General features: G+C 50.4%; 40 protein-coding genes. 26 read left to right on the plus strand and 14 right to left on the minus strand.

Features of this window, described 5'->3' with window-relative positions:
* From pilM to E1189_RS14245, 9 genes are all read left to right on the plus strand, one after another.
* Positions 1–525 (plus strand): type IV pilus assembly protein PilM (gene pilM, locus E1189_RS14205; RefSeq protein ID WP_155161024.1); only part of this gene is annotated, 525 nt, incomplete at its 5' end.
* Positions 525–1,091 carry a PilN domain-containing protein gene (locus E1189_RS14210; RefSeq protein WP_155160987.1) on the plus strand — a complete coding sequence of 189 codons (567 nt, stop codon included), beginning with the start codon at positions 525–527 and terminating at the stop codon, positions 1,089–1,091. The genes pilM and E1189_RS14210, both read left to right, overlap by 1 nt.
* Entirely contained in the window at positions 1,088–1,705 is a 618-nt protein-coding gene (locus E1189_RS14215) for a type IV pilus inner membrane component PilO (protein ID WP_155160988.1), read from the plus strand. The genes E1189_RS14210 and E1189_RS14215 overlap by 4 nt, the downstream gene beginning before the upstream one ends.
* On the plus strand, positions 1,705–2,229 hold the full coding sequence (locus tag E1189_RS14220; protein ID WP_155160989.1) for a pilus assembly protein PilP: 525 nt from the start codon (positions 1,705–1,707) through the stop codon (positions 2,227–2,229). Before E1189_RS14215 ends, E1189_RS14220 begins: the two co-directional genes overlap by 1 nt.
* A gap of 93 nt (positions 2,230–2,322) precedes the next feature.
* On the plus strand, positions 2,323–4,437 hold the full coding sequence (locus E1189_RS14225; protein ID WP_155160990.1) for a type IV pilus secretin PilQ: 2,115 nt from the start codon (positions 2,323–2,325) through the stop codon (positions 4,435–4,437).
* A 10-nt stretch (positions 4,438–4,447) separates the two neighbouring features.
* A complete protein-coding gene (locus tag E1189_RS14230; protein WP_155160991.1) occupies positions 4,448–4,963 on the plus strand; it encodes a shikimate kinase in 516 nt (171 codons plus the stop codon).
* Between the two features lie 35 nt (positions 4,964–4,998).
* Positions 4,999–6,078 (plus strand): 3-dehydroquinate synthase, encoded by a 1,080-nt coding sequence (gene aroB / locus E1189_RS14235; RefSeq protein ID WP_329602048.1) that lies wholly within the window; start codon positions 4,999–5,001, stop codon positions 6,076–6,078.
* A gap of 318 nt (positions 6,079–6,396) precedes the next feature.
* The gene (gltB, locus tag E1189_RS14240; protein ID WP_155160993.1) at positions 6,397–10,854 is read left to right on the plus strand and encodes a glutamate synthase large subunit; all 4,458 of its coding nucleotides are present in this window, start codon (positions 6,397–6,399) and stop codon (positions 10,852–10,854) included.
* Between the two features lie 72 nt (positions 10,855–10,926).
* Positions 10,927–12,345: an FAD-dependent oxidoreductase gene (locus E1189_RS14245; protein ID WP_155160994.1), complete on the plus strand. Its 1,419-nt coding sequence runs from the start codon at positions 10,927–10,929 to the stop codon at positions 12,343–12,345.
* A gap of 60 nt (positions 12,346–12,405) precedes the next feature.
* Here E1189_RS14245 and E1189_RS14250 read toward each other — a convergent pair whose 3' ends face one another.
* Positions 12,406–12,780, minus strand: a complete 375-nt coding sequence (locus E1189_RS14250; RefSeq protein WP_155160995.1) for a RidA family protein — start codon at positions 12,778–12,780, stop codon at positions 12,406–12,408.
* A gap of 428 nt (positions 12,781–13,208) precedes the next feature.
* On the opposite strand from E1189_RS14250, the gene hemE reads away from it, so the two are divergent.
* On the plus strand, positions 13,209–14,264 hold the full coding sequence (hemE, locus tag E1189_RS14255; protein WP_329602049.1) for a uroporphyrinogen decarboxylase: 1,056 nt from the start codon (positions 13,209–13,211) through the stop codon (positions 14,262–14,264).
* 109 nt (positions 14,265–14,373) lie between these two features.
* Here the strand turns inward: hemE and purD are convergent, their stop codons facing one another.
* From purD to ppa, 11 genes are all read right to left on the minus strand, one after another.
* The gene (gene purD / locus E1189_RS14260; protein ID WP_155160996.1) at positions 14,374–15,657 is read right to left on the minus strand and encodes a phosphoribosylamine--glycine ligase; all 1,284 of its coding nucleotides are present in this window, start codon (positions 15,655–15,657) and stop codon (positions 14,374–14,376) included.
* Between the two features lie 81 nt (positions 15,658–15,738).
* Positions 15,739–17,325, minus strand: coding sequence for a bifunctional phosphoribosylaminoimidazolecarboxamide formyltransferase/IMP cyclohydrolase (purH, locus tag E1189_RS14265; RefSeq protein ID WP_155160997.1), 1,587 nt, complete (start codon positions 17,323–17,325; stop codon positions 15,739–15,741).
* A gap of 161 nt (positions 17,326–17,486) precedes the next feature.
* Positions 17,487–17,798, minus strand: a complete 312-nt coding sequence (gene fis, locus E1189_RS14270) for a DNA-binding transcriptional regulator Fis (protein WP_155160998.1) — start codon at positions 17,796–17,798, stop codon at positions 17,487–17,489.
* On the minus strand, positions 17,795–18,733 hold the full coding sequence (dusB, locus tag E1189_RS14275) for a tRNA dihydrouridine synthase DusB (RefSeq protein WP_196221441.1): 939 nt from the start codon (positions 18,731–18,733) through the stop codon (positions 17,795–17,797). Before dusB ends, fis begins: the two co-directional genes overlap by 4 nt.
* Positions 18,734–19,099: 366 nt before the next feature.
* On the minus strand, positions 19,100–20,224 hold the full coding sequence (locus E1189_RS14280) for a zinc-ribbon and DUF3426 domain-containing protein (protein WP_155161000.1): 1,125 nt from the start codon (positions 20,222–20,224) through the stop codon (positions 19,100–19,102).
* Between the two features lie 89 nt (positions 20,225–20,313).
* Positions 20,314–21,195 carry a 50S ribosomal protein L11 methyltransferase gene (gene prmA, locus E1189_RS14285; RefSeq protein ID WP_155161001.1) on the minus strand — a complete coding sequence of 294 codons (882 nt, stop codon included), beginning with the start codon at positions 21,193–21,195 and terminating at the stop codon, positions 20,314–20,316.
* 113 nt (positions 21,196–21,308) lie between these two features.
* Entirely contained in the window at positions 21,309–22,649 is a 1,341-nt protein-coding gene (accC, locus tag E1189_RS14290) for an acetyl-CoA carboxylase biotin carboxylase subunit (RefSeq protein ID WP_155161002.1), read from the minus strand.
* A 19-nt stretch (positions 22,650–22,668) separates the two neighbouring features.
* Positions 22,669–23,133 carry an acetyl-CoA carboxylase biotin carboxyl carrier protein gene (gene accB / locus E1189_RS14295; RefSeq protein WP_155161003.1) on the minus strand — a complete coding sequence of 155 codons (465 nt, stop codon included), beginning with the start codon at positions 23,131–23,133 and terminating at the stop codon, positions 22,669–22,671.
* Between the two features lie 59 nt (positions 23,134–23,192).
* Complete coding sequence (gene aroQ / locus E1189_RS14300; RefSeq protein ID WP_155161004.1) at positions 23,193–23,636, minus strand: type II 3-dehydroquinate dehydratase; 444 nt, start codon at positions 23,634–23,636, stop codon at positions 23,193–23,195.
* 148 nt (positions 23,637–23,784) lie between these two features.
* On the minus strand, positions 23,785–25,674 hold the full coding sequence (gene dsbD / locus E1189_RS14305; protein ID WP_155161005.1) for a protein-disulfide reductase DsbD: 1,890 nt from the start codon (positions 25,672–25,674) through the stop codon (positions 23,785–23,787).
* 127 nt (positions 25,675–25,801) lie between these two features.
* Entirely contained in the window at positions 25,802–26,329 is a 528-nt protein-coding gene (gene ppa / locus E1189_RS14310) for an inorganic diphosphatase (protein ID WP_155161006.1), read from the minus strand.
* Between the two features lie 222 nt (positions 26,330–26,551).
* Here ppa and E1189_RS14315 point away from each other — a divergent pair, with 222 nt between their 5' ends.
* The 13 genes from E1189_RS14315 (at position 26,552) to E1189_RS14375 (ending at position 37,200) form a co-directional block, all read left to right on the plus strand.
* Entirely contained in the window at positions 26,552–26,971 is a 420-nt protein-coding gene (locus E1189_RS14315; protein WP_155161007.1) for a CBS domain-containing protein, read from the plus strand.
* A 169-nt stretch (positions 26,972–27,140) separates the two neighbouring features.
* Positions 27,141–28,610, plus strand: coding sequence for a hypothetical protein (locus tag E1189_RS14320; protein WP_155161008.1), 1,470 nt, complete (start codon positions 27,141–27,143; stop codon positions 28,608–28,610).
* Positions 28,611–28,652: 42 nt separating this feature from the next.
* Positions 28,653–29,273, plus strand: a complete 621-nt coding sequence (locus tag E1189_RS14325) for a hypothetical protein (protein ID WP_155161009.1) — start codon at positions 28,653–28,655, stop codon at positions 29,271–29,273.
* Between the two features lie 34 nt (positions 29,274–29,307).
* Positions 29,308–29,802 (plus strand): SycD/LcrH family type III secretion system chaperone, encoded by a 495-nt coding sequence (locus E1189_RS14330; protein ID WP_329602051.1) that lies wholly within the window; start codon positions 29,308–29,310, stop codon positions 29,800–29,802.
* Entirely contained in the window at positions 29,802–31,613 is a 1,812-nt protein-coding gene (gene sctE, locus E1189_RS14335) for a type III secretion system translocon subunit SseC family protein (RefSeq protein WP_155161010.1), read from the plus strand. The genes E1189_RS14330 and sctE overlap by 1 nt, the downstream gene beginning before the upstream one ends.
* A gap of 28 nt (positions 31,614–31,641) precedes the next feature.
* Complete coding sequence (gene sctB / locus E1189_RS14340) at positions 31,642–32,736, plus strand: type III secretion system translocon subunit SctB (protein ID WP_155161011.1); 1,095 nt, start codon at positions 31,642–31,644, stop codon at positions 32,734–32,736.
* A 16-nt stretch (positions 32,737–32,752) separates the two neighbouring features.
* Positions 32,753–33,628: an HrpJ domain-containing protein gene (locus E1189_RS14345; protein ID WP_155161012.1), complete on the plus strand. Its 876-nt coding sequence runs from the start codon at positions 32,753–32,755 to the stop codon at positions 33,626–33,628.
* 6 nt (positions 33,629–33,634) lie between these two features.
* Positions 33,635–33,979, plus strand: a complete 345-nt coding sequence (locus E1189_RS14350; RefSeq protein ID WP_155161013.1) for a TyeA family type III secretion system gatekeeper subunit — start codon at positions 33,635–33,637, stop codon at positions 33,977–33,979.
* 11 nt (positions 33,980–33,990) lie between these two features.
* Complete coding sequence (locus tag E1189_RS14355) at positions 33,991–34,368, plus strand: type III secretion system chaperone family protein (protein WP_155161014.1); 378 nt, start codon at positions 33,991–33,993, stop codon at positions 34,366–34,368.
* Positions 34,369–34,501: 133 nt separating this feature from the next.
* Positions 34,502–34,930 (plus strand): type III secretion system inner rod subunit SctI, encoded by a 429-nt coding sequence (gene sctI / locus E1189_RS14360; RefSeq protein ID WP_155161015.1) that lies wholly within the window; start codon positions 34,502–34,504, stop codon positions 34,928–34,930.
* Between the two features lie 25 nt (positions 34,931–34,955).
* Positions 34,956–35,771: a type III secretion system inner membrane ring lipoprotein SctJ gene (gene sctJ / locus E1189_RS14365; RefSeq protein WP_329602052.1), complete on the plus strand. Its 816-nt coding sequence runs from the start codon at positions 34,956–34,958 to the stop codon at positions 35,769–35,771.
* Complete coding sequence (locus tag E1189_RS14370) at positions 35,768–36,424, plus strand: SctK family type III secretion system sorting platform protein (RefSeq protein ID WP_155161016.1); 657 nt, start codon at positions 35,768–35,770, stop codon at positions 36,422–36,424. The genes sctJ and E1189_RS14370 overlap by 4 nt, the downstream gene beginning before the upstream one ends.
* Positions 36,421–37,200, plus strand: a complete 780-nt coding sequence (locus E1189_RS14375) for an HrpE/YscL family type III secretion apparatus protein (RefSeq protein ID WP_155161017.1) — start codon at positions 36,421–36,423, stop codon at positions 37,198–37,200. The genes E1189_RS14370 and E1189_RS14375 overlap by 4 nt, the downstream gene beginning before the upstream one ends.
* 31 nt (positions 37,201–37,231) lie before the next feature.
* On the opposite strand, the gene sctC is transcribed toward E1189_RS14375, so the two are convergent.
* Entirely contained in the window at positions 37,232–39,001 is a 1,770-nt protein-coding gene (sctC, locus tag E1189_RS14380; RefSeq protein ID WP_230460406.1) for a type III secretion system outer membrane ring subunit SctC, read from the minus strand.
* A 266-nt stretch (positions 39,002–39,267) separates the two neighbouring features.
* Between sctC and E1189_RS14385 the strand changes: the two genes are divergently transcribed.
* From E1189_RS14385 to sctV, 3 genes are all read left to right on the plus strand, one after another.
* Complete coding sequence (locus tag E1189_RS14385) at positions 39,268–39,663, plus strand: hypothetical protein (protein ID WP_155161019.1); 396 nt, start codon at positions 39,268–39,270, stop codon at positions 39,661–39,663.
* Between the two features lie 8 nt (positions 39,664–39,671).
* Positions 39,672–40,022 carry a tetratricopeptide repeat protein gene (locus tag E1189_RS14390; RefSeq protein WP_155161020.1) on the plus strand — a complete coding sequence of 117 codons (351 nt, stop codon included), beginning with the start codon at positions 39,672–39,674 and terminating at the stop codon, positions 40,020–40,022.
* A 61-nt stretch (positions 40,023–40,083) separates the two neighbouring features.
* Positions 40,084–42,183, plus strand: coding sequence for a type III secretion system export apparatus subunit SctV (gene sctV, locus E1189_RS14395; RefSeq protein WP_155161021.1), 2,100 nt, complete (start codon positions 40,084–40,086; stop codon positions 42,181–42,183).
* Between the two features lie 176 nt (positions 42,184–42,359).
* Here sctV and E1189_RS14400 read toward each other — a convergent pair whose 3' ends face one another.
* Complete coding sequence (locus E1189_RS14400; RefSeq protein WP_155161022.1) at positions 42,360–42,899, minus strand: GNAT family N-acetyltransferase; 540 nt, start codon at positions 42,897–42,899, stop codon at positions 42,360–42,362.
* Positions 42,900–44,257: the final 1,358 nt, after the last annotated feature.

Raw genomic sequence — 44,257 nt, forward strand, 5'->3', positions numbered from 1 at the left:
TTCATTGAACCTCAGCTGGAACTCTCCGAAGATGACCCCCTGGTGGCTATTGTCGATATCGGTGCCACCATGACCACCCTCAGTGTTCTGGAAGACGGTAAAACCGTTTATACCCGTGAGCAGCTGTTCGGTGGGCGCCAGCTGACCGATGAAATCCAGCGGCGCTACGGTATGTCTCCCGAAGAGGCTGGTCTGGCCAAGAAGACGGGTGAATTACCTGACGACTACGAGCCAGAGGTTCTCGATCCATTCCGCACAGCCGCTGTGCAGCAGATATCCCGAAGCCTGCAGTTCTTTTACTCCTCCAGTCACTTCAACGATGTGGATTGTATTGTACTGGCCGGTGGTACCGCTTCAACACCCGGTTTGGTGGACATGATTGCCGAAAAGATTGGTACGCCTTGTGTGCTTGCTAATCCCTTTGCCCGCATGTCGGTCGCCAGCAAGGTGAATGCCAGTGCTCTGGCCAACGATGCTCCGGCGATGATGATTGCCTGTGGTCTGGCGATGAGGAGTTTTGACTAATGGCAAGAATTAACCTCCTCCCCTGGCGTGAAGAGCTGCGACAGGAAAAACAGAAAAAGTTTCTGATCGCCCTTGGGGCAGCGGTCGCCGTGGCTGCGGTGCTGATTTTTTTATGGGATATGACGCTCAACGCCTCCATTGACGATCAGCAGTCCCGGAATAAGTTCATCCAGACTGAAATCTCTACCCTCGACAACAAAATCAAGGAGATTAACCAGCTCAAGGAAAAGAAGGAAGAACTGTTGGCCCGTATGGAGGTTATCCAGAACCTGCAGGGTAACCGCCCGGTGATTGTGAGAGTGTTTGATGAGCTGGTACGGGTGCTCCCCGATGGTGTCTACTTCACCAGTCTCAGCATGGACGCCAATGTAATCAGTGTTCAGGGGATTTCCGAATCCAATAACCGTATTTCCAAACTGATGCGTCAGCTGGATGAGTCAGACTGGTTTGATAATCCGAACCTGACAGCGGTTAAAGCGTTAAGGGAGGGGGAAGGCAGCAGCTTTGAATTAACCTTCAGGCAGGTGACGCCAGCGTTGAACAGTGCAGAAGGGGGTGACGCATGAGTTCTCTGCAGGAGAAGATGGAGAAGCTCAATAATATCGACTTCAACGATCTTGACTTCGAAAATATTGGTTCCTGGCCTACTCCCATTAAGGGCATTATCTGTTTAGCGGCTTTGGCTCTTGTTTTGTTTCTCGGTTTTCACTTCCACTTGAATGATCTGGGAAAGAAGCTGGATAGAGAGGCTCAAAAGGAAACTGAGCTGAAGCAGGAGTTTCAGACCAAGGCTTTTCAGGCAGCCAACCTGGAAGCCTATCGTGCCCAGATGACTGAGATGGAAGCTTCCTTCGGTGCGCTGGTTCGTCAGCTGCCCAGCGATACCGAGGTTCCCGGTCTACTGGAAGACATCACGGAGAAAGGGTTGGGTGCTGGTCTGACCATCGACACTATAAGCCTCCAGCCGGAAGTGACCCATGAATTCTACGTTGAGCTGCCCATCAATGTGAATGTGCGGGGCAACTACCACGATCTGGGGAACTTTGTGAGCGGTGTGGCAGGCTTGCCGCGTATTGTGACGCTTCACAATTTCACGATCAAAAGCAGTCAATCTGGCGGTAATCTGACGATGGAAATTTTTGCCAGAACCTATCGGTATAACGATAAGGGAGGTGCGTAATGAACCGTATTTTCCTTTTCTGCACTCTGGTTGCTTCCGTATTGGTTGCAGGTTGCGACAGTGGAGGTGACTATCGTGATCTCTCTCTCTATATGGATGACGTTCGGGCTAAGCCCAAGGGGAGTATTGAACCTCTGCCCAAATTCAGCCCCTATGAAGCCTTTACCTACTCAGCCTCAGGAGAGCGCAGCCCTTTTGATAAACCCATCAAAGTTGAAGTGGTGCGCAAGCAGAAGGTGGAAAGTGATATTCGCCCCGATCTGGACCGTGTGAAGCAGTTTTTGGAGGGATTTTCCTTCGATAACTTTGCGATGGTTGGCACTTTAAGTGACGACAGGGGTTTTTATGCGCTGATTTCTGCCGATGGCAATGTATATAAGGTGGAAGTGGGTGATTACCTTGGCCGAAATCATGGTCGTGTGATTGGTATCACAGATTCAGAAATTCAGGTTCTGGAAATTGTGAAAAATGGCCCGGAGAGCTGGGTCGAGCGGCCTAGAACACTGGCGCTGAACGAGTCATAAAACGTAAGCTCACACACTCACACAGTTTTATGCAGGTAGCGAAGCTGTTGGCGCTACTGCAAGGAAGAATAAAGACAATATGGGTGTATTTGCATGATAAAAGCAGGCCGTTTGAAAAAACTGGCGGGTTCTCTGGGGGGAGCTGGGTTAGCGTGTCTGCTGACTCTTCCTGCTCTTGCCGGAATCCTGGAGAGTCTGGATGTGACTTCTCTCCCAGGTGATCGGGTTGAGATGAAACTGAACTTTGACTCTCCCCCTCCAGAGCACATTCGAGGTTATGCCATCGAGCAGCCCGCCCGTATTGCCCTCGATTTGCCCGATACCAAGAGTGCAGTCGAGAAATATAACAACGTCGGTTTTGCCAATACCCGAAGTGTGACAGTGATTGAGGCCAAAGGGCGCACGCGAATGATCGTGAACCTGGATAAGCCCTCTGGTTACAGCACCCGTGTTGAAGGGAACAGCCTTTATGTTCTGGTGGGGGATACTTCCAGTGTTCAGGCAGCTGTGACCCCCGAGGCGGCTCCTGCTGAGAGAGTGACTTCCGGCTCGGTAGCGGCTTCCCGTACTCATGGTTTGACCGGTATCGACTTTGAGCGAGGCGAAGATGGTGAAGGTAATATCATCATCGGTCTTTCCTCCAAAGCCGTGACCATGACTCTGGAAGAGCAGGGTGGCCGCCTGCGTCTGACTTTCCCTGGCTCTGAACTGCCTGTAAAGCTGCGCAACCGTCTGGATGTGAATGACTTCGCCACACCCGTGCAGTTTATTGATGCCCGCATAGAAGATGGCAATGCACTGGTTGTGATTGACCCGAAAGGCGAATACGACTATCTGGCCTGGCAGACCGATGAAAAACTCACCATCAGCGTGAAAGCACTGACAGCCCAGCAAGCCGAGCAGAAAACACGTAAACAGCTGGTTTACAGTGGTGATAAGCTCTCTCTGAATTTTCAGGATATTGAAGTGCGCCACGTGCTGCAGATTCTGGCGGATTTCAAAGACCTGAACCTCGTGGCCAGTGATACCGTATCCGGTCGTGTAACTCTGCGCTTGAAGAGTGTGCCCTGGGATCAGGCTTTGGATATCGTGCTGAAATCCAAAGGTCTGGGGCAACGACGGGAAAACAATGTTCTGGTGGTTGCACCGGCTGCAGAATTGGCTGCTCAGGAACGTGAACTTCTGGAATCTCAACAGCAGATTCGTGAGCTGGCTCCTCTGTACACCGAGCTGGTTCAGATTAACTATGCTGATGCCGCTGAAATTTCCGCTGTGCTCTCTGGTGGTGAAGGTAACCGTATCCTATCCGAGCGTGGCAGTGTTCAGGTGATTGAACGAACCAACAGTCTGCTGATACAGGAAACTCAAGGAAAGCTGGACGAGATTCGTGATCTGATTACCAAGGTGGATATTCCGGTACGTCAGGTGCAGATTGAAGCCCGTATTGTTGCTGCAGATACCAACTTCAGTAAGTCGTTAGGCGTTAAGTGGGGTGGCTATCTAAATCCGGGTGGTACCAGTGACCCTAATCAGAAGAGAAGAGGTGGATTTATTGGTGGTCAAGGAGGGCAGATCACAACAGAGGTTGGTGATAATGGGGTTGAGCGGAGTTATACGTATGATCAACTGTTTACAGATCTTTCTGCTCCCGGTGCCAGTTCTGCAATTGCCCTTGGCTTTATGTCAAATTCCGCTGTTTTGAACCTTGAGTTATCTGCCCTTGAGAGTGACGGAGGCGGTGAAATTGTTTCTCAACCCAAGGTTATTACATCCGATAAGCAGAAAGCGGTTATCAAGAGCGGTAAGGAAATCCCCTATCAGGAAGCCAGCTCCAGTGGTGCGGCTACCGTGTCCTTCAAAGAAGCTGTATTGTCCCTTGAAGTAACACCTCAAATCACACCTGATGGTCGTATTATTATGGCGATCAAAGTAAACAATGATGACAGTACGACCTCCACCTCAACCGGTATACCCATCATTGATACAACGGAAGTTGATACAAAAGTGTTGATTGATGATGGTCAGACCATAGTTCTTGGTGGTATCTTCAAAAATACAACCAGCAGGGGGGTTGATAAAGTGCCCCTGTTAGGAGATCTTCCGGGTGTAGGTCGCTTGTTCCGCAGGGATACAAAGCGCGATACCAGGACAGAAACACTGATTTTTATTACACCTAAGATCCTCACGGAGTCAATGGCCTTGCGCTGACAGTGGATGTATGCAGTCACGCACTATTTATCTTATCGGGCCAATGGGAGCTGGTAAAAGCACCATTGGCCGTATGCTTTCCCGGGAGCTCAATCTTCCCTTCCTCGATACCGATCAGGAGGTGGAAGAGCGCTGTGGTGCCGATATTCCCTGGATATTCGATATGGAGGGCGAGGCCGGATTCCGGCAGCGTGAAACCGCTGTGCTCGAATGTCTGAAAGATGACCCTCCTCAGGTGGTTGCTACCGGAGGAGGTATCGTTATGAAGGATGTAAATCGTCGGATAATGATAACCAACGGTTTCGTGGTTTTCCTTCAGGCATCTGTATCAACCCAGATAATGCGCACCGCGAAAGACAAGCGCCGCCCTTTGCTCCAGCGTCCGGACCGTAAACAGGTACTCACCGACCTTTATGCCATCCGGGAGCCTCTTTATCGTCAGACTGCCGATCTGGTGGTATGTACAGACAGAGGCAGCCCCCGGCAGGTGATTCGGGAGATTGTGGACGCAGTGCAGGGAAGCTAGCTTTATATCCATTTTTGATTTTCCAGGAAAACACTGTGAAAACCCTTAGCGTTGATCTCGGGGAGCGTTCCTACCCAATTCATATCGGCTCTGGCTTGCTGGAGCAGCCGGAACTTCTGATCCCCCATATCCGTGGCAAACAGGTAGCTATCGTTACCAACGAAACCATCGCGCCTCTGTATCTGGAAAAATTGCATAAGACACTGACCGGTTTTCAGGTCACGGATATTATTCTTCCAGATGGTGAACAGTACAAAAATCTGGATGTTCTAAACCAGATCTTTGACGGTTTACTCAAGGCGCGCCACAATCGCACAACGACACTTATCGCCCTGGGAGGTGGTGTAGTTGGCGATATGTGCGGTTTTGCCGCGGCCAGCTATCAGCGTGGTGTGAACTTTATTCAAGTGCCTACAACCCTTCTTTCCCAGGTTGATTCTTCCGTTGGTGGGAAGACCGGAGTGAATCACGCTCTGGGTAAAAACATGATTGGCGCTTTCCATCAGCCCCAGTGTGTTCTTGCTGATATTAGTGTGTTCAAAACACTGCCCGATAGGGAGCTGTCTGCAGGTATCGCGGAAGTCATCAAGTACGGCCTGATTTGTGATGCACCTTTCTTTGAATGGCTCGAAAGCAACATCACGCATCTCGTCGAGCGTAATGAGTCTGCGATGATTGAAGCCGTGCTGCGCTCTTGTGATAACAAATCTAAAGTGGTGGCTGAGGATGAAAAAGAGTCTGGCCGCCGTGCACTGCTCAATCTTGGACACACCTTTGGCCACGCTATCGAAACCCATCAGGGTTACGGAAACTGGCTCCACGGTGAAGCCGTTGCAGTGGGCATGGTGATGGCGGCGCAGCTGTCTGCCCGTATGGGTTGGATTGATGGCTCTATTGTGGTGCGTACCATTGGGCTGCTGGAAAAAGCCAATCTCCCTGTGCAGCCACCAATGGATATGGCTCCAGATGATTTTCTATCACTGATGAGTGTGGATAAGAAAGTGATTGATGGCCAGCTTCGCCTGATTCTTCTCAAGGGTATTGGTGATGCTGTTGTGACGTCAGAGACGACAGCCCAACAGCTGCTGGACTATCTAGCCTCTGTCTGCCACTGAATGATTTCCCGCTAACCCTCTTATTTTTCTCTTCTGAAAATCTAACGATAGTGGTCGTATTTGTACAAAATGCGACTGCCTTGTACGTATTTTTCCGACTGTTGTAATTGTTGCGATTTGTTAATGCGTTGGGGCGCATGTACAATGATTCGCCGCACGAGTGAGCTGCTGTGCCTGCTTTACGCAGTTTATGGCGCCCATACGGCTAGAAAAATAAGGTGTTAGGGCAAACGGGCATGGATGCTTGCAAAATATGAGGCCAGGAGGCCGATAGACGCCAAAATAACGATTACCAGAATGGCTGTTGAGAGATCGCCTATGAGTTCAGGTTTGTATCATCCCGGTGAGTTCAGGGACAATTGTGGTTTTGGACTCATTGCCCACACTGAAGGCAGGAAAAGTCATGACCTGCTGCAGAAAGCAATTGAAGCCCTGACCTGTATGACCCATCGAGGGGGTATTGCCGCAGATGGGCGTACCGGCGATGGTTGTGGGTTGCTGATTCAGCTGCCCGACTCTTTCTTCCGTTCCATTGCGAATGAAACCTTTCAGCTCAAACTTCCGACCCTCTACGCTGTTGGCATGGTGTTCCTGAGCCAGGACGAGCACAAAGCCAGTGAAAGCCGCACCGCCTTTGAGCGGGAGCTCAAGAGCCAGGGGCTGGATGTTATTGGCTGGCGTATGGTCCCTACCAATGAAGACTGCCTCGGGCCTATTGCCCTTGACCAGCTTCCTCAAATTGAACAGGTGTTTGTAGCACCAGCAAAAGAGCAAAACGCTCACCAGCTGGAAGCGGCTCTGTTTATGTCCCACAGAAAGGCGAGCCAAAAGCTTGCCGGGGACGAAGATTTCTATATCTGCTCACTGTCCAGCAAAGTCATCACTTACAAAGGCCTGATGATGCCTGCGGATCTGGCGAGCTTTTATCCTGATTTGGGAGACACCCGTTTTGAAACGGCTATCTGTGTCTTCCACCAACGTTTCTCCACCAACACCATGCCACGCTGGCCCCTGGCTCAGCCATTCCGCATGCTGGCCCACAATGGTGAAATCAATACCATTACCGGTAACCGCAACTGGGCGGAAGCCCGGGCGCAGAAATTTCAGTCTGAGCTGTTACCAAATCTCGATGAGATTCGCCCGCTGGTGAATCGCACCGGTTCCGACTCGTCCTCGCTGGATAATATGCTGGAAATTCTGGTAAGCGGTGGCGTGGATCTCTATCGTGCTATCCGTATGCTTGTTCCGCCCGCATGGCAGAACGTGGATACCATGGACCCGAACCTCCGTGCTTTCTATGAATACAACTCTATGCATATGGAGCCCTGGGATGGCCCGGCTGGTCTGGTGATTTCTGATGGTCGCTATGCGGTGTGCGCACTGGACAGAAACGGTCTGCGCCCTTCCCGCTGGGTGAAAACTAAAGATGGTTATCTCACCGTAGCCTCGGAAGTGGGGGTGTACGACTACAAGCCGGAAGATGTGGTTGCCAAAGGCCGTGTAGGGCCAGGGCAGGTTCTGGCCATTGATACGGAAACCGGTGAGTTCTTCCAGGCTAACGATATCGACCAGCAGCTCAAGGGCCGCCAGCCCTATAAAAAGTGGCTGAAAAGTCACGCCTGCCGCATTCGTTCCCGTTTTGTGGAAGTGGATCACAAGATTGATCCACTGCCGTGTGATGCTCTGCTCAGTGAACAGAAGCGCTTTCAGGTGTCTTTTGAAGAGCGGGATCAGGTTATACGGCCACTGGCAGAAAACGGTCAGGAAGCAGTTGGCTCCATGGGAGACGATACCCCCATGGCGGTACTGTCTCAGCGAGTACGGCCGGTGTATGAATACTTCCGCCAGCAGTTTGCGCAGGTGACCAATCCGCCCATTGACCCCCTCCGTGAAGCAGTGGTGATGTCGCTGGAAACCTGCATGGGGCGGGAACGGAATATGTTCCTGGAAACTCCGGAGCATGCTAAGCGAGTGATTCTTAAATCCCCGGTGCTGTCCACCACTAAATTTCTGAATCTGGTGAATGGCGAGCATAAGCATGATGATCTGAAAGTGGCACATCTTGATCTTGGCTATGAAGAAGTTACTGGCCTTGAGGCTGCGATTGTTGAGCTGTGCGATAAGGCTGAGCAGGCGGTGCGGGATGGCAGGGTTCTACTACTGCTTACGGATAGAGATCAGAAGCCTGGTTTATTACTTATCCATGCGGCTTTGGCGACTGGTGCAGTACATCATCGCCTGATCGACAAAGGCTTGCGTTCTGATGCCAACATTCTGGTAGAAACCGGTACAGCCCGTGACTCCCATCACTTTGCCGTGCTTCTGGGCTTTGGTGCGACGGCAGTTTACCCATGGCTTTCCTATGAAGTGATTCGGGATATGATCCAGTCCGGTACTATGGTCGCCGACACGCTGATGGCCTTTAAGTCTTATCGCAAAGGGATCAGCAAAGGGCTGTTGAAGATCATGTCGAAGATGGGAATATCCACCATCGCCTCCTACCGTGGTGCCCAGCTGTTTGAAGCTGTGGGTATCAGTCAGCCAGTTGTGGACGTGTGCTTTAATGGCGTCGCCAGCCGAATTGAAGGGGCGCGCTTCAGTGACTTCCATGAAGATCAGCGGTTATTGGCCAGGGAAGCATCCCGCAAGCGTAAGCCTATTCAGCAGGGCGGTTATCTGAAGTTTGTTCACGATAGTGAATATCACGCCTTTAACCCGGATGTTGTGCAAACCCTGCAGCAGGCGGTAAAGAATGGCGATTACGCTGCGTGGAAAGATTACGCGACGCTGGTCAACGAGCGCCCGGTAGCGGTAATTCGTGATCTGTTTGATCTGGAAAGTGACCGTGAGCCTATTCCTTTGGATCAGGTGGAGCCGGTCTCTGCCATTGTGCGCCGATTTGACTCTGCAGCTATGAGTCTGGGAGCTCTCTCTCCTGAAGCACACGAAGCTCTGGCGCAAGCCATGAACCGCCTGGGCGGCCGCTCCAACTCCGGTGAAGGCGGTGAAGATCCTGCCCGCTTTGGTACCGATAAGGTCTCCAGGATCAAACAGATTGCCTCTGGCCGCTTTGGTGTGACGCCTCACTATCTGGTGAATGCCGATGTGCTCCAGATCAAGGTGGCTCAGGGGGCCAAGCCCGGTGAAGGTGGTCAGCTACCCGGTGGCAAGGTGAATGATCTGATTGCTCGCCTGCGTTTCTCCGTACCGGGTGTGACGTTGATTTCACCGCCGCCCCATCACGATATCTATTCCATTGAAGACTTGGCTCAGCTGATCTTTGACTTAAAACAGGTGAACCCTGATGCGCTGGTGTCTGTAAAGCTGGTATCCGAACCCGGCGTGGGAACAATTGCTGCGGGTGTCGCCAAGGCTTATGCGGATTTGATTACTGTATCCGGCTATGACGGCGGCACAGCCGCAAGCCCGCTGACGTCTATTCGCTACGCGGGTTCCCCTTGGGAGTTGGGCTTGGCGGAAACTCAGCAGGCACTGCGCTCCAATGACCTTCGCGGAACTGTCAGGTTGCAGACTGATGGTGGCTTGAAGACCGGTCTGGATGTGATTAAGGCCGCCTTATTAGGGGCGGAAAGCTTCGGCTTCGGCACCACGCCGATGGTAGCCATGGGCTGTAAGTATCTGCGTATCTGCCATCTGAACAACTGTGCAACAGGTGTCGCCACACAGGACAAGCACCTGCGTGACGAGCACTTTATCGGTACGGTAGATATGGTAACCAATTTCTTCACCTTCCTTGCGCAAGAGGTGAGGGAGTGGCTGGCCAAACTGGGTTATCGCAGCCTGGATGAGCTGATTGGTCGTACAGAACTGTTGAAGGTGAAAGAGAACCTTACACCTCGTCAGGCCAATCTTGACCTGTCTCCAGTGCTGAGCAATAGCGCCATTCCAGCGGATAAACCTAATGCCTGTCAGGTTGACCGTAATCCGCCTTTCGATAAGGGGGAAATGGCCGAGCGAATGGTAGCTGAAATACTGCCTGCTATCGAAGCTAAAGTGGGTGGTGAGTTTGAATACACTATCGGTAACTGTGATCGTTCTATTGGTGCCCGCCTCTCCGGTGAGATTGCCAGGCGTTATGGCAACCAGGGTATGGCGGACAAACCGGTTACCATCAACCTGAAAGGCAGTGCCGGGCAGAGCTTTGGTGTGTGGAACGCCGGAGGCCTGAACATGTATCTGGAAGGTGATGCTAACGACTATGTAGGCAAAGGCATGACCGGTGGCAAGGTGGTGATTCGTCCTCCTCAAGGCAGCGTGTTTGCCAGTGAGGACACTTCCATTATCGGCAACACCTGTCTATACGGTGCAACGGGAGGCAAGCTGTTTGCCTCTGGAAGTGCCGGGGAGCGCCTGGGAGTGCGTAACTCTGGTGCCCATGTAGTGGTGGAAGGTGCTGGCGATCACTGCTGTGAGTACATGACTGGTGGTCTGGTGACTGTACTTGGGCGAACCGGCGGTAACTTCGGTGCGGGTATGACCGGTGGATTTGCCTATGTGCTCGATCTTAAACGCAATTTTGTGGATTGCTACAACCATGAGCTGGTTGATATTCACCGAATTGATTCCGAGTCCATGGAAGATCATCGAACCCACTTGCAGAGTGTGATTGACGAGTTCGTTCAGGAAACCGGCAGTGAGAGGGGAGAAAAAATCCTGGAGGACTTTGAGGATTATGCAGGCCTGTTCTGGCTGGTGAAGCCAAAGGCTGCAAGCCTCGACAACCTTCTGGCAAGCACCAGAGGGCGACCCGAATAAGAGGTCGGACGAGTCCCGGCAGCCTGCCATGAACAGGCTGCCGATTCAGGTCGCAGAATTGATGAGGTGTGTATGGCTGAAAGGCTGAGTAACAATTTCCAGTTCGTGCAGGTGGATAGAAAAGACCCTGCAAAAAAGAATATCCGTGCTCGTAAAAAAGAATTTATCGAAATCTACGAGCCTTACAAAGAACGGGAAGTGAAGCAGCAGGCACACCGTTGTCTGGAGTGCGGTAACCCTTACTGTGAATGGAAGTGCCCGGTTCATAACTATATTCCCAACTGGCTCAAGCTGGTGAGTGAAGGGCAGCTGTTTGAAGCGGCTGAACTGTCTCATCAAACCAACTCTTTGCCAGAAGTCTGTGGTCGTGTATGCCCTCAGGATCGTCTTTGCGAAGGGGCTTGTACCCTGAATGATGGTTTTGGCGCAGTCACTATAGGAGCCACTGAAAAGTACATAACGGATACGGCGTTCTCTATGGGCTGGCGGCCGGATATGTCTGCCGTAGCCTGGACCGAAAAAAAGGTAGCGGTGATTGGTGCTGGCCCTGCCGGTTTAGCCTGTGCCGATGTTCTGGTGCGCAACGGTGTGAAGCCGGTTGTGTTTGATAAGAACCCAGAAATTGGCGGCTTGCTGACCTTCGGTATCCCAGAGTTTAAGCTGGAAAAGAATGTCATGTCCCAACGCCGTGAAATCTTCACGGAGATGGGCGTCGAGTTTCAACTGGAAACTGAGATTGGCTCCGATATCGCTATCGATGAGCTGCTGGCGGATTATGATGCCGTGTTTATGGGGATGGGCACCTACACCTATATGAAAGGGGGCTTTCCCGGTGAAGACCTTCCCGGTGTATACGACGCGCTGCCTTTCTTGATTTCCAATGTGAACCGCAACCTTGGCTTCGAGAAATCTCCTGAAGACTTTATCGCTGTGAAGGGCAAGAAGGTTGTTGTACTGGGCGGTGGTGATACAGCCATGGATTGTAACCGGACGTCGATTCGTCAGGGAGCCAGATCGGTGTCCTGTGCCTATCGTCGGGATGAGGCCAATATGCCCGGCTCGCGTCGTGAGGTGCAGAATGCCAAGGAGGAGGGCGTGAACTTCCTGTTCAATCGTCAGCCTGTGGAAATTGTAGGTGACGGTAAGGTAGAAGGCGTTAAGGTTGTGACCACAGAGTTGGGTGAACCCGATGAAAATGGTCGTCGGCGTCCGCAGCCTGTTGCTGGTAGTGAAGAGATTCTTCCTGCGGATGCCGTGCTTGTAGCGTTTGGCTTCCAGCCCAGCCCGGCAGACTGGTTTTCTGGCAGCGATATTAAAACCGATGAGTGGGGGCGTGTGGTTGCGCCAGAGCAGGCGGAGTTCCCGTTTCAGACGTCCAATCCCAAGATTTTTGCCGGTGGCGATATGGTGCGCGGCTCTGATTTAGTGGTAACGGCGATCTGGGAGGGGCGTAAGGCTGCTGAAGGTATTCTCGACTATCTGGATGTTTGATGGCTGAGATACAAGAAAGGAGAGCAGAGGCTCTCCTTTCTTGTGGAAGTGACAAGCTGATTAGCAGCTGGCGACCACTTCGATTTCTACTTTGGCATCCTTAGGCAGGCGAACCACTTCCACACAGCTGCGGGCTGGGAAAGGCAGGGTGAAGTACTGTTTGTAGACTTCGTTGATATCGGTGAAGTCGTTCATGTCTTTCACAAATACCATAGTCTTGCGCACTTGTTTCATGCTGGAACCGGCAGACTCCAGAATGGCCTTCACGTTTTCCAGACACTGGCGAGCCTGTGCTTTGGTGTCTTCGGGCATTTCACCTGTTTCCGGGTTGATTGGCAGCTGACCGGAAGTGATGATCATGCCGTTGAACTGCATAGCCTGAGAATAAGGGCCAATAGCTGCAGGTGCATCAGATGTTTCGATTACTTTTTCCATTTTCAATCTTGCTAACGTTTTGCGTTGTCTGAAACCAGAAGTACTCAATAAATACGCCGTATGTCTATAACACTGCGTGCAGACTTCTGATTGAAATTATTGCCACCCTTCCATAAGCACAGCTGGAGGCAGGGTTTTATCGCTGGTGATTCTGGCGGGATATTAACGCCTCATTACCGAGTTGCCTTGATACCGGTCAAGAAAAAAACAGCCATTTTTAAAAATTCGAATAAAAAATCAAATCTTTTTTAACTTTTTGCATTGATTTACACCGTGATTGCGCCATTCTCTCATCAGTTTGCGAGCAACCGAATCAGTCTGGCAGGTTTCGGTGTATGTGCAATCTGGAATCAGTTACAGTCCCATCACAGTTTTTCACTACGGAAAAGGCGCTACTTTTGCTGGCCTTTCCTGCTGGGGGATAGAGCGTGACACAACTTAAAAATGATACTTTTCTAAGGGCTCTGCTAAAAGAGCCTGTTGATTACACTCCTGTGTGGATGATGCGTCAGGCAGGGCGTTACCTGCCAGAGTACCGTGAAACCCGAAGCCGGGCGGGGGATTTTCTCAGCCTGTGCAAGAATGCAGATCTGGCTTGTGAGGTTACCCTGCAGCCTCTGGAGCGATACCCTCTGGATGCTGCCATCCTGTTTTCGGATATTCTGACTATCCCCGATGCCATGGGGCAGGGGTTGTATTTCGAAGTCGGTGAAGGGCCGAAATTCCGCAAAGTTGTCAGAAGCGCAGAGGATGTGAAAGGGCTGATTCAGCCTCGTATGGACGATGAGCTCGACTATGTGATGAATGCGGTGCGCACCATTCGCCGAGAGCTGAATGGGCGAGTGCCTCTCATTGGCTTTTCCGGTAGCCCGTGGACTCTGGCGACCTATATGGTAGAAGGGGGAAGTACCAAAGACTTCCGTCATATTAAAGCAATGATGTTTGACCAGCCCCATGTGTTACATGCTCTGTTGGAGCGGTTGGCGAACTCTGTTACTGATTATCTCAATGCCCAGATTGTTGCGGGTGCCCAGACTGTGCAGATTTTTGATACTTGGGGCGGTGTTCTGGGTAGCAGGGAGTATCAGGAATTCTCCCTGAAATATATGGAGAAGATCGTTGCCGGCCTGCTGCGGGAAAATGAAGGCCGCAAAGTGCCAGTCATCCTGTTCACTAAGAATGGCGGTCAGTGGCTGGAATCCATGGCTGCAACAGGCGTCGACGCTCTCGGCCTGGACTGGACGACAGATATCGATGTAGCTCGCAAACGGGTTGGAGATAAGGTGGCTCTGCAGGGTAATATGGATCCTTGCGTGCTGTATGCATCTCCGAAGCGGATTCGTGAGGAAGTAAAACGTATTCTGGACGCTTATGGTTCAGGCTCTGGCCATGTCTTTAACCTTGGTCATGGCATTCACCAGTTTGTTGACCCCGAGCATGCGGGAGCATTTGTGGATGCAGTGCATGAGTTATCGGGGCGATAACTCGTACTGGAAGAAGCTTAAGCGTCCACAGCCTGATGGTGGGTCAGGCTGTGGTTTGTTATGTCGGCAGTATAACGTGAGTGGTTATTTGTGAGTATAAAATGTACTTTTACTCAGAAATTTCTCTGGCAATAGCCCGATGGCCGATATCTGTACGGAAGTAGCAGTTATCCCAACTGATTTTCTCCACGGCTTCATAGGCTTGGGTTTGGGCGATTGCAACAGTCTTACCGAGAGCTGTTACGCACAGTACCCGGCCACCGTGGGTGATAACAGTGCCATCTTTTTCTTTTGTACCGGCTTGGAAAACCATAGCACCGGACACTTGATCCATACCGGAGATGATATCGCCTTTACGGTATGATCCAGGATAACCGCCAGCCGCCATTACAACACCCAGTGCGGCACGGGAATCCCACTCGCAGGTTTTTTCAGCCAGCTCGCCATTAGCACCGGCTAAACACAGTTCAACCAAGTCAGATTTCATACGCATCAGAATGGGCTGGGTTTCCGGGTCACCAAAGCGGCAGTTGTATTCCAGTACCTTGGGTGTGCCGTCGTGGGCAATCATAATGCCCGCGTACAGAAAGCCCTGATACTGATAACCTTCTTTCGCCATACCCTCAATCGTGGGATGAATCACATCTTCCATAATGCGAGTGTGCATAGCGGGCGTTACAGCGGGAGCGGGAGAGTAAGCACCCATACCGCCGGTATTGGGGCCGGTGTCGCCATTATCTCTGGCCTTGTGATCCTGGCTGGTGGCCAGTGGTAAGATATTTTTACCATCTACCATCACAATAAAGCTGGCTTCTTCTCCAAGCAAAAACTCTTCGATGACAACCCGGTGGCCAGCTTCTCCAAATGCATTACCAGCCAGCATATCCTCTACAGCAGCAATAGCCTCTGCTTCGGTTTGTGCAAGGATAACGCCTTTACCGGCAGCCAGCCCGTCAGCCTTCACAACAATCGGAGCACCCTGCTGCTTGATATAAGCGACAGCAGGTTCGATTTCAGTGAAGTTTGCATAGGCGGCGGTGGGAATGTTGTATCTGGCGAGGAAATCTTTGGTGAAAGCCTTGGAGCCTTCCAGCTGGGCGGAGCCCTGATCTGGGCCGAAGATGGTTAGGCCTTCCTGCTTAAAGCGATCCACGATCCCCATAACCAGAGGGGCTTCAGGGCCAACGATGGTCAGATCAATGCCAGTGTCTTTGGCGAAGTCGATCAGCTTTTCAATATCGGTGGCTTCAATAGCAACGTTGGAGACGCCTTCCTGAAAGGCTGTTCCCGCATTTCCGGGGGCGACAAATACCTCTGAGCTGAGTGGAGACTGTTGTGCTTTCCAGGCCAGCGCATGTTCGCGGCCGCCGCTGCCAATAATCAGAATTTTCATAACTTCAGATCCTTTGATCTTTAGTTGAACAGAAACGGCGGGTGAACCGTTTCTGCGCGAGCGTTGAGATATTTAAATACCTTAGTGACGGAAGTGACGCATGCCGGTAAATACCATGGCCATGCCAGCTTCGTTTGCCGCATCAATCACATCTTGATCCCGCATGGAGCCGCCGGGCTGAATAACGGCAGAAATGCCTGCAGCTGCTGCCGCATCAATACCATCTCGGAAGGGGAAGAAAGCATCGGATGCCATAACAGAGCCGCGCACTTCCAATCCTTCATCTGCAGCCTTAATGCCAGCAATTTTGGCGCTGTATACGCGGCTCATCTGACCTGCGCCCACACCAATAGTCTGGTGATCCTTGCAGTATACAATGGCATTGGACTTCACGTATTTTGCCACTTTCCAGGCGAATTGCAGATCACGCATTTCGGCATCAGTGGGGATGCGTTCGGTCACAACCTTTAGCTCTTCCGAAGTAACACGGCCGATGTCAGCATCCTGAACCAGCAGGCCGCCGTTCACACGTTTGAAGTCGAGGAATGAGGTTGGCGATTCTGGCAGCTGACCGCAGGCCAATATGCGTACGTTTGGCTTGGCGGCAAGAATGTCACGGCATTCATCGCTAATAGAGGGGGCGATAATCACTTCCACAAACTGACGATCCACAATTGCATGGGCAGTGGTCGCATCCAGCGGACGGTTGAAAGCAATAATGCCGCCAAAGGCTGAGGTAGGATCGGTTGAGTACGCGCGGATGTAGGCTTCGTGAATATCAGTGCCGATGGCTACGCCGCAGGGGTTGGCGTGCTTGACAATTACGCAGGCGGGCTGATCAAAGCTCTTAACACACTCCAGAGCTGCATCGGTATCGGCAATGTTGTTGTAAGAGAGGGCTTTGCCCTGCAGAACTTCGGCAGTGGCAACGCTAGCTCCTGTTGCATTGCTTTCAACGTACAGTGCCGCCTTCTGGTGAGAGTTTTCCCCGTAACGCATCTCTGCAGACTTCACGAATTGCGTATTAAAGGTGCGGGGGAAGTTGGACTTTTGTTCTGGCTGTTCGAAGTCACGCAGGCCAAGGTGATTGGCGATGGCCGCATCGTAAGCGGCTGTGTGCTCAAAGGCTTCGACGGCCAGCTGGAAACGCAGGCTGTCGTTCAGGCCGCCTTCGCTTTCCAGAGTCTCGGCGATGTGTTCGTATTTGTCAGCATTAACGACGATAGCAGTATATCTATGGTTTTTTGCCGTGGCTCGCACCATAGTCGGGCCGCCGATATCGATGTTCTCAATAGCATTGTCCAGAGTGCATTCAGGGTCGGCAACGGTTTTCTCAAAGGGGTACAGGTTGACCACCACCATATCGATGGGATTGATACCATGGGCGGCAATCACTTCGTCGTCCTGGCCGCGACGGGCAAGGATACCACCATGAATCTTCGGGTGGAGAGTTTTCACTCTGCCATCCATCATTTCGGGGAAGCCGGTGTAATCAGACACTTCTGTGACCGGAATGCTGCTTTCACTGAGCAGACGGAATGTGCCACCGGTAGACAGAATTTCAATACCGAGAGCCGTCAGGCGGCGGGCAAACTCCACTACCCCCTGTTTATCAGAAACGCTAATCAGAGCTCTGCGTACAGGACGGATACTAGGGTTGTCAGACATTACAGTCTCGCTTTTGGGTCGTTAAGCGTAGCGGGAGCTGGGTGGTGCTCCGGATTTTTCTGCCTTCCTGGCAATTTTTGGCGTATGAAACAGCATTCGCTGAAAAGCTGCAACACCCCAAATAAAAAAACAGGCGCCTGGCGCCTGTTTTTTTCAATTCGTTACAATAACCCGTACTGTTTTAACTTTTTCCGAAGGGTCCCTCGGTTCAGGCCCAGCATTACAGAGGCCCGTGTCTGGTTGCCCTTTACATAGGCCATTACGCATTCCAGCAGCGGTGCTTCAACTTCTGACAGCACCATGTTATAGACGTTCGTAACGTCGTGCCCTTCCAAGTGGGCAAAATAGTTGTTCATTGCCTTCTCGACACTGTCACGCAGTGTCTGGGTTTCCTGTGAAACCGGGCTGGTCAGATGCTGACCGGTTGTGCCAACCGAGGATGTTTCCTGGATTGCAATTTCAGTCACCGTCATGCCGCAAACTCCTTTCCTTCGATCATATGCGCAAAATATTCCCTGATTCCGGCAATCTGGGCCGAGGGTGTCTCCAACTGGTTAAAAGTCTTCCGGAACGGTGCAGCATTTTCAGTGGCCTGGAGGTACCAGCCAACGTGTTTGCGAGCGATTCGGGTACCCATCACATCGCCGTAGAAGGTGTGCAGATCCTGTAAGTGAGCGAGCAGGATGTCACAGACTGCTTCGGTTGAGGGTGCAGACAGATACTCGTTATGTTCCAGATAGTGAGCAATTTCCCTGAAAATCCAGGGTTTGCCCTGGGCCGCACGACCAATCATAACCCCTTGCGCACCCGTGTAATCCAGCACTTGGCGGGCTTTGTCCGGTGATGTGATATCACCGTTGGCTATGACAGGTATAGACAGGGTGGAGCAGATTTTTGCAATAGTGTCATACTCCGCTTCGCCTTTATACATGCAGCTTCGGGTCCGGCCATGAACGGCCAGCGCCTGAATGCCGTAGTCTTCTGCCATGCGGGCAATGGTGACGCCATTGCGTTGATCCGGGCTCCAGCCCGTGCGGATTTTGAGGGTAACCGGAATATCAACCGCTGCCACAACAGCTTTAAGAATCTCTTCAACAAGCTTTTCATCTTTCATCAAGGCGGAGCCTGCGGCCTTATTGCAGACTTTTTTTGCTGGGCAGCCCATATTGATGTCAATGATTTGTGCACCCATCTCAGCATTACGCTGGGCTGCTTCCGCCATCATAGCCGGGTCGCCACCTGCAATTTGTACCGAGCGGGGTTCAGGTTCTCCAGTATGGTCCAGGCGCAAACGTGATTTGCGGGTGTTCCACAGGCGCACATCACTGGTGACCATTTCAGACACAACCAGCCCCGCGCCTTGCTGCAGACACAGCTTACGGAAAGGACGATCGGTTACACCTGCCATTGGGGCCAGGACAACCGGGGATGATATCTGATAGGGGCCGATTTTCAGCAACGTGGTTTACACTCAAAAAGTTCTGGGATACTCACTGGTTAAAAATTAACCGTATTGGTCGGGTATCATAACCCGTCCGTACTCTCGGATAAAGCCGGATGCCACTCCATTGATACGTGTTATCAACAGGGCGGACACAGACAGCAGATGAGCGGAATTGCACTACTAGACGTAGATTCCGGTGCATTGCTGTACAAGTATCAGGCCATGCCATGTTGGAGGATTTCAAAAAAATGGCAAGGATTTGGGTTGGTAATTTGATTAGTTGTTGACCTGAGTCAGAGGGAGTGATTCAGGTCAAATACGTGTAGTGTGTTATGGGTGTGTAAATGATAAGTCAACAGAGTGTAGCTTTTTACTGGGGTTTATAACGCTTATAGCAAGATGGATAGGTTGTCGTACTGGCATATCCAGTGCGCCGGCCGCTTCTCCAGAGAGGTATTGATCCGGTGTGAGTACTCTTTGACCAATTATGCCCTCCTCCATACCAAAAAATGTCATCATAAGGCTCGGGTAAGCCTGTTTAAAGCTAGCCTCATTGGTGATAATTGCGTCAATTGTCAAAGCATTTTGATAGTTTCTGTCTGGACGAATTACGATGTGGCTGACCTGAATTTTGGTGATATCCCTTTGCTCGGGCAACTGACAGGGCAGTAGATTGCAAACCTTTGTGGCCAGAGGTCGAAGGCTTGGGTCTTTGCTGATGTTGGCAAAGTTTGCCCACCCGTATTGGAGGATTAAAGCCATGAATGCCAGAGCGCAGGCTGCAGGCCAGAGTAGTTTCTGCCATAGACTTTGCTTTCTGTAGCTAAGATCGAGAGGGTCACTGTTCAGGCTGCTGAGTGTGGATGCGGGTTTTGGTTTAGCCTTTGCCTCTTGTTTGGGTTCTGGTTTTGCTGTTTTCTTTTCAGCTCTGGGTTTCTCTTTTGTTTTGGCTTTCTGTTTGGGGCTTATTGACTTTTGAGGCTGAGGCTGAGGTTTAGTCGGTGCAGGAGCTGGTTCGAAAACCTGTTCAGAGGCTGACTCGATTTCTTCGTGATCTTCATCTTCATCCAGCTCCATCTCTTCCAGCATGGCTCTTGCCCAAGCCTCATCCTCCTCATAGGTGTCGGACTCAGCTTCCGAGCTAGAGTAACTGCTGGAGTTTTTAGAAGAGTCTATTGCTAAGGCATCTTCTGAAAAGTCCAGGGAGTTATGTGTGGCTTCTGGTTGTGATTGTGGTTGCGGCTTTTGAGGAGCAGGCTGGAATTTTAACTCTTCTGGTAACGTGCCACCTACGATAAAGCTGGATGCACTAAAGACATGCAGACACGATCCGCAACGAACAGCTCCTTTAGCAGCCATTAAATGCTGGCGGGTGATACGAAATGCAGTGCTGCACTGAGGACAGCTAGTGATCCAGGATTCTGCGGAACCGTGCTCGTGAGTTGATGCTTGCATGTTTTGAATTATAAAGAGGAAACTGGCAGATGATTTTTATCTATTGGTTTCATTCTGCCAGCTTTGCGGGGTAAAAACTAACGGCCAGATCAGTTTTTACGAGTACCACTCAATCTTACCCATCCCTCCAGCTCTGTTACCGGATCCATAGTGAACCACTGGCTGTAGGCTTCCAGAACATCTTCCGCCTGCTCCGCCAGAATACCGGAAAGAGCCAGCTTGCCGCCGGGTGCCGTGTGGTTGGCAATGGTCTCAGACAGACTGACAAGGGGGCCGGCCAGAATATTGGCCACCATGACGTCGGCCAGAACATCAGGAGTGTCTTTGGGATAGTAAACGTGCAGCAGGCCGTCTTCAATCTTGTTGCGATTAGCATTGTCGCGGGAGGCTTCCAGAGCCTGTGGGTCGGTATCTACGCCTACAGCGTGCCTGGCACCCAGCAGCAAAGCCGCAATGGCGAGAATGCCGGAGCCGCAGCCGTAATCAATTACCTGCTTACCATCCAGATCCTGACCGTCCAGCCACTTAAGGCACAGAGCCGTGGTTGGGTGAGTACCGGTGCCAAAGGCAAGGCCCGGGTCCAGCATCAGGTTGACCGCATCCGGGTTGGGAACATCCTTCCAGCTTGGGCACACCCACAGGCGCTCGCCAAACTGCATAGGATGAAAGTGAGTCATCCACTCACGCTCCCAGTCCTTGTCTTCCACAATCTCAACACGGTGTGCGGTGAAACTACCGGGTACAGTGTTGTTAAGCTGGGCGATGACATCGTCCATATCGGTATCGGCAGCGAACAATCCGAACAGACGAAGGTTGTTCCACAGGGGAGTGGTGCCCAGGTCAGGTTCGTACAGAGGTTGGTCACAGCCATCCTGATAAGTCACCGCACAGGCGCCGTACTCCAGCAGGAGATCTTCCAGAGCGGACGACTGTTCAGGGGAGGTATCAAGTTTCAGTTGAATCCAGGACATAAGGTCTTAGTGCCTAAAGGTATTCAGGAAGGGGAATTTGAGCGGGAGAGTAGAGAGAGCAGGAACGGCTGTCAAACGATAGCCGTTCTATAAAACCATTCCAGAGGAGTGGATTAGCTTTCGAGCTTCTTGGTCAGGTAGTGGATGTTCACGCCACCTTCCATAAAGCTCGTATCTCGCACCAGCTCCTGGTGGAGAGGTGTGTTGGTGCGGATGCCTTCAATCACCAGCTCATCCAGTGCGTTGCGCATACGGATGAGGGCGGTTTCACGATCCGGGCCCCAGGTGATCAGTTTGGCGATCATGGAGTCATAGAACGGGGGTACTGTGTAACCATGATACAGGTGGGAATCTACCCGCACACCGTTACCGCCAGGCATATGCAGCTGGGTCAGCTTGCCGGGGGATGGCATAAAGGTTTTTGGGTCTTCCGCGTTGATACGGCACTCAATAGCGTGGCCATTGAATTTGATATCGTCCTGAGTCACAGACAGGGTTTCGCCGTTGGCGATGCGCAGCTGTTCCTTGATGATATCGAAACCGGAAATCTCTTCTGATACCGGATGCTCTACCTGAACACGGGTGTTCATCTCGATAAAGTAGAACTCGCCGCCTTGATACAGGAACTCGAAAGTCCCTGCGCCACGGTAGCCAATCTCGATACAGGCATCGGTGCAGGCCTTGAAGATGCGCTGGCGGGCTTCTTCCGGGATGCCGGGAGCTGGTGCCTCTTCGATAACTTTCTGGTGACGACGCTGCAAGGAGCAGTCACGGTCGCCCAGATGAATAGCGTTGCCCTGACCATCAGAAAGAACCTGCACCTCTACGTGACGAGGGGTTTCCAGGAACTTTTCCAGATACACGACATCATTATTGAATGCAGCACCGGCTTCGGTACGGGTTACGCTGATGGCATTCAGCAGACCCTGCTCACGGTGCACAGCGCGCATACCACGGCCACCGCCACCGCCTGCGGCTTTGATGATCACCGGGTAGCCGATCTGACGGGCGATCTTTAGTGTACGCTCGTGGTCATCTGTCAGTGGGCCGTCAGAACCAGGAACCGTTGGTACGCCTGCCTTCTTCATGGCTTTGATAGCAGACACCTTGTCACCCATAAGGCGAATGACATCTGCGGACGGGCCAATAAAGGTAAAGCCGCTGCGCTCAACCTGCTCTGCAAAGTCGGCGTTTTCTGCGAGGAAACCATAGCCCGGATGAATAGCCTGAGCGTCTGTGACTTCCGCTGCACTGATGATGGCAGGGATGTTCAGATAGCTGTCGGCGGCGCTGTTGGGGCCGATGCACACGGTTTCGTCTGCAAGACGAACGTGCATCAGGTTTTCGTCAGCCTTGGAGTGTACGGCAACCGTTTTAATACCCATCTCTTTGCAGGCGCGAAGGATGCGCAGGGCGATTTCACCCCGGTTGGCAATAAGAACTTTTTCCAGCATGGGATTCAGTACCTGCCAATCAGACGATAGTGAACAGAGGCTGATCAAACTCAACCGGGGAGCCGTTTTCAACTAGAACCGCTTCAATCATGCCGGCTTTGTCGGCTTTGATCTGGTTCATCATCTTCATGGCTTCAACGATGCACAGAACGTCGCCTTCTTTCACGTGGCTGCCCACTTCAATGAAGGCGGCGGAGCTTGGAGAAGGAGAGCGGTAGAAGGTACCTACCATGGGTGAGTGTACCTGATGGCCGGACAGAACAGGCTCGGCAGGCTCAGCGGCAGGTGCTGGTTCGGCTGTAACGGGAGCAGGGGCTGCAGCAGCCTGTACAGGTGCGGCTGCAGCCATAACAGTTTGCTGTGCAGGGGGAACGCTGCTGTTACGGCTGATGCGAACGGATTCTTCACCTTCGTGAATTTCCAGCTCGTCGATGCCGGACTCCTCAAGAAGCTCGATCAGTTTTTTGACTTTACGAATATCCATGCTCAATTCCGGTTAGCTTTTGCTTATAAGTTCAATGTTTAGGGGGAGCAGTGCTGCGCTCAGGCGGCGTCGAGATGTTTCATGGCAGACTGTAAGGCGTATTCGTAGCCTGCCGCTCCCAACCCGCAGATGACTCCAACGGCAACATCTGAGAAATATGAGTGGTGGCGGAATGGCTCCCGACTGTGGACATTGGAGATGTGCACTTCGATAAAGGGCAGGGATACCCCAAGAATGGCATCTCGCAAGGCAACGCTCGTATGGGTGAATGCCGCCGGATTGATGATCAGGAAGTCTATACCTTGCTGGGCGGCATCATGGATGCGTTCAATCAGTTCGTATTCGGCATTACTCTGCATAACCTGCAGGTGATGACCTGCAGCTTTTGCCTGCTCGGTAAGGGTCTGATTGATGTCGTCCAAAGTCGTTGATCCGTAGACACCCGGTTCCCGGGTGCCCAGTAAATTCAGGTTTGGACCGTGCAATACGAGGATTGAGGCCATCGGTAAGCTCTCGCTTGATTCTCGCCAGTAAATAAATGGTAAGTAGGGCAGTATTGTGCCCCATGCCTAATAAGTAGTCTATATCATGGATGTTACAGCACGTTATAAACATGTTTACTTATTTTCTCAGCGAAATTTTACTGGCGCTTTACGAGATGTTTGCTCTGTTCAGGAGTGAGGTGAATGTTTTTGCATCAATTTCACCCTGTTTGCGCAGAACATCCAGCTCCTCACCGGCTTTGTTGAAGAAAAGAAAGGCTGGTGGGCCAAACAGTTGATATTGCTGCAAGATGCCTCTCTGATCGGCGGAGTTCTCAGTAAGATCGATTCGTAAGAATGTATAACCTTCCAAAGCAGCCTGAACTTCCGGCTGTGGAAGCACATCCCGCTCGAAGATTTTGCAGGAAATGCACCAATCTGCGTAAAAGTCGACAATGACCGGGCTGTTCGCTGCAGATGCCTGCGCCAGAACCCGATTCATGTCTTCGCTGGTGCTGACTGTAATGACAGGGTGTTCCTTCAGCACAGCGTGACTTTGTGAAGCAGAATCCAGAGGCTGAAGAGGATTGGTATTGCCCTGAATGCCACCGACAAAGAGAGTGGCACCGTAAATCAGGGAGAGAATACCAACAACCTGCCGGAAGGCCTGCCAGCCTGTGCGCTTGTTGAAATCCAGCGCTCCCAGATAAACCGCACAACCCACCAGAAGGGTGCCCCAAAGCAGCAGGGTGACAGGCTCGGGGATCAGACGTTCAATCATCCAGATCGCCACACCCAGCATCAGCACGCCAAACACCGCTTTGATGCCATTCATCCACATGCCCGCTTTGGGAAGCAGGCTTGCTCCGCCAGCGCCTACGATAAATAGCGGTGTACCCATACCGAGGCCAAGAGCGAAAAGGGAGAGGCCGCCAATCACCATATCGCCGGTTCCACTGATATATACCAGTGCGCCTGCCAGCGGGGCTGATACACAGGGAGACACCAACAAGGTTGAGAAAACACCGGCCAGAGAGGCGCCTATCCAGGTGCCTTTGCGTTTCTCCTGACTTTTCTGATCCGCCTGAGTAAGCAGGGACCGGAGCTTTTCAGGCAGTTGCAGTTCATAGAGCCCGAACATGGAGAGGGCCAGTGCCACAAACAGAATGGCAAACGGGATGAGCAGCCAGGGGGATTGCAGGCGAGCCTGCAGGTTCAGGCTGGCACCGAAGTAACCCATCAGCATGCCGGCGATAGCGTAGGTGGCCGACATAGCCAGCACATAGCAGGCAGTGAGCAGGATGTTGTGTGAACGGGAACCGTTACTGTTTGCCACCATGGCTGACACGATGGGAATCATAGGCAGCACACAAGGGGTGAATGTGAGTGCCAGACCTCCAACGAAGAACAAGCCCAGAATACTTATCAGGCTGCTGTTGCCAAGGAGAGCGGAAAGAAAGTTATCCTCAATGTCTTCCTGTGTCGTTAGCGGCTGTGGTTGAACCTGTGGTGCTCCAGATGTCTGTAGCGGAATAATATTCTGTGTGGTTGGCGGATAGCATAATCCCGCATCCGCACAACCCTGAAACGTGATGCGAATCTCTGGAAACTCTTCAGAGGTGGTGATAGGGATGTGGACGCTCAGATCTTCCGGATAGATTTCCACATCCTGTTTCATAAACGGATCAAATTTGATTTTCCCCGCTGGGAAAGCAGGCTCTCCCAGCTGTGTGGCCTCAGCCTTCACAGCTGAGAAGCCAAACATGTGACGATAGAGGTAGTGCTCAGGTGTTACTGCAAAGTGAATGATGAGCTCGCCGTTACCGATCTCTCCAGATACCTGAAAGGCTTTTTCAACGGGGAGAAAGTCAGAATCAGTATATTCATCAGAACTTGAAGATCCACCCAGAAGAGACTTGAAGCTTACTGCAGAAACTACAGATGAAAACCCTAGCATCAGGATAAGACACAGGGAAAAGAGTGATGCTCTCGATATTTTTGGCATAGCGTTCAAAATGCTCAAAGAGTGTTGTTCCGGGTGCATTGGCTCAGGACTCATAAAGTCTGTTGATTACAGCCTATTGTTGTCTTACGCCAACAATAGGGCAATGAGTTCCCAGCGGGAAATTTCAGGAGAATGTTTGATAGGGGGGGATGGGGCAGAGGAGTGTCCGCCCCGAAGAACGTTACTTTTTACCAGCTTCTACAGATTTGATAATGGCTTCGCGAGCCGCATCTGCGTTTTTCCACTCGTCGATTTTCACCCATTTACCTTCTTCGAGGTCTTTGTAATTTTCAAAGAAGTGTTCGATCTGCTGGATCAGCAGGGGAGGAAGATCGGTGTACTCCTTCACATCTTTATAAATTTTGGTGAGCTTGTCGTGGGGAACAGCAATGACTTTTTCATCCTGACCGCTCTCGTCAGACATATTCAGCATACCCACAGGGCGGCAACGGATAACGGAGCCCGGAGCGACTGGATAGGGCGTGACAACCAGCACATCCAGAGGGTCGCCATCGTCAGCCAGAGTCTGAGGAACATAGCCGTAGTTGGCTGGGTAGAACATGGGTGTTGACATGAAACGGTCAACAAACAGGGAGTTTGTATCCTTATCGATTTCGTACTTGATGGGATCACTGTTGGCGGGAATCTCAATGACAACATAGATGTCGTTGGGGATATCCTTGCCAGGAGAAATGCTATCGAAGCTCATTAGGTGTAAACCCCTGCTTTTGTCGGTGAGTTGTACGGGTGCTCGCGGATTATAAGACCACATCATTGGTGGCTCCAGCCCTATTTTCTTGCAGGCTGTAGTTTGGAGGGCTATAGCATTAAAGGTGTTTGTGCCATTTTATTGGCATTAGTTTTGTTTATTTTCGGAAGAAAGCTGAACGAAGCTCGAAGAGGCTCCAAAAAGGAGTCGGGAAAGGTGGCTATGCGATCAATAACTGTTGAAGAGTGCATGACACGCTCGGTTGTTTCCCTTAATCCCTGCATGGAGATTGTTGAGGCCATCCGGGTTCTGCTAAAGCACAATATTACGGCAGCACCAGTGGTAAATGAGGATAATGGACTGGTGGGAATTCTATCAGAAACAGACTGCCTGCAGGGCACTTTCACCGGGAGCTACTACTCTCAGGGCAGCGGGCTGGTTTCTGAGTTCATGGAGCAAAATGTTGTTACCGCTCGCTGCTCAGAAAGTATTATGGATGTTTATGAACGCTGTATGGCCGAGAAGGCCCTTAGAGTACCAGTGCTGAATGAGGATGGCTTGATTGCTGGCATGTTAAGTCCGAAGGACTTGATGACAGCCGTTCTGGAATTCTACGAAAAACCCATAAAAACAACGGCTTGATACTCGCAGTTCGCAGCATTCAGTCATATTCCTGCCGCTTTTTTGCCGGATATCGCTTATCTGGCAACTTCCCCCGTCATCTAAGCTAATACTTATTCTTGATATAGGTATTCTTGTTTTTGATGTAGTTGATGGGCATCCAAGCCCGGACTTTATGCAGGGAGCATTTATGGCCGGCTCAAGTAACAGTATTCCTCCCAGCCCTTTGAGTCGGGCTGTGACTCAGAGCAGCTCTTCGAATGACTCCAGTGCAGCTGAAACAATTTTTGGTGGACGTAAGACACGATCCTACTCACCAAGCCAGAGTCTTGTCACTTCGACGACAAACTCTGGGGCCTCGAAATCAGCAGATTTCTCACAAACCAATCTTGGGGAACGCACGGTTTCCGAAAACTCAGATGTACCATCGCTTCTGACCCAAAGCTCCTCCGCCCCCATTCCTCCTAGGGGAGAATTAGATCTGGAAAATGGGGGGAAAATTATTTTTGAGCGAGTTAATGGGGGCGATCTGCCAACAGCAAAGGATGGGCTGCGCTCTCAGCTACATGATATGGAGAAGAGCGGAAAAATTGATGGGGAGTCCAAGTCAAAGATGGAGAAGTTCTTATCAGGTGCAAACTCTGTGATGGACTTCGTTATGCATAACAAGAAATTCCAGACGGCTGTCGGTTTGATAGGCTGTGGTGCCTGTATTGTCGGTGGTGCTTTTTGCCCGGTTCTCCTGTTGGGCGTTGGGCCATTTATTCTTATATTTGCAAACGGATTTATTGATAACCCTATGCTTACTGCCCCCGAGGGGCAGGGGACCAGGCCTCCCCCTACACTGGACAACACCAAGAAAACCAATAGTGATGATGGCGACTCCTCCAAGAAGAGCAAACCTTCTGATGATGATTCCAGGAGGCCACCTTCAACAGGGGGAGCCTCCGATGCTGATAGTTATAAGCTTGATGCGAAAAAGCGGAAGGAAATGGATGAGGAGCGAAAAGCAGAAGAGCTAAGAAAAGCGCTGTCAGAGAAACTCAAGCAGCAAAACGGATCAGTCTCATCCTTTAAGGTGAGAGGCGCTCCCCATGGCCCGGAAGTGCAACGTCTTCTGAACGGTCTCGAAGAGTCCAAACGATTGAGCGGTGAGGAAAGGCAGGAGCTTATTAACTTCCATAATGATCGGGAAGGGTACATTGCAGCTCAATCTCTCGAGGGTGGCCCACTGACTCCAGAAGAGGAAATATCCGCGCGAGAGGCCATCGGTGCACGGATCGGTCATGTTGTGTCTCGTTTCCAGACGGTTGCGACCAACCCCGCCAGTTCTGCGACAGATCTCGCCCCTACTGCAGAGGAGCTGGTGATGATCAAGAATGCTCTGACCAGAGCGACTATCGACGAGCTATTTGCCTATAGTCGGAAGCATGGGCGTATTCCAACCCAGCAATCGAAATTGAAAGAAGTGGGACTGTCGACTCAACAGTTGCTGGATAGAGCCGCTACAACAATAGGCCTTCCTATTACCGAAGACAGTCAGGGCTCGCTCATTCACAGAGTTCTTGGCGGGTACATCGAAGATTATCAGAAAGAGTTAAATGAGTGGTGTGGTAATGCGGGTATATCACTACCTGTGACCAGTGATAGTGAGGAGTGATCTGTGGGTTACTCAGGGGCTTTACAAGCAGGAGCATAAATCGTGGCAGCCGTACAGGGACCAAAATCAGCTCAGCAGTTACAGCCGGACACCACTCTAAAGGGCGGTGGACAGTTGACGGGACAGCAAATGATGAACAAAACCGTCAAGTTAATTAATTCGGCGGCAGGTGCACCCACAAATCAGAACTTTCTTGATAATGCCAGTCTGGATGCTTTGATGCTGGCTGTTATGAGTGAGCGTGCAGAAATTTTAGAAGAAACGCTGCGAGAACAGGTTCAGGAAGTACGCAATAAAAACGATAAATTAAAACAAGCGAACTCCATCATGGCGAAGGCTCGTGCTGCAAAAAAGGACTCCAAGGAATCCAGAAAAACACCAATGCCTCAGGACGTGAAGGACTTCTTTGCTGAAAATAATATTTCTTGGGGAAGTGGCGGCGAAAAAATAGATCCCAGCCAGACGCACCAGCTGAATGCCGGTCAGTGGGATCTGGCCATAGAAAATATGAAGGGTTGGACGGAAAGTCTGACCAGCTCCTCGCAGCTGGATATGACCAAGCTGCAATCAACATCCGGCAAGTTTAACCAGACGTTCGAAATGATGAGCCAGTTTGTTTCTAAGTACTACAGAAGTGGCGACAACGTTATCAAGAATATTTAAAACACGACGCTGTAAGAGCTAGGGAGGGCTGACAGTGGATACACAAGATATGGATTGGTCTCAGGAAAAAGTTGATGACCTGCTGGCTGATTATTTCAGCCGGGGCGGCACCTTTAAGGAGCTGAAAAATCTCAGTGATGAATCCATGGAGGCAATATACAGCGTTGCGTTCAACCTATACCAAGGGGGACGTTACGATGAGGCCAGAAAGGTCTTTCAGTTCCTCTGTTTTTACGATCACTACAACAAGAAGTACTTCCTCGGTCTGGGGGCTTGTCAGATGATGCAGCAGGACTTTGAAACAGCCGTTGAGCTGTTCAGTTTTGCCAGCGCTCTGGATACCGATGACCCTCGAGCCATGCTCTACATCGGCGATTGCCATATGGCTATGGGCAAACCTTCTGCCGCTAAATTGGCTTATGAAACTGCAGCTCAATGGGCCGGAGATCAGACAGAATACAAAGAAGAACAGGTGCGAGCTACAAATATGGCTGTCAGTGCCCAGGCTGTTCTGGAAGAGGATGACTAATGAGTACCAGTGGTGGAGTTGGCTCAAATCATGGCTCTGGGGTTCAACTGCCTTCGGGTTTTATTGGTAAATCCGCAGACGCAGGGCAGGCCGCACAAACAGGAAAGGCTGGGAAGTCCGGAAGCGCCAAGGCTGCAGATCATGTAGGGCGCGGCTTTTCCAATAGCAACACAGTCTCCCACAAAGAGGGAGCAACCCGTGCTCAGGCGGGTGGAAGACATGAGCGTGCGGTCCGGCTTCCTGCCCCCACCGTTGACCCTGTAAAGGTGGTTACTCCAGAAATGCAGGCGCAAATCGCCCAGAGTCTGGACACTACAGAGATGCTGTTTACGTTCGACGAGCTGCTCAACCAGCTGAATGCCGAAAGCGAAGAACTGGAAAATGGTGAAACCCAAGGCAGTTCAACGGTTTATGGTGCGTCCCGAAAAAAGAAAACCGGCCAGCAACAAGGCGGTGATAGTGGTGGCCGTAATTCTGGGGCACAGCAGAATACGCCTGACTTTATGAATGCAGCATCCAGCCTCGTCCAAGGTACTGATGGCAAAACTCTTGAGAAGCTGCAGGACGAAACCCTGCATGTTTTCGATAAGGTTCTGGCCATAGAAAGTGCACCTCCGGAAGTTATGACGGAATTGAAAGCTGCAACTGAAAAACTCACCAAAGCCATGTTGACCGGCAACGTAGAAGACATGGCTCGCATGCTGATGGAAATTCAGACCAAGCTACAGGACACGCGTATCAAATTTGATGAACAGGCTATCCGTACCAGCCGCTTGAAGCGCAGCCAGGTTCACGAAAATAGAATCAGTAAACTCAGCTCAGCCTTAAGCAAAATGAAAGAGGCTAAAACGGCAGGGATACTTGGGAAGGTCTTTGGTGCCATAGCCACAGCACTGGCTGTAGTTGTGGCAGCTGTAACCATTGCAACCGGTGTAGGCGCGAAAGCAGGTGTGATGCTGATTATGGCGGCTACCATAATGGTGGCCATGACCATCTCCCAGAACACCGGTGACTGGATGACCAACCTTGGTGGTTTGATAAAAGACGATAAGGTACAACTGGTGATGGGGTTAGCATGGGCCGTTCTGGCCGCGGCGCTGTCTCTTGGTGCTGGTCTTGCCGGTGGTGCCAGTAAGGCGACAACGGATGTTGCAACAACCACGGTTCAACAGGCCACAAATGCCGGTACTCAGGCTGCCCAACAGAGTGCGAATGCGGTAGCTCAAGGTGCTCAGCAAAGTGCGAATGCCGTAAGTCAGACAGCTCAGCAGGCTGTTCAACAATCTTCTACGGCAGTACAGAACGCCGCTAAGGCTGCAACAAAAGCAGCACAGGAAGCTGCGGATGAAGTGGTTGAGCAGACAGTTAAAGTCGCCGTGAAGAGTGCTAAAGAAGCCTCTAAGGAAGCAGCAAAGGCTTCAACCGATGCTGTAAAGGAAACGGCTAAAGAAACAACCAAAGCCGCAGCTGACACTGTGGCCAAAGAGACGGCGAAACAGTCTGCCGACGTTGCCAAGAAAACTATGTACTTCCAACGTGCGGCTCATATTGCCCGATTCACAGAAGGTGGTGCGATGGTGGCCGATGGTAGCTCCACTATGTACGCTGCCAAGGTGAGTGGTGATGCTGGGCAGTATCAGGCTGATGCCACTGAGGATTTGGCTGAGTTGACAAGACTCCAGATGATGATGGAAGACTGGATGGAAGCCATTCAAAGAACCATTGAAGAAATTTCATCTGGTCAACAAACGGCATCGGATATGTTGTCTCAGGCTCAGCAAAGTCAGTTTTCCGTGACTCGGAACATCTAAAGGAATTCTTTTCAGGGAGTAGAAACACATGAAAATTAATCAGGGGCAGAATCCGGTTCCTTTAGATCAACAACCCAGGCTGGACAAAGACGCCCATCAAGCCAAAGAGGCATCGAAAGGTGCCAGAGCAGGGCATCTGGCTGGAGACAATTTAAATGTTGGTCGTCAACAGGGTGGCCAGACTATTCATGGTAAGCACTCCCAGGGTATTCCCAAGCCAGCTTTGAATTCTCCTGCTGCTGATCCGACAGTGGCCAGTTATCAGGCTGCTATGGGACACATGGATAAGCTGGTGGACGGAAGTCAAAATCATACGGCTTTGGCCTACCAACTCCATAATGCTGGAAAGCCTGCTAACTCACAGCCGTCGTGGCAGGGAGCAAATGAAGTAACCGTTGGAGCAACTGAAGATGGTTTTTCAGGCCAGTTTGATGGGAAAGATTTCAGAGTCGATGCTGGGGGGAAGTCGTTTCAACTGGAATTAGAGGGGAAGAATGCCACATTCAAGACAAGCTCTAATGGAACAATTTCAGCAACGGTTGATGGTGCACCGCTTGATCTCACTGAAAATGAAGTGAAAGCCTACACTGACTTTTTTGCTCTGATGGCACTGTTCCATGAAATGGGCGTTGAGCAGAGGCAAATGAGCCGACAAGGGCGAAATATGGCGAACAAGGCTGTGGTAGAGAAAATCAAAGCCCAGGCTCAAGAGCAGCGAAGCGCAGCTGCTGCAAAAATGGTTGCCGGCATGGTTGGTGGCGCAGTAAAGGTAGCATCCGGTGCACTCAACATGGCGGGCTCCATGAAGGGGATGAAGGCAGATCAGGCAGCTGGTGGTAATAGCCAGATGGGCAACATGATCGCTCAGCAGTGGAGCGCGATGGGTAAAATGGTAGAAGGCTTGGGCGAAGCTGGTGCTTCCACACTCCAGTACAAAGCTGGTTTGCACGAGGCCCGCTCAACTGAGCTCCGCGCAGAAGAAGAGCAGGCTCGTTTTGTAAAACAGACGGAGCAGGATCAAATGCAGGTGGCTCAGGAGCTTGCCACAAAGGCTCGAGATACTTTCGCGCAAACCTGGAACCAGTTCCTGCAAACCCAGCAGAATATCGCCCGTAATATCTAACTGAACGGAGAGGGCTATGCAGGCAGGTGGTGTTTCTGGTGCACAACAGGCGGGAGCTGCACTGGGTGTTGGAGGTGAGGCAGCCCCAGCAAAATCTGCCGAAGGTGCTCACAGTCAGTTCGGTGCTGTGAGTGCTGGCCCTGCCAGTGCCAGCTTTTTTGAAGAAGCTTCAATCACGCTCTCTTCCCTTCGTAAGTTCAAAACCAAAGACAGTAAGGAAGACAAAGACCTCAAAAAGCAACTTGAGCGTCTCAAGGAAACTGTTCCTGATATGCCAGGAATGGAGAAGATGGATAAATTCCTGCAACAAATGCAGGAGGCCAAGAAGAACGGCTCCCTCACCAAAGAGCAAATCAAACAGTTTGCGGACGAATATTCTGGAGACTCTACCCATCAGTATCTGGCTCTGGATGCCTTCGCTTCAATGCTGGAAGAGATTGAAGGAGAAGACTCCCCACTTGCTGCCGATTTGCGAGCGTATAACTCCGAGTTTTATGAAGAGAACAAGATGGATATCCAGGTGGGTATCAACTCTTCCAAAACCGCTGCAGACATTGCGGAAAAAACCGGCGGCACAGCTCAAGAATACCGTGACATTATGCGTGACGGAGGGATGCGGGTCCCTGATCTGACCACTCCCCTTGAGGCCTACCAACATGCAAAAGAGCAAAGCCGTAGCTATGACGAAATTGATAGTGCCATCCAGATGCTAATGGAGGGTTTGTCTAATGAGATGGCTGCATTGAAGAGCCCGAATATGACCTCTTCAGCCGATGCTGCCCACCTTGTGCATGTGCGCAAACGTTTGGAAGTGGTGTTTGGCTTAAGGACTATTATCGAGTTCAGCCAGCAAAATGAAAATGCCATAGACAGGGTGCTTTCCCGAGGGTGATCTCTTATGAACAGTAGTTTGATGGATAACTCACCCATCCAGAAAGGGGTTTTAATTGAGGAAGTCTTGCGACTACTGAATCAGCGGTGGATTTCAGCTAATGATATTGAAAGTATTCCCGGAAAGCTTGGTGTGCCGGTGGATAATCTTGGAACAAAGATTTTTGTACTCAACCAAGTGCTGGAAACCTACCGCAAGATTCCGGATCAGTATTTTAAAGAACCGGAACACCGGGAAAATATTCTCGAAGCCTGTCAGGAAGCCCTTGATGATGTCATTGAGGAGGAGGAGGAAGAAGAGGCTTTTGAGGATGAAGACGATGATGATTTTGATATGGATTTTGATATTTAAGGTATCGCGTTATGCGTGATCTTGTGGAATCGGCTGTTAAGAATTTTAACCGAACCCTGGGAATAGGAGAATTGCCTTTTCCTGATACCGGGATTATGCAGTACACCTTCGGACAGGGAGGTACATTCTTTATCGAACTTCATGAAAAAGGTGTGTTAATGCACCTTTTACGTGAAATTCCTGATCATAGTTTGGACGAGGCAGGCCCCAAAGCGCTGGAATTATGTCACTACAATCAAAGTCGCAAGTTTGACACTCAGTGTGCATTAAAAGACGGTAATCAGCTGGTGTTTATTACCTTTATGACTGTAGAAAAACTAAATGGCCCAGAAATTGAAAATGTACTGCAACATTTGATGAAATTGCAGGACTCTTTGCTCCCTTCATAACTATCACGTCTGAAAGCGGAGTTTTAATTTCATTATGTTCCAATGCCGAGCTTCCTTTTTAGGCAGAGGCATTGACTAGACTTTTGAGTAAGCCTATTCAGCTGTCGTAGATGGCATATTAAGGAGTGGCATCATGCCCAGCCCTGGAATAAACAATGTTGGTTCTGTTACAGAAAAAGCGCTCAAAAAACAGGATCAACAGCAGTTAGAGAAACTCCTCGACAAACCCGACGACCGGGACGCGGAAGATTTTAACGCGCAGATGGAAGCCGGCTTAAAAAGTGAGAACGAAACCAGCATCGAAGGCAGCCCGGTTGAGCTCAAACAGGCACCGGATAACCTTGGAGATCGCATACTCAATGCATTTCAGGGTATGAAAGAGAATATCGACAGTCGGCATCAGAAGATCGACAACATGCTGAGTTCTGATGAGACGCTGTCTATGCGGGATATGTTCAAAACCCAGAAAGCCATGACCAACCTCATGATGACGGAAGACCTCATCGGTAAGGTGGTTGGTAAGGCAACCCAGACCATAGAAACACTGGCCAAACAGCAGTAACAGCCTCAAACGCAAGGAACGCGTTGTGCAGAAAATCAGAATCGTGATACTCAGCCTGTTTGTGTTACTGCTGTCGGGCTGTAAGGTTCAGCTCTATACAGGGCTTACCGAAAAAGAAGGCAACGATATGCTTGCCATTCTGCTGGATAACTCGATTCCGGCAGAAAAAGTGATGGATAAAGATGGTAATGTGACCCTCACCGTTTCTACTGATGATGTCTCCCGGGCTATTCGCCTTCTTCGTACCCATGGTCACCCAAAAGACAAGTTCTCATCTGTCAGCGAAATATTCCCGAAGGACAGCCTGATTTCCTCGCCTACCGAGGAAAAGGCTCGTTATACCTACTCTATGTCGCAGGAGCTGTCGGCCACAATTTCTATGATTGATGGTGTGCTTACGGCCAGAGTGCATGTTGTGTTACCTCAGGAATCAGGTTCTGGCGAATCGAGCTTCCCATCCTCTGCCTCCGTCTTTATTAAGTACACCCCTGAGCTGGAGCTGGCCGGTTTTGTACCCAAAGTGAAAACTCTGGTAGCTAACAGTATTGAAGGGTTGTCCCTCGATAAAATCACAGTTTCGCTGTTTCCATCGGCACAGGTGACACCTGACAGGGTGCTTCTCCCTCAAGAACTGGAAACTGTGTTGTCGATTGATGTGACACCAGAAACATCCTCTCGCCTGTTGCTTATTCTGGGAGCTATGTTTGCCTTGTTTATTATGGCTGTGCTTGGCTGCGGGGTTTTGTTCTGGTTGTGGTGGAGCGGCCGTAAGAGAGCTGCAGAGGCTATGGGGATGGATAACACCGGAATGATTGAGGTGGACGAAGTTGAGGCCAGATGATGAATGTCGATCAGCTTGCACCGGTTGTTGAGTTCAACTTCTCTCCGGCCGGTTATATTGATGATTCCTGGTTAGCAAATCTGCCCAATGCACAGATTATCAATGCGTTGATTGCTGAACCCTCTGCTGCTCACTGGGCTTCTAAACATATTCTTGAAGCTTACGCCCTTCATGGAAAAACCGATCTGAATTTCGATCGCCCTGAAAAGCATCTGGCTTTGGCAAGCCGTAAACATCTCACCCCTATCGTCTTTCATGCTGGTTTAGCCTTGAATGGTCCGCTTTTAAAACGTGTTGTTAAACGGCAGGAGCGGGCAGCTGTTCAGGCATGCATTGGTGATGACAGCTATCAGTACGCTATCAAAAAAGGCCCCTTCATAGCAGGAAGCCTGCCGGAAAGCTTTGAAACAGATTTTATCATCGACTGGAATGCTCCTGAAGAATTGAAGAAGCACATCTTCCGCTCAGGGGTTCGGCTTTTAGGTGCTGTGTTTGCCCAGGAGAGTGATGCTTTCCAGAAACGTTTGCTCTTCAAATTTCCCATGCCCAGCAAAGATTATTTCTATGCGGGCGGTGCAGCCAGCTACTCCCAGGATGTTGTGCGCCTGGGGGGAGGAATGCTGCGTAAACTGATGAAAGAGTTTATCAAATGAGCCTGAATATCATCACAATCACCAAGCGGGACTTTAGCCTGCAGCCCGGTCAGAAGGTGATCAGGGCGGCGGATTATTCTGTGGTGGAAAGGTCTACCACTTTGATAGACAAGGCCCGCGAGCGTGCTGCCCAAATTGAGGCGGAGGCCCGGCAGGCTTATCAACAGGAAAAACAGCGCGGCTATCAGGACGGTTTGCTGCAGAGCCGTATGGAACAGTCTGAGCAGATGCTTAAGATGGTGGACCGCTCCATCAACTACCTATCCGATGTGGAAGCATCGCTGGCTGATATTTTGATGACAGCTGTTAAGAAGATTATTGATGACTATGATAATCGGGCGCTCACAGTGGGTCTTATTAAAAGTGGTTTACAGCATGTGCGCAATGAGCGGCAAGTTTCGGTACGTGTTCCTCCTGCGCACTTTAGTTATGTGAAAGAGAAGATTGCCGAAATTCTGTCTGGTTACAAAGGTATTGGTATTCTTGTCCCTGTGTCAGACCCGCGTCTTAAAGCAGGTAGCTGTATTCTGGAAAGTAAGATTGGCGTGATTGATGCCAGCATTGATATTCAGCTGGAAGCACTGAGAAAGCGTTTTTCAGAACTCACCGCTCATAGCATGGATGATGCAATGAACGGAGAGCGAGAGTGGGCTAATGCTGTTGATGAGAAAGCGGTGGTTGAGGGCAGTGTGCAGAGTGAGGTGAAGCCTGAAAGTACCTCTGAAGCTTCAGAGCAGTGCCCTGATAGCGACCATGACACCACTTATTTCACATAACTACCGAATCATTGCTTTCGGTACTTAAGCCTTACATCAGGTTCACGATGCGGGGTGTAATCAGAAAAAGCCGTACGTTCTTCTTTTTGGATTCCGTCTTGTTTCTGAAAGCTGCACCTACCAGAGGCATATCTCCCAATACGGGAATCTTAGACTGATCGTTTCTTGTCTCTTCGTAGTAATACCCACCAACCAACAGACTCTCGTTCTCATCAATTACCGCCTGGGTGCTGATGGAACTGTTTTTCACCACAGGAATATTATCAGCCCCTGTAGCCTCCTGAGAGCTGGCCTGGCCGCCGTCCTGAATGTTTACACTCAGGTGAAGCTTGCGTCCGGTCACTTCATCTACAATCCGCGGTGTCACTTTTAGTACCGAGCCGTAGGTTACAGGGAATAGCTCGGCTGACTCCTGTCCAGCAACACGCACATAGAAGGTCTGGCTGTTATCCAGTACGGCTTCCATGTTGTCCAGGGTGAGCACAGAAGGGCGGGCAAGTACTTTGGCGTTGCCCTGATCGGACAGGATGTTGACCTTCGTTAACAAGCGCCCACTGGTGAGATTGATAATAGTGCTAAAGGTGTTACTGGGTACGGAATCATTATCGCTCTTGAATGGGTTAAAGCGGATAAAGTCTCCATCCTCTTTACCTAGCCGCCAGTTAATCCCCAGCTGGTCCAGATTGTTTGTGTTCACATCAATGATGGACACATTTATCTCCACTTGTGCCAGCGGCTTGTCGAGAGTATTGATCAAACTCTCGTACATAGGCATCTTGGACTCAAGATCATGAATGATCACCGAGTTCAAGCGGCGGTCAGCATTGATATGCACACTCTCTGGCGTAGTAGTTTGAGCGGGAGCCTGAGGTCCGGGAGCTTCTTTTCCTACAGGCGTGGCAGGTGTAAGGCCGGGAACCGAGCGTCCGGGTGTCTGAGCCGGCGCGGAGCTTAATCCACCGCCGCTGACAATCTGTCTCAAAATCGTGGCAACGCCGGGAACTGTTGCAGTCTGACTACGAAAGGTAAAGGTGCGATCATCCGCCCAGGCATAGCGCAACGGGAATACCTTTACGGTCTGGCGGCTGCGCTGACGCTCTCCGGATTTGGCATCCAGAAGCTGGGCGGTTTCCGTCACCAGCTCCATATAACGGGGTGGACCGGAGATGTAAATAATTCCCTCTTCCGGACGGGCCTTCCAGTAAAAACGACTATCCCATATACCGATTTCCATCAAGGTTTTCTTGAATTTATCCGCTGCCATGTATTGCAGGCTGAGAATCTGCTTCTGGATCTCATTACCGTTATAAACGTAAAGGGTGTTGCCATCAAAGTACCAGATCAGCCCATTAAGCTGGGCCACTTTATCCAGAAACTCGACAGGCGAAAGAGGGCCGATACGGCCATTTACCACACCGTCCACATTGGGGCTGATAATCACTGGAATACTGTAGTTAGCAGCAAAGTTGCGAAGTACATCCGAGACAGGTTCACTGTTGCCAAAGTAGGCATAGGGACGAGCGTCGTGCATCACTTCGTCGGCGGCAGCTGGCTCACTTGGTGGAGCGAGTTCCCGAGGGTAATTATTTTCAGGAAGGTAGAGCACTTGACCAACCATCAAACCATCGGGATCAGGAATACCGTTGTGATGGGCCAGCAGTGGAGCCGGAATGCCATACATCTCAGCAATAACAGAGAGACTTTCCCCCGGTTGAACGACGTGTTTCTGTCGTGTGTCTTCTTGCTCATAACTATTATTGCCAGACCACGGGCTGTATGTGACAGCGGAATCACTGGCCATAGCTGATGGGAAACAAGCCCCCATAGTGAACCCAATAACAAGTGCTCTTTTGAGGAGCCTCTCTCTAAACCCTGAAAATAGCGGGCTTTTGCGCGATTTTTTTATATGAAACAAGATACGTGCGTCCATGCCTGCATCCGGGCGAGAACCGCCCTTTATGAGAATTTGTTGTCAATACACAAAGTTTATACAACCATTTGGAATTCTGCATGAAACTGCTTTTCAGGCTTCAATAAAGAAAAGGACTTTTCGCAGAGAGTTTTCTAATGGCCGGATCTATTGGCGACATAAACAGTGGCCTTGTGGGTGTTAGTCATACCACTGGTAATGAGTATCAGGCCTTACCCTCCAAGTCGGCCATTCGCCCTACAGTGAATACCAGTGCTGCTGATGCCGTACATATCAGTAAGGCGCTTTCTGTTGATGATTCAAAAAATAAATTAATGGAGTTTATTCGCGGGGATCGTCTGCAGTCCTACACGCCTCAGGACAACCGCGAGTTGCGAAATGGCATTATTAACCTTGTGCGAGACCGGCTGGATGATATGAAACTGGCAGAAGAAGACCGCAATGCATTGAATGAGATGCTGGGGCTCCTCAAGCAGGACAGTGAACTTGAAGCTCTGGCCACCATGGCTCGCAATATTCTGATTCCGGCCTGATAAATTCTATGAGTAAAGAAATTCCATCTACGCCCTCCCCGCAGGACGTTCCAGACATTGCACTTACGGGCAAAGACTGGGTTCTTACCCAGGCTTTTACCCGATTGCAACAAAGGCAGTTTACTGATGCTATCAAACTCCTCCAGGGCTTGCGGGTTTTAGCTCCAGAAGACTCCGAAGTTTATCGAATGCTCAGTTACTCACTGTTAATGGCGGATCAGCCTGAAGAGTGCCTTTCTATGGCCGATAGATACCTGCAGTGCATGCCTCCTGGTACGGACACGCAGGAAATTTCCTGGATTCAAGGGCGTGCAAAAGTTCGTTTAGAAAAAGCACGTCTTAAACAGGCGAAAGAGTAACCCGGAGATACGCCTCAGCAGTAGTAGGTCAGTATCTTCTCAGCAGGCTCCATACTGACCTATGAGCGCAATCAGCATCAAATCTGTTCTTACCGGTCTCGGCAAGCGTAATGACCTTATGCTCGCAGTGATGTTGGTTTTCATCATTGTGCTGATTATTCTGCCAATGCCCACGGTGCTGGTGGATTTGTTAATTGCTACCAATATGGGTATCTCCACAATCCTTCTTATGACGGCTATTTACCTCAAAGGGCCGTTGGAGTTTTCCTCTTTCCCATCAGTATTGTTGATAACAACACTTTTCCGGTTGGCGCTTTCGATAACTACGACTCGTTTGATTCTGCTGGAAGGTGATGCCGGTGAGATCGTATATACGTTCGGAAACTTTGTTGTGGGCGGCAACTTGACGGTGGGGGTCGTAATCTTCTTGATTATTACCATCGTACAGTTTCTGGTCATTACAAAAGGTTCGGAACGGGTGGCAGAAGTAGCAGCCCGCTTCTCTCTGGATGGTATGCCGGGTAAGCAAATGAGTATCGACGCGGATATGCGTGGCGGTGCCATTGATATGGAAGAGGCGCAGAGGCGACGTGGCTTGGTAGAGAAAGAATCCCAGCTTTATGGTTCCATGGATGGTGCCATGAAGTTCGTTAAGGGGGACGCAATTGCTGGCCTGATCATCATCTTCGTGAATATTGCTGCAGGTGTGAGTATAGGTGTTTTCAACAAAGGTTTGCCTGCCGGTGAAGCGTTGCAGCTTTACTCCATTCTGACCATCGGCGACGGCCTGATCTCCCAGATTCCGGCTCTGCTGATCTCTATTACCTCCGGTATTATCGTAACCCGAGTGTCCAATGAAGAAGCTACAGACCTGGGTAGTGAGATTGGTGGACAGCTCTTGAATAAGCCCAAAGCGCTTATAGTGGGGGGTGGCCTTTTACTGGGTTTTGCAATGGTTCCAGGCTTCCCGACTCTTACTTTCCTCAGTCTGGCTGGCATTATTGGTGGAGGTGGCTTTTACATTCTCAAGAAAGCAGGCAATGAGGATGTGGGTGGAGGAAGTGACGGTGGTATTCCTGCTATGCAGGCCGCTGCTTCAGGAAAGCCTGATAAAAACCAGCGGCTAGATCAGCAAGAAGAGTTCACTCAAACACTGCCATTGATTATTGATGTGCCTACATCTTTGCAGCAGCGGCTTGATACAGCGGAGTTGAACGAAGAATTACTGAAAGTGCGTAAGGCGCTCTATATGGACTTAGGGGTTCCATTCCCCGGTATTCACTTGCGCTTTAATGATTCGCTGGAAGATGATCACTACAGCGTAATGCTCAATGAAGTGCCGGTAGCTCACGGTCATTTCCGGGAAGGCTATGTATTTGCCCGGGAGCAGTCCGAGCATTTGGATATGCTGAAAATCCCTTATGAAACAGGCGAACAGTTTATCCCTAACCTTGACACCCTCTGGGTCAGAGAGAGCGATAAAGGCGCACTGGAAAATGCCGGTGTGAGCTTTATGAGTGACTCCCAGATTCTCACCAACCACCTGGCCTTTGTGCTCAAGAAATATGCGGAAGATTTCATCGGAATTCAGGAGACCCGCTTCCTTCTTGAGAAGATGGAGGACTCCTTTGGTGAGCTGATAAAAGAAGTTCAGCGTCTGATACCTGTGAATAAGATTGCGGAAATTTTCCAGCGTCTCGTATCGGAAGATATTTCCATCCGAAACCTGAGAACTATCCTTCAATCCCTGGTGATCTGGGGTCACAAGGAAAAGGAAGTGGTTCAGCTTACGGAGTACGTGCGTGGCAGCCTCAAGCGGTTTATCAGTTACAAGTACAGCAACGGACAGAACATTCTTCCGGTATACCTGCTTGATCAGGACTTAGAAGACACCATTCGCAGTGGTATCCGTCAAACGTCAGCGGGTGCCTACCTGGCCCTTGATCCAACGGTTACGGCACGGTTTGTGGAAAAGGTAAAAACAACGGTTGGTAAAATCGGCCATCTGGATCACAAGCCCGTGATGATCACAGCCATGGATATTCGCCGGTATGTGCGCAAGCTGCTGGAAGCGGAAGTGTATGAACTGGCGGTTCTTTCTCATCAGGAACTGACGGAAGAAATTACCGTGCAGCCCCTTGGTCGTATCTCTCTTACATAAGTACCCAAAGCATTGCTTTCGCATAGTCTGGCGGCGTCTTTTTCCGCCCTTTCTGCGTCACAACCCTGGTCACGTAGCGGGCTACGCTCCCGACGTTCCTCCTTGAAGAGTGAAAAAATCTACCCGCCATCATGATGCGAAAGCAATGATCCGGGTACTTAAGAAAAGTTATTTGGTTAGTTTGGCTTGGTAGGTTCGTCTTCGTTCAGGCGGGCATAAACAAACTGATCGTAAAACTCATCATTTTTGAAGATATTCTTGCGGAATACACCTTCCAGTTGAAAACCGCACTTTTGCAAAACCTTCTGTGAAGGGATGTTGTACTCTACCACATCGGCAAAAATGCGCTTAAGGCCCTTCTCCTGAAAACAGTAATCCACCATCCAATTCACGGCCTTGGTCATCAGGCCATTGCCCCAGTACGCTTCACCGATCCAAAAGCCGATCTCTGCGCTGTAACGATGAACGTCCGGTTGAACCACTATGCCGATTTCGCCAATAGCTTCTTTACTATTTGCGATAACAAAGCGGTTTTCTGCTTCGTTGTCTCGCACGTACTGAATCCAGTTACGAGCCAGTTCAATGGTATAAGGGCTGGGAAAGCACTCCCTTTGGTTTATGGCGATATTGGGGTTATCACCATTACGGGACAGCCCTGAGGCATCGCCGTAAAGGAAGTTACGAATAATAAAACCATCACCCAGTGGCTGTTCCATAGCCTTGAAATCCTGCAATTATCTACAGGGTATGTATCGGCGGGAGGACGTGAAGATATATAGGAAAATACCCCAATAAAGCTTGCCAGAGCATTTTGGGGTGTTTTTGTGGGTTAAACCTTCAACGTCTATTCAACGTTAACGGTCAGAGTAACTTTCAGAGGAGTACTGCATGGGGGCAGATAGATATGTCAGGAGGCTTATTCTGGCTGAGATTGTGTTGGGTTTTGTGAGATAGGCAATAGAGTCGGTAAATGGCTATCCTCTCAAGCTATTGAAATATATGGGATTAATACGATCGTATGAATTAGTTCACCATAATTTACTTGGTAAATGGATCCCTCATAGGTTCTGCAGAGTCGTGCAATTTGTTGGTGAGTTATTTTTTTCTTATTTATCAAATACTTATTGCGTTTTCTTTGCGCTCGAAAATATTCTATGAATTCATAACCAAAGCCTCAGTTCTTTCTGCGGTTAGCGAAGCACTCGATATCTTGGGGATAGGTTCTGTGCGAGGTGATTTTTAACGAGCCATTTGTGCTTGGGTTCGTGAAAAAGCAAGCGTCAGATAAACCCATCCACCTCAATTGATATCACTCCCGGATACTCAAGTCTTTCATTGGCTTTGGGGGCACTACGTCCCGCAAATGTGATTTCTGATCCCGGCACATTAAAGCCTGGCGCAAAAGCTGTCTGGCTCAGGTTGGATATGCCCGCAAATACGATTTATTCATTAAGTCCTTTGGCTACTAGCTGTGTCGCTATTTCCAAGAGTTGGAAAACTCTTCACCCCAGTCCTCTAGTAAGCGCACGGGAAACCCCACCTGCTGCCAATCAATCTCACTGGTAAGGACTTGAAAGTACCTGATGCCCTATTGATAGGGGAAGATGGGGTTCCCCATGCGCTTACCATGCTCTTGGCTGACGATGTAGCCTTTACCTCAAATCGCCTCAAGGTTGTCTGCCAGCTCCCTGTGGTTGATCACGCCCAGACATAGACTACTTCCCCCTATACCCCTTCCTTTTGCAGCCTCACTTCCCGGTTAAAAATGTTTGCTTTGTTCCGCACGAACTCATTTTCCTTGCAGGTTTCCGAAAAAAAGATTGTGCATGCTCTGTATTTCTCTGCCTGTGGTAAGTATTTTTAGGCTTTATATCATTTTTTCTACTTGCTTCGCTGTATTAGGGCGCAAAGGAGAGTGAGTTGGTGTTCATTTGCTCATTTGTTCAATGTGCACAAAAGTAAATCAGGTCTATATGGTAATGGCGATAAAGTTTTTAACGAAATCTTTTTTAATGGTTTTATGTTTTTTTAGTTTTGGAGATGCCTTCGCTAGTGAAAGTTCATTGGATGATGT

The sequence above is a fragment of the Parendozoicomonas verongulae genome, from assembly GCF_009711465.1.
Classification (GTDB): domain Bacteria; phylum Pseudomonadota; class Gammaproteobacteria; order Pseudomonadales; family Endozoicomonadaceae; genus Sansalvadorimonas; species Sansalvadorimonas verongulae.

Coding starts and splice junctions, on each gene's coding strand:
- E1189_RS14390 (WP_155161020.1), top strand. CDS start 39,672: ATGAGTAAAGAAATTCCATCTACGCCCTCCCCGCAGGACGTTCCAGAC.
- fis (WP_155160998.1), bottom strand. CDS start 17,798: ATGACGGTGACTGAAATTGCAATCCAGGAAACATCCTCGGTTGGCACA.
- sctE (WP_155161010.1), top strand. CDS start 29,802: ATGAGTACCAGTGGTGGAGTTGGCTCAAATCATGGCTCTGGGGTTCAA.
- accB (WP_155161003.1), bottom strand. CDS start 23,133: ATGGATATTCGTAAAGTCAAAAAACTGATCGAGCTTCTTGAGGAGTCC.
- E1189_RS14375 (WP_155161017.1), top strand. CDS start 36,421: ATGAGCCTGAATATCATCACAATCACCAAGCGGGACTTTAGCCTGCAG.
- ppa (WP_155161006.1), bottom strand. CDS start 26,329: ATGAGCTTCGATAGCATTTCTCCTGGCAAGGATATCCCCAACGACATC.
- sctV (WP_155161021.1), top strand. CDS start 40,084: ATGAGCGCAATCAGCATCAAATCTGTTCTTACCGGTCTCGGCAAGCGT.
- dusB (WP_196221441.1), bottom strand. CDS start 18,733: ATGGCAGGTGTAACCGATCGTCCTTTCCGTAAGCTGTGTCTGCAGCAA.
- E1189_RS14400 (WP_155161022.1), bottom strand. CDS start 42,899: ATGGAACAGCCACTGGGTGATGGTTTTATTATTCGTAACTTCCTTTAC.
- E1189_RS14230 (WP_155160991.1), top strand. CDS start 4,448: ATGCAGTCACGCACTATTTATCTTATCGGGCCAATGGGAGCTGGTAAA.
- E1189_RS14385 (WP_155161019.1), top strand. CDS start 39,268: ATGGCCGGATCTATTGGCGACATAAACAGTGGCCTTGTGGGTGTTAGT.
- E1189_RS14215 (WP_155160988.1), top strand. CDS start 1,088: ATGAGTTCTCTGCAGGAGAAGATGGAGAAGCTCAATAATATCGACTTC.
- E1189_RS14210 (WP_155160987.1), top strand. CDS start 525: ATGGCAAGAATTAACCTCCTCCCCTGGCGTGAAGAGCTGCGACAGGAA.
- E1189_RS14315 (WP_155161007.1), top strand. CDS start 26,552: ATGCGATCAATAACTGTTGAAGAGTGCATGACACGCTCGGTTGTTTCC.
- sctC (WP_230460406.1), bottom strand. CDS start 39,001: ATGGCCAGTGATTCCGCTGTCACATACAGCCCGTGGTCTGGCAATAAT.
- sctB (WP_155161011.1), top strand. CDS start 31,642: ATGAAAATTAATCAGGGGCAGAATCCGGTTCCTTTAGATCAACAACCC.
- E1189_RS14320 (WP_155161008.1), top strand. CDS start 27,141: ATGGCCGGCTCAAGTAACAGTATTCCTCCCAGCCCTTTGAGTCGGGCT.
- E1189_RS14225 (WP_155160990.1), top strand. CDS start 2,323: ATGATAAAAGCAGGCCGTTTGAAAAAACTGGCGGGTTCTCTGGGGGGA.
- E1189_RS14220 (WP_155160989.1), top strand. CDS start 1,705: ATGAACCGTATTTTCCTTTTCTGCACTCTGGTTGCTTCCGTATTGGTT.
- dsbD (WP_155161005.1), bottom strand. CDS start 25,674: ATGAGTCCTGAGCCAATGCACCCGGAACAACACTCTTTGAGCATTTTG.
- purD (WP_155160996.1), bottom strand. CDS start 15,657: ATGAAAATTCTGATTATTGGCAGCGGCGGCCGCGAACATGCGCTGGCC.
- accC (WP_155161002.1), bottom strand. CDS start 22,649: ATGCTGGAAAAAGTTCTTATTGCCAACCGGGGTGAAATCGCCCTGCGC.
- gltB (WP_155160993.1), top strand. CDS start 6,397: ATGAGTTCAGGTTTGTATCATCCCGGTGAGTTCAGGGACAATTGTGGT.
- sctI (WP_155161015.1), top strand. CDS start 34,502: ATGCCCAGCCCTGGAATAAACAATGTTGGTTCTGTTACAGAAAAAGCG.
- E1189_RS14245 (WP_155160994.1), top strand. CDS start 10,927: ATGGCTGAAAGGCTGAGTAACAATTTCCAGTTCGTGCAGGTGGATAGA.
- E1189_RS14280 (WP_155161000.1), bottom strand. CDS start 20,224: ATGCAAGCATCAACTCACGAGCACGGTTCCGCAGAATCCTGGATCACT.
- purH (WP_155160997.1), bottom strand. CDS start 17,325: ATGTCTGACAACCCTAGTATCCGTCCTGTACGCAGAGCTCTGATTAGC.
- aroQ (WP_155161004.1), bottom strand. CDS start 23,636: ATGGCCTCAATCCTCGTATTGCACGGTCCAAACCTGAATTTACTGGGC.
- E1189_RS14355 (WP_155161014.1), top strand. CDS start 33,991: ATGCGTGATCTTGTGGAATCGGCTGTTAAGAATTTTAACCGAACCCTG.
- E1189_RS14370 (WP_155161016.1), top strand. CDS start 35,768: ATGATGAATGTCGATCAGCTTGCACCGGTTGTTGAGTTCAACTTCTCT.
- prmA (WP_155161001.1), bottom strand. CDS start 21,195: ATGTCCTGGATTCAACTGAAACTTGATACCTCCCCTGAACAGTCGTCC.
- E1189_RS14350 (WP_155161013.1), top strand. CDS start 33,635: ATGAACAGTAGTTTGATGGATAACTCACCCATCCAGAAAGGGGTTTTA.
- E1189_RS14250 (WP_155160995.1), bottom strand. CDS start 12,780: ATGGAAAAAGTAATCGAAACATCTGATGCACCTGCAGCTATTGGCCCT.
- E1189_RS14345 (WP_155161012.1), top strand. CDS start 32,753: ATGCAGGCAGGTGGTGTTTCTGGTGCACAACAGGCGGGAGCTGCACTG.